Here is a 57,088-nt window from a genome sequence, read left to right on the forward strand (position 1 = left end):
GGACACCCCGATCACCGCCGAGGACGTCGAGATCGCGGCCCCCGAGGCCGAGGAGGAGCTTGCGGTCGGCTTCTTCGGCAGCCGCTACGAACGCGCCACCCCGGCCGAGCGCGACTACATGCGGGCGATGGCGTCCCTGGGTGACGAGCCGGTGCAGACCACCGAGGTCGCCACCTCCCTGGGCCGTCGGCCCTCCAGCCTCTCCCCGGCCCGCGACAGCCTGATCAAGAAGGGCCTCATCTACAGCGCCGAGCGCGGCACCATCGCGTTCACCGTCCCGCACTTCGGCCGCTTCCTCCGCCGCCAGCCGGACTGAGGGAGTACCGGGGGCGGAGTGTGTCGGGTGGTATCGGTGTTTCTTGTGTTTCCGCTAGAGACCGCTAGACGGAACGAGAAAGACCGAGGCACGGCCGTCGCTAGAGGTCTCTAGGGCGATCTAGCACATGCCCTAGAAACCGCTAGACACCCGCATAGGCATCCACCGGCGCCGCACCCACCAGCCGGCGCCCCGTTCCCCCCGCGCCCTGCGCGCGAGCCGACCTGAGGAGGAAGTCGTGCCCGGCGGCCTCTCACCGCGCCTCGCCCGGGTCGTGGAGGCGCTTCCCTTCACACCGGAGTCGCGCATCCTGGAGATCGGGTGCGGACCGGGCGCCGCCGCCCGAGCGGTCGCGGCCCGCCTGGAGTCCGGCCGCATCCTCGCGATCGACCGCTCGGCCGCGGCCGTCGCGCAGGCCGAGGCGAGCTCCGCCGCCGAGATCGCCTCCGGCCGGATGAGCCTCCGCCAGGTCGCTGCCGAGGACTTCGCGCCGGAACCCGGCGAGGCCCTCTTCGACATCGCCTTCGCGATCCGCGTCGGAGCGTTCGACGGCCGCCATCCCGCCGCCGGTCGGCGCGCCCTGCGGCGCGTCGCCGCCGCCCTCGCCCCCGGCGGCCGGCTGTTCACCGACGGCGGCGACCCCCTGAAGGAGATCCCGGTCCCACACCGGCGGTGAGGCCCGGCGCGGGGCACGGCGGCTCCGGCATGCACGCGCGCAAGGCGGGCAGGAGCCGCGGCGCACTTGCCGCGCGGTCGCGGCCCGGCCCTCCATCACCTCCGAGAGCAGTTCCGCGAGGGAACACTCGGCCATCGGCCCCCGCATGGCCGCCCCCTGCCACCCATGATCCGGGGGTGGTGCCACCGGGGCCGAAGGCGCCGACCGACCGCTCATGGAAGCACGATCCGCCCCCGAGCAGGATTTCGTGTTGTGGACGACGGCAGCCGGTGCCCGCCCCGGCCGGGTACAGCGTTAGATGGGCGGCCCACCACGATGGACACCCCCGAGCACACGGGCGTCTACCCCGGCTTGGATGCGGACGAGGGCGACCACCACGCCTGCGCCCTCTGGAACCGCGGGGACGCCGCCGACTCCCGTGCAGGACACCGGCTCCACCGCTCGGCCGCGCTTGCCCACGGGCCGACCACCCCGGCCGGCGGCGGCGGACCCGCCGACTCAGCCGGGCACCTGGGAGTCGGCCGCCGTGGTGCCGTCCCCCTCCTCCGCGGCCGCCGAGCCGGTCGCCGCGGACGGCTCCCCGGTCGCCCCCTCCGCCTCCTGCGCGGCGCGCCCTCCGCGGGCCCTTCCTACGGTGCGGGTCCCGCCGTCCGCGGGGCCGCCCAGCGCCGAGAGGACCGTGCCGGTCTCGCGGTCGGCGATGACCGCGCGCACAGCGGGGCGACGGCCTTCCAGCGGGACCCCGAACACCACGTCGACGGCCCGGCCGCTGCGCCGGCCCGGGAACAGCAGGAACCGCCAGCAGCCCTGCCGCCACACGTCGACCGGCTCCATACCCTCCACCGCCGCCGTGTTGATGCGCCACACGTCGCTTGCCCGCAGCCGGGCGAGGGTTCGCCGCAGCGGGACCTCGCGCACCGCGCACGGCTCCCGGCGCAGGGCACGGCGGGCCGACTCGACCAGCTCGGGGGAGAGCGCGCCGATCACCAGCGCCTCCACCGCCAGCACCGCGCCGTGGCCGGCCGACATCCGCATCGCCGCCCCGGCCGCGGTGGCGGGGACCCCGACCGCCGCGAGGGCCGACACCGCCAGCAGGCCGCTGCGCGCGATGCTGCGCCAGTCCACCGGGGTCGTGCTGAGCCCGCCGAAGCAGCCGCACCCGGCCTCGGGCGCGGTGCGCCGCAGGACCACGAGCGCGACCACGCCGCCGGCGAAGAGCACGGCGGCAGCCACGCGCGCGGCATCACCCGCCGCCCCGCCGACACCGATCAGCGCCGAGGCGACCACCGCCTCGGCCGCGCCGTGGCCGAGGGTCGCCGGCCTGCGCCACGCGATGGGCAGCAGCACCGCGGGGCCCTGGCCGCGCGGAGAGCGGTCGGCCAGCTTGGCCGCCGCACCCGCCAGCAGGATCGCCGCCAGTACGAGCACCTGCGTCTCGCGGACCGCGTCGAGCACGTTCGTCACCCCACCGCCAGAGTCGCGGCGAAGCAGCCGGTCTCCGGCCGGCCGCCCAGTGCCAGGAAGCTTGCCAGGGTCAGCTGTGCGATCCGCCCCTCCTCGCCGCCGCCGCAGTCGGCGCAGCGGTCGCAGAAGCGGGACGAGACGGCGGCGCAGTCGACCAGGGGCAGCACCGCCGAGCGATCCGCGCACTCGTTGCGCACGCCGACGGTCGTGCCGAGCGAGAGCAGGGGCAGCGGACGGCAGGCGCGCACCCGGTCGCACTCGGGACCGCAGTCGCTCTCGCGGTCGAGGGCCGGATAGGCGGCGCCGCGCAGGTCGCCCTGCGCCGGATCGCCGACGGCGGGGTCGTACCAGGAGACCGTGCCCCGCACCCGGCCCCCGACGGCGGCCGGCGCCTTGGGCGGAGCCGCGTCCCACACCGCGAAGGGCGGCTGGGTGGTCGCCGGCACGGACGCATGAAAGGCGCCGTCCTCCCACACGCCGATCGCGTCGAACAGGTAGCCGGGTTCCGGCACCGGATGGCGCACGCCGATCCGGCCGGACACCCGGTAGGGCACGACCACCGCGCGGCGTCCGCCCGTGTGGCCGGTGTCGACCTCCAGCTCCTCGCCCGAGCTTCCGGCGATCACCCCGGTGACGCGCGCGATGCCCGCCCAGATCCGCTCGGCGACCCACCGGCCGGCGCGGCACCGCACGAGCACGTCGTCGCCGACACGCAGGTCCGAGACGCCGACCTCGCCGCCGCGCCAGAACGTCGTCGCCGCCTCGAAGAGGAACCGCTCCTCACCCCGGGACGTCGCCACGCCGAGCACGTGCCGGGACACATCGGTGACGACGCCGCGGACGACGGGGTCGGCCTCCGGCACCCCGGTCGGCTCCGGAGCCGCGTATTCTCCCAGCACAGCGGCTGTGTAGCGCCGTCGGGCGCGCACATCGACCGGCATACCGCCTCCTTCGGTGTCCTGGCCCCATTGTCGCCGCGGGCGGCGCGGCCGCGGCGCCACACGCCGGGGTCGCCGCATGTCGCGGCCGCAGCGGTACCGGAAAGGGCGGTCGGCGCGCCGCCGACCGCGGACGGCGGCCTCGGGGCAGCCCGACCGGGTGCGCGGCCGCAACGGCTGCCGACCACCGCGCTCCCGCCGATGACCCAGGGTGACGCGGCGCGGCGGCCACGCGAAGCGGGAGCTCCCCGTGCGAACCGCCCGGGCGACCATGGCCTGCGACAACTCGAATCCCCTACACAGCAAGGCACCGAACGTCCCATTTGTGTAGAGATGAGGCCGATGAGAGCTGCCGATTACTCCCGCCGTGACACAGTGAAACCACGGTGACGATGTGAGCCGGGGATGCGTTCCGGGCAGCGGTCCGAGTGCGCGCCCTACCGACTCCGGGGCGGTGATCGCGTGACGGGAACAGCGCACAAGTCGAGGTACGAAGAGTTCTCCGCCTACGTCAGCGACCGCGGGCCCGCACTGCTGCGCATGGCGCGGTCCCTGGCCAACAACAGCTCCGAGGCCGAGGACCTGCTGCAGGCCGCCCTGATCAAGACCTTCTTCGCCTGGGACAGGATCGCCAGCCCCAACGCCCGCGACGGCTACGTCCGCCGCGCCATGGTCAACACCCAGATCTCCGAATGGCGCCGGCAGCACATGTCGATCTATCCCACCAGCGACATCCCCGACCAGCGCATCGAAGACCCCACCTGGAAGACCGACCTCGCCGACTCCGTCCACCGCGCCATCAGCCGGCTCCCCGACCGGCAGCGGACCATGGTCGTGCTGCGCTACTACCAGGACATGACCGAGGTCCAGATCGCCGACCGGCTGGGCGTCACCCTCGGCACCGTCAAGAGCACGCTCTCCCGCGCGGTGAACAAGCTCCGCCAGGACGCCGACCTCACCATCGACCGCGCGACCACCTGACCCGGCCCCGGCGGCGGCCCCCGGTCATTCGTTTTGCGCCGAGCACCGGGCGCTCGGTAGTGTTGATCCGGCCAGGAGGCTTCGCCTAGTCCGGTCTATGGCGCCGCACTGCTAATGCGGTTAGGGTTCACGCCCTTCCGGGGTTCAAATCCCCGAGCCTCCGCAGGCGAGAGGGGTCCTGCCGCACAGCGGCAGGACCCCTCTTATGTGCCCTGGTTGCAGTTCTCGTTGCAGTCGACGGCGATCCACCGTCCTCTATGGGGCAGACGAGGATCGCCGCGCCCATGCGCGCCGCCGCCTCCGGTGCGGCCGCGGTGGTGTCTGCGGCCGCGCCGAGCGACCCCGCCCTAGCCCGCCGTATCCACGGGCCGGAGGGGACGAGAGCCCCATCAACCGCGGTTCAGTCCCGCGGGAAGCGACGCTTGATCTCCTGGAGTACCGCCCTCCAGAGCCACAAGGCCGTGGCCGGCCCGGCGACGAGCATCGCGATGCCCGCGTACACCGTCTGATCGGCTCCCGCCCCGATGCAATGCTCGAGGGGGTAGTCGATCCCGCCCTCCCAGAGGAAGCCGCACTCACCGTAGCCTTCCCCGAACGCAGGCACCGGACCGAGGAGGAGGAAGGCGGCCACCCCCCACGCCAGCACGGCGACCGCGGCCACATGCCAGTAGCGGGTGCCGATGTACTCCCCGATCGGGGCCGACTTGCGGGTGGTGTCGCTCATCCGGGTCTGCTCCATCCACGGTTGCGAAAGCGCCGCCCACTCAAGCACATCCCCCGCGCATACACGGACGCGGGTCCGCATGCGGCCGGACGCACCGAGCGGCCTCTCGGCCCGTCCGAACACGGGGGTGCGATAACCGCGGTTGCGGCGCCGCCGCTTCGCCGTGTTGCGGACTGCGTTTTCGAGGGCGGTCCGCGGGAATCCGCCTGGCTCCGCTCCCCGTGCAGGGGCGGCCGGTCGCGCACGCCCGCGCGGGACTCGGGTCAGAAGACGGGACCCCACCAGCCGAGGTGTTCGCCGAGGTAGGCCGCTCCGATGAGCAGGAGGACGAGGGCGTAGCAGCCGAGGAACTCCAGGCAGCCGGTTTCGCGCATGAGCCAGCCGAGGACGATCAACAGGAGGACGGCCGAGGCCGGACCGATGATGATCACGTGGTGTTTTTACCCGCTCATGACCCTGCGGACACCCGTACTCCCAATCGGCGCGGCCTGGAACCCGCGTGCCGCCGCGTCCGGCGCGAGGGGCTCACCCGGGGATCGTGGTGACCCGCACGGAGCCGGTGCCGTCCATGACCTGCCAGGAGTTGGCGAGCACCCGGGCGATTGGCAGGAAGTCGCGCTCGGCCGGGGTGGTGATCTCACTGCCGGGGTCGAGCGCGGCAAAGACGCACCAGCCCTTTCCGGCGACCTTGCACGCCCATGGGGCCAGTTCAGCGGGCATCTCCTCGGGCAGACCGCCGTCCGGCTCCGGCTCCAGCGCGATCCCGCGCCGGTCGGCTTCGCGCTGCATGACGCGGGCGGCGTGCTCGCCCACTGCCAGGTGCGTCACTGGTCACTCCTTCGAGGATCGCGCCATGACCCGTACTCGGTGCGGTCGGCCGCCCGGACACGTTCCGCCGTGGAACGACGATAACCGGTCGCCCCGCGCCGAAGGGCCGCCAAGCCGATAACCGCTCCGGCGGCGGCCGCGCGCCCAGGGCTGCGGCCTGCCGTGGCCGCGCGGCCGACCTGCGCGATCCCGTCACGGTATGCCGTAGCGGATCTTGTCCTCGCAGGCGCGGGGCAGGCCCGTCTGGCGGGTGCACTGCTCGATCTGCTCCTCGACCGAGGGCACACCGCCCGTTCCGCCCGTGGGCGCGGGCTCGGGAGGGGGTGCGGAGCGCGGCTCGGACACCGTGGCCTCGGCGTGCAGTGCGGACGGCGGCGACCCGGTCGCACCCGTAGGCCCGGGAGCGGAGGGCGTCGCCCCACTGCCGGGCAGGGGGGAGGTCTCGGCCCGCGGAACGCCGGTCGCCGCTCCCTGCGAGCATCCGGCCGCGAGCAGGAGTCCGGCTGCGAGGACGGCGACGCGCACGGCACCTCCAGCAATGGGGCGAAGACGCGTCTCCGCCGGTATCCGGAGGGACGCGCGCAGACGGCGGCGGGTTGTCCGTGCGGCGGCGCCGGTCCGGCCCGTCCCCCGGCCCGCAGTGGCGACCTACCCGGCCGCTCCGCCGGCCGACTGGCGGAGGAGTCGGGTGGCGAGGTCGCGGGCCGTGCGCATCCTGGCCTCGCCGCCGTCGATGCCGCAGTGCGCGATGGCGCCTTCCAGCAGCAGGAACACGTGCTCGGCCAGGTCCTCGGCGTCGGCGCCCGGGGCATCCTCGGCGATCAGGTCGGCGAGGCGGGTGCGCACGGCGCGCTTGTGCTCCCGGATGACGTCCCAGCCCGCGTGGCCGGGGGGCAGCTCGGCGGCGGCGTTGATGAAGGCGCAGCCGCGCTCGACCTCCAGCCGGGGGTGCGAGAGGTAGGCGTCCATCAGCGCCGGCGTCCGCGGCGCCGGGGCGGCGGCCAGGCGCTCCTCCAGGTGGGCCCACCAGTCCTCGTGGCGCCGGCGCAGGTAGCGCACCACCAGCTCGTCCTTCGAGCCGAAGCGGTCGTAGAGGGTCTTCTTCGTCACGCCGGCGGTGTCGGCCACCAGCGCCACCCCGACCGCGTTGATGCCGTCGCGGTAGAACAGGCTGCCCGCTGCGTCGAGGATGCGCCGTCCGGCCGGTGTCGTGTCCGCTGCTGTCGCCATGCTCCTAACTATACCCACCGGTGGGTTGACCTATGCCGGGAGACCGACCACCCTGAGAGGTATACCGATCGGTTTATTCCACGGAGGGGTGAAGCATGACGGGGCGACGCACAGACGGCGGCGGCTCCACCGCACCGGCGCCGGCCGCCGGAGCCGGGACCGTGCCCGCGGTGCGGCTCGCGGCGGCGGGGATCACCCTCATCGCGGCCTGCTACGGGCTCGCGCGCTTCGCATACGGGCTGTTCGTGCCGGTGCTCGGCGCCGAGTTCGGCCTCAGCGCCGCGGCGGCCGGCGCCATCGCCTCGGCGAGCTACGCGGGCTACTGCGCGGCCGTCGTCGCGGCCTCGGCCGCGACCCCTCGGTGGGGGCCGCGCGCCGTGGCCGTGGCAGCGGGGGCCGCGGCGGCGTCCGGCACCGGGCTGATCGCGGCCGCGCTCGGCGCCGCGGTCCTCGCCGCCGGCGTGGTGCTGACGGGGGTCAGCAGCGGCGCCGTGTCCCCGCCGCTGGCCGGCGCGGTGGCGCGGTGGGTGGAGCCCCGGCGCGCCGACCGGGTGCAGAGCGTCGTGAACGCCGGAACCGGGCTCGGCGTCATGGTCTCGGGGCCCGTCGCCCTGCTGTTCGCCGAGGAGTGGCGGCTGTCCTGGGCGGCGTTCGCCTGCGCCGCGACCGCGGCGACGCTGTGGACGGCGGCGGTGGTCCCGTCCCACCGCCGACGACGCGCGGCCGGTGCCCGAGCGGGCGGCCACGGAGTGGGCGCCGGGGCGGGGGCCGGAGCGGGCTCCGCGCCCGAGCGCCGGGACCTGCCGGCGCGCACGTCCTCAGCGCGCGGGCTTCCGGCCGGTGCGCTGCGGATGCTCGCCGCAGCGGGGGTCATGGGCGCGGCCAGCTCAGCCGTGTGGACCTTCGGCCGCGACGTCGCCGTCGCGCAGGGGGCGAGCGAGCCCGCCTCCACAGGCATGTGGATCGTTCTGGGCGCGGCCGGCCTGCTCGGAGCACTGACCGGGGACGTCGCCGCCCGCGCCGGACTGCGCCGCGCGTGGTTCGGCGGAATGCTCGCGCTGGCCGCCGCGACAGCGGGGCTCGTTCTGGCAGCGGGCGGCACGCCGGGAATCCACATCGCGGGCGGCCTCTTCGGCGCCGTCTACATCGCGCTGACCGCTGTCCTGCTGCTCTGGGGAACGCAGGTCTACGCCGACGCGCCCGCGTACGGCGTCGGCGCCGCGTTCCTGGCGATCGCGGCGGGCCAGGCCGCGGCGGCGCCCGCGGTCGGCGCCGTCAGCGACGCCTTCGGCCCCGGCGCCGCGTTCGCGTCCGCTGCGCTGGTGGCCGCTGCAGGCGCCGCGCTGGGGCCCCCGCGAGGCCGGCGGCCGCACGGGCCGGACCGCGCGCAGGAAGACCGAGCGCCGGCCGGAGGGCGAATGCGCGAGCCCGACGCGGTCCCGGGAGCCGAGAGGGTTCCCGGCGCCGAAGGGGTCCCCTGCGGCCGGTGATCGCGGCGGCATTGCGCTCCCGATCGCGGGTAGCGGTCGCGGCAGCGCCGTGGTCCGTCCACGGCCGTGCCGAGAAAGGAGGCGACGGTGTCGGAGCCGCTCGGCCACGAGCCCGCAGAAACCCATGACCGCGAGTACGCGCCGGTGCTGCGCGAGGACGAGGAGCAGCCGAGCCGCAGGCAGGCCCGCGCCCGGGCGCGGAAGGTCACCGGCACCGGGGTGGAGACCCCGGTCGGCGCCGACCCCGGCGCGGACGACGGCACCGAGGAGCGTTCGGAGCTGGAGGCCGACAGAAGCGACGGGGAGGACCGGGAGGCGCCCGGGTCCCCGAAGAGGGGGCAGGGCCGGGAGGATAACCGGCCCTCCCGGGAGGTCTCGGACGGCGGAGCGGGATCGGACGGCGGGGAGCCCTCCGGCAGGCGGGAGTCCTGAGCCGGCCTGGGCCCGGGGCACCGCCGAAGGGGCCCGGAGCTTCCGCGCCGTCGCGGCGGACCGCACATCGGCAGGCGCGCCGAGGACCGCGCGCCGGGCGAGCGACCGCCGTCGCCTGATGCACCGCTCTCCGAGAACCGCGTCACCGCACCGCCGGCAACCGCAGCGGCCGCCGGGCGGTACGCGCCGTGCCCGCGGCCTCCACAGGCGCTCACCCGTCGGCAGCGCCGGAAGCGCCCTCTCGCGGAGCGCGTCCTCCCGCCGCCTCCTTCGGTTCCGCGCGGCCGGTGCGCAGCAGGCGGAGGGTGTCGCGGCCGAAGGACCACACCAGCAGCACCAGCGCGCCTCCGGTCACGGCCGTCGCCGCCGGCACCGGCAGCACCTCGAACGCCGCGACCACCAGCGCGATCCCCTGGAGAGCGGCGACCGCCCGCCGGGCGTCGGACGGCGGGAGGGGCGCCCGCAGGCGCGGAACCAGGCGGCCCGCCGCGGCGAACGCGTAGCGCATCGCGCCGATCGCCAGCACCCACCAGCCCAGCACCGACACTGCCACATGCACGCTGAGCACCAGCAGCAGCAGTGCGTCGGCCTCCATGTCGAACCGCGCGCCCAGCGGCGACGCCGTCCGCGTACGCCGGGCCACCGCGCCGTCCACCGCGTCCAGCGCCAGCGCCAGCGCTGCAAGGCCGGCCAGCAGGCCGCTCGGCGCATCGCCGCCGAACAGCCCGTCGCCGACGAGCGCGGCCACTCCCGCGATCAGGCCGGCCCGCGCCAGGGTCACCGCGTCCGCGGGGCCGGCGGGTCCGGCATGCCGGCGACGCTGGGCGGCCGTGTAGGCGGTCCACGTGCCCACGACGCACAGCGACCCCGCCGTCCAGCCCGCCGCACCCAGCCCCGGTGCCGCGGAGAGTCCCGCCAGCAGCACGAACGCCGCCAGCGCCGCGACGGTCTGGGCCCCCGGCAGCGGCAGGGGCGCGCCTTCGGCGCGTGCGCGGCCGGTCGGGTTCTTGGCCTCCCGCACGGCCGCGCGGCCGCACCCGGCGTGCCGTCGCCGTCCGGCCCTCGGCTCTGGCCCCGCAGCCCGCATCGACGCAGCCTCCCCGCCGGGCACCCGCGCCTCGTCGCCGGGTCGCGCCCTCACGTACCGGGTATCGTACCCAGCATCGCCCGACACCCGCCGGGAGGAACCGTGACGCGCTCCGCATCCGCGTTCTGGATCAGCCGACCCGGCTCCGGGGAGATCCGGCGGGCCGGACTCCCCGAGCGCGGACCCGGCGACGTCGAGGTGCGCACGCTCTACTCGGCCGTCAGCCGGGGCACCGAGGCGCTGGTCTTCCGCGGCGGCGTGCCCGAGAGCCAGTACGCGGCGATGCGGGCGCCCTTCCAGGACGGCGGCTTCCCCGGCCCGGTGAAATACGGGTACCTCAACGTCGGCCGCGTCGAGGCCGGACCTCCAGAGCTGCTGGGGCGCGCCGTCTTCTGCCTCTACCCCCACCAGACGCGCTACGTCGTTCCCGCCGATGCGGTCACCCCGCTGCCCGACGGCGTCCCGCCGCACCGGGCGGTGCTGGCGGGCACGGTGGAGACCGCCGTAAACGCGGTCTGGGACGCCGCGCCGCTGGTCGGCGACAGGATCGCGGTGGTGGGCGGCGGGATGGTCGGCTGCGCGGCAGCCGGAGTGCTGGCGGGCCTGCCCGGCGCGCGGGTCCAGCTCGTGGACACCGACCCCGCCCGGGCGAGCACCGCGGACGCGCTCGGCGTCGGCTTCGCCGCTCCGGGGGAGGCGGCCGAGGGCTGCGACGTGGTCGTGCACGCCAGCGCGACCGAGGAAGGGCTGTCCCGCGCGCTGGAGCTGCTGGCGCCGGAGGGCACCGTGGTCGACCTCAGCTGGTACGGCGACCGCCGGGTCGCCCTGCCGCTCGGCGAGCACTTCCACTCCCGTCGGCTGACCATCCGCTCCAGCCAGGTCGGCACCGTCTCGCCCGCCGCCGCACGCGGCGGACGCGGCTACGCCGAGCGCATGGACCTGGCGCTGCGCCTGCTCGCCGACGCCGCGTTCGACGCGCTGATCACGGGCGAGAGCGCCTTCACCGACCTGCCGGACGTGCTCGCCCGCCTGGCCGACGGCGCCCTGCCGCCCCTGTGCCACCGCATCGCCTACCCCGCGGCCGACGGCTGAAATAGATTCTCGGTCCAGGCTCAGCCGTCGTCGCTGGGCAGAACGTAAGCATCGGGCGTCCCCACCGGCACGGAATTGCCCGCCCTGCGGTCCCTCGGCTGCGCATGCAGTGAGACGCGAAACTCTCGTGGTGACATCCCGACAACGCGCCGAAAAGCGGTACTGAAAGCACTTTCGGATTTGTATCCGATGGCCCCTGCTATGGCTGTGAGGGAGTCCTCCGTGCGCAGCGCGGCACGCGCCAGCTGCATTCGCCACTCGATGAGGTAGTCCAAAGGAGGCCTTCCTACCCTGTTTTTGAAGTTCGCAGCGAATGCCGACCTCGACATCATCGCGGTTTCAGCGAGCTCTTCGAGCGTCCAGCGATGGCGCGGTTCGGCATGTATGGCTCGCAACGCCGCCCCGATCCCGTCATCGGCGACCGACGCGAGCCATCCCAGGGGCTCATGGGACGAACCGGCGTGCGACCTCAGCATATACACCAGAAGAATCTGGGCCAGATGCTCAAGAACCAGAGACCGGCCCGCCTTTTGAGATTCAATCTCGTGGACGAGGAGGGTCGCAATGTTCCAGAGCGACCTTCCGTCGGTATCTCCTGCTTTAACGAGCATGGCCGGAGGGAGCGATAAGAAGAGGGTCGACGCATCGGCATCCTGAAACTCGAAGTCGACGCTGCACGTGTACGTTGCGGAGCCTTGAGAAATCGTTGGTCCACTCGCGGAGACCTCCGTGCGGAGCGGCCCGTTCGAGTCGCGGGCCCGGGCCGCCTCAATCGAGCTCCCGAGCCCATAAGGGGGCGGGTTGCCGAGAAGATAGAAGTCGCCTGTGCCCAGGAAAAGAGGGTCCAGTCCGTCGATGCACAGCCAGCATTCGCCTTCCACTATCACGCCGAGCTTGATGTGCGGGAAGGGGGAGAACCGAGCCCCCCACGGCGCCGCCGCGCGGAGCGGGACGGGAGCGACGGTCTTGGGGCGGGCCAGCGCTAGGGCGTCCCGGATGGGGTCATGTGCATCGAGGGTGACCTCAGCGCTGGACGATCGGTAAACATTACTGGACTCCATGTTATGGACTATACGCCCAGCTACGGGAACGATGGATGTCTGACAGCGCAAGCTGCCGGGTGGGAGGAGCCCACTCATGCCGGATCGACGCGAGGAGTAAAGAGACGTATGCGATACCGATTTCTCGGAGGATCGGGGCTGCGAGTATCGGAGCTGTCGCTGGGGACAGGTAATTTCGGCACGGGCTGGGGGCATGGAGCGCATTTACCCGAGGCTCAGGCGATGTACGACACCTATAGAGAAGCGGGAGGCAATTTCATTGACACCGCTTCAAACTATCAGTCGGGGGAGGCTGAGGAGTACCTCGCAGATATTATCACCTCGGATCGCGAGGACATTGTTCTGGCGACAAAGTACACCATGGGGTCTTCGGCAAGCAGCGGCCTCCAATTAACCGGGAACAGCCGAAAGGCGATGGTCCAGTCTCTCGAGCAGAGCTTGCGTCGACTGGGCACCGACCGGGTCGACGTGCTCTGGGCCCATGTGGCCGACGCATCCACACCCATTGAAGAGATATTGCGATCCTTCGATGATCTGACGCGCGCCGGCAAGATTCTGTATGCCGGCCTCTCCAGCTTCCCCGCATGGCGTGTGGCAACGGGGGTTACCCTGGCGCAGCAGCAGGGTTGGTCCCCTCTCCTGGCGATTCAGGCCGAGTACAGCCTCGTCGAGCGTAGCGCCGACCGGGAGTTGGTGCCGATGGCAGAGGCCTTCGGCCTGGGCGTCCTCGGGTTCTCGCCTCTCGGCGGTGGTCTTCTGACGGGCAAGTACCGGCGCGGCGCAACAGGTCGCGCACAGAGCTCAATCAGCCAGTTCCTTCACAAGGAGGACGACCCCGCCAAGGCCAAAATTCTGGATGCCGTCGAGACCGTCGCCCGGGAACTCGATACGACTCCAGAGCGGGTGGCTATCAAGTGGTCAATGTCGAAGGGGGTGGTCCCCATCGTTGGACCGAGGAGCGTAGACCAGCTCACGTCAAACCTCGCGGCCAGCGGTCTGGACATCTCAACGCATCAGCTTGAATGGCTGGATGAGGTGAGCGCGCCGCAGCTGGGACACCCCCACGAAATGTGGACGGAGCACGAACGGGTAGCGAAGAAACGCGTCTTCCAGCCCTAAGAGTCATCCATCGAAGCTGAGCGAGAGGACGACATGAAAGCCACGCTCAAGGACAGCGTCATCGCGACTGCGGAAGCCGAGGATCTCGTCATGATCGAGGGGAACCGGTATTTCCCTCCGAGCTCCATCAATTGGTCGATGCTGGAGACGAGCCCGACCGTGTCAACCTGTCCCTGGAAGGGGCAGGCCGAGTACTACTCCCTCGTCGGCGGCCCGAAGGACGTCGCTTGGGCGTACATCGCGCCCAACGCGGAGGCCGTCGAGCGGGTCGGCAGGGACTTCGCCGAGTTCGTCGCGTTCGATCGCACCGTCGTCATCAGCGAGTAGCCCGTAGGTAGGAGGGCCTTGCGCGCTGCAGAGTGCGCGAGGCCCCCGGCAACCGGCGGTTCGCGCGGGGCCTGCAATGAGGCCTCCCGGTGGTGCCAGGGTGGACACGCGCTCCCGCTGTCGAGTGGCGGGGGCACCGCGGGCGACGCGTCGGGAGGACGCCCCTCCGGGCGCATACCGGGGGGTGTGTGCGGGGATGAGAGCAGCCGTGTTCAGTGTCACCGTCCGCGACCACTTCATGGTCGCCCACAGTTTCCGCGGCGAGGTGTTCGGGCCCGCGCAGGCGCTGCACGGCGCCACGTTCACCGCCGACGCCTCCTTCTTCCGGACCGAGCTGGACGCCGACAACGTCGTGGTCGACATCGGCCTGGCCTCGCAGGAGCTGGGGGCGGTGCTCGGGGAGCTGAGCTACCGCAACCTCGACGACGAGCCCGCCTTCGCCGGGGTCAACACCACCACCGAGTACCTCGCCAAGGTGGTCGCCGACCGGCTCGCCGAGCGCGTCGCGGACGGGCGCCTCGGCGAGGGCGCCCGCGACCTGGAGCGGATCGCGGTGACGCTGCACGAGTCGCACGTCGCCCGGGCCTCCTACGAGCGCCCGCTGTGAACGGTGCCGCGCCCGGCGGCCCGGGCGCCCGGAGCCCCGCCGCGGTGCACGCCGTCCTGCCCGGCGGCATCGACGACACCGCCTCCCCCAGCGGAGGGAACGTCTACGACCGCCGCCTGTGCCGCGCACTCGGGGACGCGGGCAGGCCGGTGGTCGAGACCGCCGTACCGGGCACCTGGCCGCGGCCCGACGCCGCCGCCCGCGCGCGGCTGGCCGACGCCCTGGCCGCGCTGCCCGACGGCTCCCTCGTACTCGCTGACGGCCTGGTGTGCTGCGGAGTCCCCGAGACCGTCGCCGAACACGCCCACCGCCTGCGCCTCACCGCCCTCGTCCACCTGCCCCTGGCGGCCGAAACCGGGCTCTCCTCCCGGCTCGCCGCGGACCTCGACGCCCGGGAGCGCGCGACCCTGAAGGCCTGCGCCGCGGTCGTCGCCACCAGCGCGTGGGCGGCCCGGTGGCTGGCCGACCACCACGGTCTCGACAGCGCTCGCACCCACGCGGTGGAGCCGGGGACCGATCCGGCTCCCCTCGCGCACGGCACGGACGGCGCCACACGGCTGCTCTGCGTCGCCTCGCTGACACCGCGCAAGGGCCACGACGTGCTGACCGAGGCGCTGGCCGCCGTCGCGGATCTGGACTGGACCTGCGAGTGGGCCGGCCCCGCCGACCGCGCCCCCGAGTACGCCGCCGAGCTGCGCCGCTCGCTCGGCCGCCGCGGCATCGCCGACCGGGTGCGCCTGTCCGGGCCGCTCGGCGGCGCGGACCTGGAGCGGGCCTACGCCGCCGCCGACCTGGCGGTGCTGCCGTCGCGCTGGGAGACCTACGGAATGGCCGTCACCGAGGCCCTGGCACGCGGCGTCCCGGTGCTGACCACCGACGGGGGCGCGCTTGCGCACACGCTCGGCATCCTGCCGGACGGCACCGCGCCCGGCATGGTGGTCCCCGCCGGCGACGCGCCCGCGCTGGCGGGCGCGCTGCGGGACTGGCTGGGATCGGCGTCCCTGCGCGAGCGGCTGCGCGGCGCTGCGCAGCGCCGCCGCTCGGCGCTGGAACCGTGGACAGCGGCCGCCGCGCGCATGGAGGCCGTCCTGCACCGGGTCGAAGGGGGGCCGCGGTGAGGGCCGCGCCGGGAGACGGCGGGTTCACGCCCGACTGGCTGGGCCTGCGGGAGAATGCCGACGCGGCCGCCCGGTCCACCGGCCTCCTCGGACCGCTGCGCGCCGCCCTTCCGGTCCCGACCGGCGACAGCGCGCTGGTCGTGGCCGACCTCGGCTGCGGGACCGGGTCGATGGGGCGCTGGCTGGCGCCGCTCCTGGCGGGCCCGCAGCACTGGGTCCTCTACGACCGCGACCCCGAGCTGCTCGCCCGCGCCCGCGAGGGTCTGCCCGCGCGATCGGCCGACGGCCGCCCCGTCACCGCGGAGACCCGGCCGGTCGACCTGACCCGGCTGGAGGACGCGGAGCTCTCCGGCGCGGGGCTGGTCACCGCTTCGGCGCTGCTCGACCTGCTGACGGCCGAGGAGTGCGCCCGGCTGGCGCGCGCCTGCACGGCGGCCGACCGCCCCGCGCTGCTGACGCTCTCCGTCGACGGCCGGGTGGAGCTGGACCCCGCGCACCCGCTCGACCGGCCGATCGCCGACGCCTTCAACGCCCACCAGCGCCGCTCCGTGGCCGGCCGCCGGCTGCTCGGCCCGGACGCTCCCGCCACGGCGGCGGCCGCGTTCGGCGGCCTCGGCGCCCACGTGCGCGAGCGGCCCAGCCCGTGGCGGCTGGGCGCCGACGACGCCGCTCTGGCGGCCGAATGGCTGCGCGGCCGCGTCGCCGCCGCTGTGGAACAGCGCCCGGACCTGGCGTCCGCGGCGGCCGGCTACCTCGACGAGCGCCTCGGACAGTGCGCCTCCGGCCGCCTGCGCGCCCTGGTCGGCCACCGCGACCTCCTGGCGCTGCCGGGTTCGGCACCCTGAGACGGCCTCCGCGACGACGAGCGCATCCGCGGGCCGCCCCGCGGCCGCCGTGCCCGCCACGCCGGGCGGCGCACGCAGATCCGGACGCCGCGGGACCCGTTCGGCTTCAGCGGCCGGGCGCCCGCCCGACCACGCCTCGCACGTGCCGACGCCGACGGGTGCCGTGGAACGCCGACCGCGCCCATGCGACCGGGCCGGCGCCGGGCGGCGTGCCTGCGGGTCCGGACCGGTGGCCACCTCCGGCCGCTGTGCGGTCGCGCTTACCGGCGGTTCCGGGGGCGGCGGGTGCGCGGAGCGGGTAGGACGGGGAGTGGATCCGCTTGCGGCGGCCGCGGGTGCGGGACCGCGCAGCGGACCGGGTACGCGACCGGGGGGATGGCGATGCGCGCGATCGGGCCCTGGCTGCGGGTGCTGCTGGGCGCCGCCGTGCTCGCGCTGGTGGCACGGACCCTGGGCGCCGAGCCGTTCGTGCGCGCGGTCGGGATGATCGGCGGGCCCGCCCTGGCCGCCGCGCTGGGGATCGGGGCGGTCACGACGCTCGCCACGGCCGGGCGCTGGATGGTCGTGGCGCGCGGAATAGGGCTGCGGCTCGGTCCGGCACGCGCCGTCGCCGACTACTACCGCGCACTCCTGCTCAACGCGGTGCTGCCGGCGGGCGTCCTCGGCGACGTGCACCGCGCCTACGAGCACGGCCGCACCTCGGCCGCCGAGCGCGCGGGCGGCGCCGGCCGTGCGGTGAGTGCGGTGGTGCTGGAGCGCACCGCCGGGCAGGCGGTGCTGATATCGGTCGCGGCGGCCGTGCTGGTTGTGCGGCCGGACCTGCTCACCGCCGCCGCCCGGACACTGCCCTCGGCTTCGGCGGCGGTCGCGGCCGCCGCCCTCGTCCTGGCGGCGGGCGGCGCGGCGGCGGTCTGGCTGCTGCGGTCCGCACGCGGGCGGCACCTGTTGCGCCGCGCGCGGACGTGGACGATCGAGGCGCGCTCGGCGTTGCTCGCCCGCGAGCGCTGGCCGGCGATCGCGGGGCTGTCGGCGGCCGCGCTGGCCGGGCACCTGTGCCTGTTCGTCGTCGCCGCGCGGGTCGCGGGCGCGGACGCGCCGGTCGTCGATCTGCTCCCGCCCCTGCTGCTGGCCCTGCTGGCGATGAGCCTGCCGATCGGGGTGGGCGGCTGGGGACCGCGGGAGTCCGCTGCCGCGCTGGGCTTCGCCGCCGTCGGGCTCGACGCTGAACTCGGCCTGCGCGCGGCGGTGGTCTACGGGGTGCTGGCCCTGGTCGCGAGCCTGCCGGGGGCGCTGACCCTGCTGCCGCTGAAGCGGCCGCGGAGGCGCCGCCCGGCCGCGGAACGGCCCGGTCCGAAGCCGGCGGTGGGAGACGGCCCCCGGCACGGGCGTGCACCGACCGGCGCGCAGGTCTGAACGCCGCCGGGCCGCCCGGCCGTGCACCGCGAGTCCGGCGGGACGGTCCCGTCGAACACCGCCCGGCCGTCAGAGGCGGCGGACGCGGGCGAGCCAGGCGGCCTGGTCGACCTTGGTGTCGGGTTCGACGTCCAGGTGAGCGGCTGCGTCGTCGCCGACGACGACGCAGCGGTAGCGCGCGGGCCGCAGCTCCTCCAGCTCCCAGCCGTCGCCGAAGGCGTCGCGGATCGCGCTCTCGCCGATCCGCGGCCCGAATCCCGGCTCGGCGTCGGAGAGGGCGAGGATGTGCACCACGCCGCCGGGGCGGCAGGCGGCGTGCAGGGACGCGACGTAGGCGGTGCGGTGCTCCCCGTCGAAGACGTGGAACAGGGCGCTGTCGAGGATGGTGTCGTAGCGCTGCTCCGCCTCACCGAGAGCGAAGGCGTCGGCGACCGCGAACTCCGCGTCGACCCCCTGCTCGGCGGCGTTGGCGCGGGCCTTCTCGACGGCGCGGGGCGAGAAGTCGATCCCCCGCACGTCGTAGCCCAGGCGCGCGAGGTGGATGGTGTGCTCGCCGGTACCGCAGCCGGGGTCGAGCACGGCGCCGCGGATCCGGCCGTCCCGCTCCAGCGCCAACACCTCCGGCTGCGGCTCGCCGATCACCCAGGGTGCGGTGTCGCTCTCGTAGGCGGAGTCGAAGAGGGACGCCGACGTGGTCGCCATGGCCTGCTCCTTTGACGGGCTCGAAGGGCTAGGAGGACGCGAAGGGCCTGTCGCTGCGGATCACGCGGCCCGCGGCGCGCGCCGCCGATCGGCCGCACCTTCCCCCTTGCGCCTCCGACGTACTCCGTACTCTGCTACCTCAAGCACAGTCGAGGTCAAGCGGATTCCGCCGAGCCGCGGAACGACACGGCGCGACCGGCTGCGGGCCGCGGCCGGTCGCCGCCGTCGGCTTCGCGCAGGTGCGGCGCATGGCTCCGCACCGCTCCGACGGCCTCCTCGCGATGCGGGTCGACCATGGCCGCCGGACCGGCGAAGCCGGTCGGCGCGGTCTCGCCGCCGCCGGCGTCGGCGCGCACGCGGGCCGCGGCATGCACCCGCTCGACTTCAACGACCTGATGCTGGAACACGGCTACGACGCCAGGCGGGCCTACGGGCGAAGCAAGCTCGCCCAGACCATGTCCGGCTTCGCGCTGGCCGAGCACCTGCCCGCCGGCGAGGTGAACAGCCTGCACCCGGCCGCTGTCGGCCACGATGGTGCTCTCCGAGATCGGGCGGCACTCCGACAGCCCCGAAGCAGGCGTGGAGTCCGCCTACCGGCTCGCCGCGTCGCCGGATCTCGCTGGGACGACGGGCGGCTTCTTCGACCGGACAAGGCCGCGTGCGCGCACGTCCTGGCCTGCGATCCGGCGGCGCGCGCCCAGTTGTGGCAGCGCAGCCCGGAGCTCACCGGGCTCTCGTGGCGGCCGGCTGAGGCGCCCGGCCTCCCCGCCCGGTCGGGGCGGTGGCGCGGCCGGCGGCGTCCCGGCAGGGGTTCAGGGGTTCGACCGCCTCCCATTCATACCTACCGGTCGGTATCCTTCTCTGCGACTATGGCACAGGACACACCGGTGCCCCGCTCGCAAGGAGGACCCCCATGCTCAACCTGGCGATCGTGCTGGAGGACAGCGCACAGAAGCACCCCGATCGCACGGCCCTGGTCTACGGGGACGTGCGCATGCCCTACTCCATGGTCGAGGGCCTCGCCAACCAGGTGGCCGACCTGCTGGTCGCGCGCGGGATCGGCCCCGGGGACAAGGTGGCGCTGGCGTGCCCCAACCTCCCCTACTTCCCGCTGGTCTACTTCGGCGCCCTGAAGGCGGGAGCGGTCGTGGTCCCGCTCAACGTGCTCTCCCAGTCGGGCGAGATCTCCTACTACCTGGAGGACTCCGACGCCAAGGCGCTCTTCTGCTTCGAGGGAACGCCCGACCTCCCTCTGGGCCGGCGCGGCAAGGAGGCCTTCGACGCCGTCCCCGGCACCGAGCACTTCATCGTCCTGCCGACCGCGCCGCTGGCCACCGAGTCCTCGATCGAGGGCGCGGAGACGCTGTGGGCCGCGCTGCAGGGGACTTCCGACCGCTTCGAGTCGGTGCAGACCGCCGCCGACGACACCGCCGTCATCCTCTACACCAGCGGTACCACCGGCCGCCCCAAGGGCGCCGAGCTCAGCCACCAGAACATGCTGATGAACGCGGTGGTCAACGAGGAGCTGGTGCCCAGCCGGCCGGGCGAGGACTCCACGCTCACGGTGCTGCCGCTGTTCCACTCCTTCGGCCAGTCCTCGATCATGAACGCCGGGCTGCGCCGCGGCGCGAAGCTCGTGCTGATGTCCCGGTTCGAGCCGGTCGAGGCGCTGTCGCTGATGCGCGAGGAGCGGGTCACCCTGTTCGCGGGCGTACCCACCATGTACTGGGCGCTGCTGTCGGCGGTACGCGCGGGCGGCCTGGAGGTTCCGGCCCTGGAGTCGGCGGTCTCGGGAGGAGCGGCACTGCCGCTGGAGGTGCTCCAGGAGTTCCGCGAGGTCTTCGGAGTGCAGATCCTTGAGGGGTACGGGCTCTCCGAGACCGCGCCGACCGCCAGCTTCAACCAGCTGTCCGGGCCGACCAAGCCCGGCTCGATCGGTTTCCCGGTGTGGGGTGTGCAGATGAAGCTGGTCGACGGTGACGGGAAGACCGTCGAGGGCGAGGGCCCCGGGGAGATCGCCATCCGCGGCCACAACGTCATGAAGGGCTACTACAAGCGCCCGGAGGCCACCGCCGAGGTGATGCGCGACGGGTGGTTCCGTACCGGCGACATCGCACGGCGCGACGAGGACGGCTACTACTTCATCGTCGACCGCGCCAAGGACATGATCATCCGCGGTGGCTTCAACGTCTATCCGCGGGAGGTGGAGGAGGTGCTGATCGCCCACGAGTCGGTCTCGCTCGCCGCCGTGGTGGGCGTGCCCCACGACACCCGCGGCGAGGAGGTCAAGGCGTTCGTCGTGCCCGAGGCCGGCACCGAACCGACCGAGGAGGAGCTGGTCGCGTGGTGCCGCGACCGGCTGGCCGCGTTCAAGTACCCGCGCTCGGTGGAGTTCCGCGCGTCGCTGCCGATGAGCGCCACCGGCAAGATCCTCAAGCGCGAGCTGCGGTAGTCCGGCGCCGCAGCGCCGCCGCCCACGCGCGGGCGCCGCAGCGCGGCCGGGGTGAGCGGCGGCCGAGAACCGGTCCCGGACCGCGGAGGCCCGGGACCGGCCACGCGACCGGAGTGCGGCACGCCCTCCCCTCATCGGCGGCCGCCCCGGCCCGTCGTCCCCTCCGGCCGCTCGCGGGCGTAATCCGGAGGCACGCCGCTGCAAGTTCATATTCGCGGCCGTCGATGTGTCAAGGCCGGTCGGGGAGGCGATTCCGTATCGAAGCGCGACCGCGCCGACCTCCGCGTCCGTGCCCAGGCGGCCCCTTCACACCTTCGCGCGAACTTGACAATCCGTGCTGCGTTCGCGAATCCTCACGGATCACGCGAGGCCGTGGAGAACGGCCCGCCCCGCATTCCCCCTCGGAGGTCTTCCGTGTACGACATGCTGCTCGTCCTTACGGGCGCGGCCATAAGCCTCGTGACCAGCGTCGTTGTGACCTGGGCACAGGGCCGGCAGGTCCGCAAGGGCGAGAACCGCGTCGCCGCCCGCGAGTCGACGCGCCAGCTGACCGGCCTGTTCATCGCCGAGCGCCAAGGCGCCGCCGAGTCCGACGGCGCCGAACCGACACCGGCTCTGGCAGAAGCGGAGATGATGTCGGTGGCGATCTCCGACCGCCGCACGCGCGAACGGATGCGGGCGATCATCCGGCTGCTGCGCGAGCTGTGGCTCCCCGAGCTCCAGGAGCTCAGCGGCGCCAAGCCGGCGGTCATGCGCCCCCTGCTGTGCGACCACGCTCTTGAGGTGCTGGGTGCGCACTTCCGCAACGAACGGCTGCCCGCCGTGCCGCAGAACGTGCAGAAGATGCTCGACGTCGAGGACGAGGCGCTGAGCATCCACGCCGGCGGCGCCCCGCGCAGCGTCGCGTCCGCCGTCAAGACGGCGGACAAGACCGCGGGCCCTGGTCCCTCCGGCTCGGCCGCCTCCTCCGGCGGCGGCTCGGGCAAGGGCTCGCCGTCCACCGCCAAGGGGTCCGCCCCGGCCGCCAAGGACGCCTCGCCGGCGGCCTCCGAAGGTGAGGCCCCGGCGCCGCGCGGCCGCATCCGGCGCAAGCAGTCCGCCGAGGAGGAGCCCGCCAAGCAGGCGCGCCGGTCCAAGACGGGCAAGGGCGCCGACGCCGGCGACGACGCGCACAGCGCCTTCTGGAACGACGAGGCCTGACGCCTCGGCGTCCCCGCGGCACACGAAGGGGCGGCCCCGGCGCAGGCAGGTGCACCGGGGCCGCCCTCCTTCGTTCCGTCGGGGGCAGGAGGCTCCCTCAGCGGGAGCGGCTCCGCGGCCGGGTCAGACCAGCGTCAGACCCCACCGGTCCAGGATCGGGTTGACCTCCTGGTAGTAGGTGGTGCCGCCGGACGAGCAGTTGCCCGAGCCGCCGGAGGTGACGCCCTGCGCCTGGTCGCCGCTGACCCACGAGCCGCCGGAGTCGCCGGGCTCGGCGCAGACGTTCGTGCGCGTCAGCCCGTAGACCACGCCCTGGGGGTAGCGGACCGTCTGGTTGCGGGCCTGGATGGTGCCGCAGTGCCAGCCGGTGGTGGAGCCGGAACGGCAGATGGACGAGCCCACCGGGGCCCGGCTGGAGCCGTTGACGCTCACGGTGCCGCCGGAGTAGTTGTTCACCTGCGAGGTGGGGTTCCACCCGCTGGTGGTGACGTAGCCCATGTCTCTGCCGGGGAACACGGAGCCGGAGAAGCTGCCGCTGCCGCCGCCGGCGCCGGAGACCGAGTCGCCCGGACTGCCGCAGTGGCCGGCGGTCACGAACCCGGTGGTGACGGCGAAGCCGATGGAGCAGCGGGAGGTGCCGTTGATGTAGAAGGCGTTCCCGCCGACGATGTCGGCGTAGGTCTTCGGGTTCTCGGCGCTCTGCTTGACCTTGACGGCGCCCTTGTCGACGCCGGCGTCGGCGAGGAACTCCTTGCCGGCCGCGGCCGCGCCCTTCTCGACGGTCATGACCACGGTGTCGGCCTCGACGTCGGAGTACCAGCCGGTCACACCCGACCCGGCCTCCTTGGCGCTGGAGTTGAGGTCGCCGACGATCTCGTCGAGGGTGTCCTGGCCGTAGGTGACGACCTCGGCCTCGGCTCCGGCGTCCTCGACGGTCTCGACCGCGTCGGAGTCGGTGACCGAGACGGTCAGCTCGCCGGTGTCGCTGTCGAAGACGGCACCGCCGAACTTGGCGCCGAGGTCGTCGCGAAGCTCGTTCTCCAGGGAACGGGCGCGACCTTCGTCCTTGACGAGCTGCTCGGCCTCCGAGGCGGTGAGCCCGAGGTCGCGCTGCATCGCTTGGAGCTGTTCAGGCGCCACCGTCGGAGCGGGTTCCGCCGCCGCGCCGGTCGTGGCCGCTGCGATCAGCCCTGCGGACAGGGCGATGCCGCCGAGTGCCATGAAGTGGGGGGATTTTCGCACGTGCCTTACTCCTTGAGCGGGGATGAGAAAAGGGCAACTGCGCCCGGCTCGGGACCGGACGCGAATCCCCGGCGGGCTGGACCTCGTGAGCCCGTCCCGCCGCATCCACCGACGTTCGGTGAATGAGACGAAACGATAAGTGAAGTTAACGGCGCGCGACAGACCCGATACGCAACGGCAGACCGGGCCCGCCGAGCCGCCGCGGCGGACGGGCGGACAGACCAGTCACCCCCTGCGGCTCGCCTGACGTCGGGTTTCACAAATACGAAATGACTGCCAGAAGACTCACTATCGCGGACACAAGGGACGATCTTGGCCGGATTCGGCCAAAATTTGCCCGGCTACCGAGACGGAAGAGAACGGCTTCGACTCTTAGTGAGACGCCCTGGCCTTCAAACGGCGGTTGCGCTGGACAGACGGGATCTGACGCCCGGCCTGCCGAAGTCCGCTGCGGCCCCAGGGTGTGGGAAGCGAAGCAGGTCGCCGGGCTTTCCCGGCACCGACCGCGGTGCCCCCTCCGCCGACCGACCGCACCCGGAACCCCGCCGCCGGACTTGCGACCGCGTTCGATACGCATCCGATCGCCCGTTCGGGAAAGAACCACAGTGACGGACTACCGAATCCGCAAGGGGGGACCGTCATGGAGATCACCGGCATCTTCACCGCGATCATCATCGGACTGATCATCGGCGTACTCGCGCGGATCATCCTGCCCGGCAAGCAGAACATCCAGGTGTGGCTGACGGTCGTGGTCGGCATCGTGGCCGCCCTGATCGGCACGGCCATCGCCGCCTTCGCCGGATACGCGGACACCCCCGGCATCGACTGGTGGGAACTGATCACCCAGCTGGTCCTGGCGGTCGTCGGCGTGGGCGCCGTTTCGAGCATGCGCACCCGCAAGGGCAGCTGACCTTCGGCGCCCGCGGGGCTCCGGGGACACCGGGGCACCCGCGGACGCAGGGGGCGAGACGGGCCGGGGGCGCGCTCCTCGGCCCCGGTCGCCGCTGCCGTCCACGCGCGCACGTCCGCATGCGCGCCGTCCGAGCGTCCCGACCGCCGCGGCCGGTCGGGGCCGGTGCGGCCGAGCCGGAGAAGGGCCGGCCGAGCGGAGACCCGTGTGCCGCCACGCGCCTCCCGGCCGGGATTCGGACTCGACTCTCGCGGTAATAGGTGTGGCGGAAATTATCGCCGCGATCCCGGCATAGGTGACGAACAACCGCAATCCGCCGACGCGGGCGCGCAAGGCATCTCGTAAGATCTCCTTACACTGCTGCGGCCGTCCTGTGTACCGCGGCCGGACCCCCCTCTCTTACCGCCCTCGTCGGTCTCCGGCCCAGCGGGTCCGAAACTGCGTGCCCGGTCCCCCGGCGCACCACCACCCCCTGCCCACGAAGAGATTCGCATGCCCGACGACGCCCCTGACGCCGATTCCGGCGCCGGATCCGAACGCACCGAGGGCTCCGGCCCGCGCGATCCCGAAGACGAGGGCCCCTCCCCGGCGCCCGGCGCACCCGGTGATGCGGAGCGGCACCGCCCCTCCGAGGAGTCCGGCGAGAACGCGGGGACCGAAAGCTCCGCGGAGGCCGGGACGGCCGGAGAGCCGCTCGGCACGGGTGCCGCCGGTGAGGCCGGCGAACCCCCCGCGGCGGCGGAGGCCGCCGGGGAAGAAGGAGACCATGCGGCCGCGGAACCCGGCGGCGCGCCCACCCCCGGCGGCACCGCGGACGGCGCGCAAGGACCCGGGGCCGCCGCCGCGCCCGCTGAGAGCGCCCCCGTCTCCCCCGCCTCCCCCGCCCCGCGGCGCCGCAAGCCCTCGCGCGTCGCTGCCCTGATAGCGGCGGCCGTCGTGATCGTGCTGGTGGGCGGCGCCGGCACCGCCTACGGGTACTTCCGGTCGCTGCAGGGCAACATCGTCCGCCACGACCTCGACACGGCGCTGGACGAGGAGGACCGCCCGGAGAAGATCGGCGACGACCTGAACATCCTGTTCATCGGCTCCGACGGCCGCGAGGGCGGCAACGCCGCCTACGGCGGGCGGGACTTCGTTGGCGAGCGCTCCGACGCGCTGATGCTGGCCCACGTCTCCGCCGACGGCCGGGTCACCGTGGTCAACTTCCCGCGCGACTCCCTGGTCCGGCTTCCCGAGTGCGACGCCTACGGCGAGACCGACGGCACCCCCGGCTACCACGGCATGATCAACGCGGCGCTCTTCCACGGCGGTCCGCCGTGCGTCGTCAAGACGATCGAGTCGCTCAGCGGCATCCGCATCGACCACTTCGCGCACGTCACCTTCGTCGGGTTCCGCGAGATGATCGACTCGATCGGCGGCGTGCACATGTGCATCCCCCGGCCGATGCACGACAAGCGCGCCCAGCTCGACCTGGACGCCGGGCAGCAGCTGCTGGACGGCGAGGAGGCGCTGTCCTTCGTCCGCGCCCGCTACGAGATCGGCAACGGGGGCGACATCGGGCGCATCGACCGCCAGCAGATGTTCCTCGGCGCCCTGGCGGACGAGGTCGACGGCACCCACCTGCTCACCCAGCCGAGCCAGGCCACCGGCATGCTCCAGGCGCTGTCGGAGCACACCGGCACCGACGACGACTTCACGCTGCCGACGATGGTCTCCATCGCCTCCACGCTCGCCGGGACCAGCCTGTCCGACATCGCCTTCTACACGGTGCCGTGGTCGCGCGCCCCCTACGATCCCAACCGCGTGGTCTGGGACGAGGACGCCGCCGCGCGGCTGTTCTCCGCCATCCGGCACGACCGCCCGGTGGAGGACCGCCGGCTCGTCACCGGCGAGCAGAGCGCGGAGGACGCCGGCGCCGAGGACGCCAACGGATCGGGCGGCTCCCAGGCCCCGCAGGACGCGGGCACCGCGTCGGCGCGGCCCGGCGGTGGGGAAAGCGCGTCCCCCGGCCCCGCGGACGCCGGGTCCGAGCCCATCGAGGGCCGCGACGCGACCTCCAACCCCTGCTCGAACGGGCTGGGGCAGGGAACGGAGAGCGCCGAGGAGTCCACGGAGCCGCAGCTGTGACCGGATCGCCCGTACTCTGCGCCGGTCCGGCGCCCGCGGCCGCGAACGGCCACCCCCTCGGCCGCACATTTTGCGAGGAAATCTGTGATTTGTGCGAACCAGCCACCGGGGTTCGCGCGTCAGAACAACCGGGTACCACCGTCCCCGCACCGCACAGTGGCGGATACGCCGCACCGCCGAGTCGCGGTGGCACTACCTCCCTCCCTGCCACGTTCGGGACCGTGCCCGCTAACCGACGACCTGGAGGACCCCCGAAGTGACAACCCGCTTTCCACGCCGGTCCACTGCCGCGCTGTGCGCCGCTGCCGCCGCCGTCCTGATGGCGGCGTCAGCCTGCAGCACCGACGAGGGCGACCTGGCCAACGAAGAGCCCACGGCCGCCGCGGCCGACGTGACGATCACACCCGAGGACGGCGGCTCCGAGGTCCGCACCGACTCCCCCATCGTGGTCGACGCCGACAAGGGCAAGATCACCGACGTGAAGGTCGAGCAGAAGCTCTCCGAGGACGAGACCGACGAGAGCATGACCGGCACCTACAACGACGGCAAGACCGAGTGGGTCAGCGACTGGACGATGCACCCCGGTAGCGACGTCACCGTCACCGCTGTCGCCGAGAACAGCGAGGGCGAGAGCACCGAGTTCATCAGCGAGTTCTCCACGGTGGAAGCGGTCGAGGGGCAGCGGCTGGAGATCAAGAGCATCAACGTCGAGCCCGGCAGCACCGTCGGCGTGGGGATGCCGGTCGTCGTCGACTTCGACATGCCGGTCAAGAACAAGGCCCAGGTCGAGGCCGCCATGGAGGTCCGCTCCGAGAAGCCCGCCGAGGGCGCCTGGAACTGGTTCGGCGACAAGCAGGCGGTCTTCCGCCCTGCCGAGTACTGGGAGCCGCACCAGAAGGTCACGGTGAACCTGAACCTCGCCGGCGTCTCGGCGTCCGAGGGCGTGCTGGGTGTCGAGAACCGCCGGCTCGAGTTCGAGGTCGGCCGCTCGCAGATCTCGTCGATCGACGAGGACTCGCACCAGATGGTCGTCGAGCGCGACGGCGAGAAGATCAAGGAGTTCCCGGTCAGCCTGGGTATGGCCACCCAGCAGAAGTACACCACCACCTCCGGCACCCACCTGACCATGGCCTTCCACACCGACTACCGGATGAGCAACGACACGCTCGGCGTCTCCAAGGACGACCCCTCCTACTACGAGGAGTACGTCGCCTACGCCGTCCGCATCTCCAACTCCGGCGAGTTCTTGCACACGGCCGACTGGAACTACCAGCTGGGCGAGGCCAACACCAGCCACGGCTGCATCAACATGAGTGTCCCGGACTCCCGGTGGTTCTACGAGGAGAGCCTGCGCGGCGACCCGGTCGACGTCACCGGCACCGACCGCGAGCTTGAGGTCAACAACGGCTGGGGCTACTGGCAGCGCTCCGCCGACGAGTGGGTCTCGCAGAGCGCTACGGGCGAGGCCGACGACACCTCCGAGGCCGGCACGCCCGGTTCGCCGCACCACGAGGCGTAACGCGGCGAGCGTGCCCGCCCCCGGCGCCCGGGCACGCCGCCCGCCGGGGGCGGGCACGGCTCCCCGGCAGGACGACTCCATACCGCGCCACGCCACCGGCGGGCCGTCGACTCCGACGGCCCGCCGGTTTTCGTATGGCGGGGCGCCGAGCCGACCGGCGGCGGGCGGCCGCCCGACCCGGCGGGAGTGCCGCCCGAGGCAGCGGGCGGGGCCCGGAGGCACCGTCGGATGTCGGCGGTGCCTGCTGCAACGAAACCCGCGGCCGTGCGCGCGGCCGGCAGGGGCGGGCCGCCCGGCGCGTGCCCTGCTTCCGGAACCGGAGCCGTTCGCTCCGGTGCCCGGACCCGACCCGGGCAGCCGCGCGGGCTGTCCCGCGCGGCTGCTCGGCTCGGGGGCGCCGCTGCGCCCAGGGAGGGACGGCGGATCGCAACGCCCTGCGGGCGGCCGGACAGCGGGGGCGGCGCGGCAGGGCGCCGCAGCGACGTGGGAAGAAGGAAACGAGGGGCCGTGCGCGCGGCGGCCCGGAGAGCGCGGGCCGCGTCCCGCTGCCCCTGTCTCGCGGACGCCCGCGCCCCGGACGGTTCACGAGCCGGGGGGCGGAATTAGCCGAACGGGTGCGGGCGGCACAACGTGAAAAGGCCCCGGGCGACGGTGCCTGGCCGGGAATCCGCCCTGGGAACCCCCACAGTTCCCAGGGCGGTGCGTCCGGCCGGCAACCCGTCACCCGGGGCCGGCGTGCACCGCGGCCCCGACGGAATCGGCCGCGGTGCACGGTCAGGTGGACCAGTGCGGAGCGCTCGGTCGAAGCGCCCGGTGGTTACAGCGCCGGCGTGCCGACGCCCTCGACGACGTCCACGACACCGGTCGCGCCGGCGCCGCCGGCCGCGGCCTCGGTCACGTCGCCCGCGGCCTCGCTGATGTCGACCTGCTCGGCCACCTCGCCGACCGAGGGGGCTTCCTCGGTGACGGTGTCAGCGGCGTCCTGCACCTGGCCGGTGGCGGGAACGGTGGACTCGACGGCCTCCGTGTCGACCCCCTCCACGGAGACCGGGGTCTCGGGCAGCTGGTCCTCGACGCTCTCGGTGGAGGGCTCGGGCAGCTCGCCGGCGAGGGTGTCCACCTCGTCGGTGGTGTTGGGCAGGACCGTGCCGGCGGTCTGCTCGACGGCCGAGCCGACGGCCTCACCCGCGATCTCGGCGGGCTGGCCCTGGACGGAGGTCGGGGCGGGCAGCTCGTTGCTCAGCGGCAGGGTTTCGGTCGTGGCGCCGGGCACCACGGAGAAGGCGTCCTCGCCGAGCAGGCCGGTCAGGTCGCCGGTGGGCAGCATCCCCAGCGGGTCGCCCTGCTGGGGCGCGACGTCGTAGGCGGGCAGCGTCGTGGCGGTGCCGTCGACCGCACCGGCCTGGTGCTGCACCTCGTTGCTCAGCGGCAGAGAACCCGCCGCACCACCCAGCAGGCCGTTGACCGCACCGGTCGGCAGCAGGCCCGCGGGGTTGCCCACGCCGGGGACGACGCCGTTGGCGGCCTGGTGGACCTTGCCGTTCGCACCGCCCAGCACGCCGTTCACCGCACCGTTGGGGACGACGTTCGCGGGGTTGCCCACGCCGGGGACCATGCCGTTGGCGGCCTGGTGGACCTTGCCGTTCGCACCGCCCAGCACGCCGTTCACCGCACCTGTGGGCACGGTGTCCGCGGCGTCGCCCACGGCGGGCACGTCCGGAACGCCCGCGTCCGCCGGCAGCGTCGACGCGGCACCCTCAACCGCACCCGCCTGGTGCTGCACCTCGTTGCTCAGCGGCAGAGAACCCGCCGCACCACCCAGCGCGCCGTTGACCGCATCGGCCGGCAGCAGGCCCGCAGGGTTGCCCACAGCAGGCACACCCGCAACGCCCGCGTCCGCCGGCAGCGTCGACGCGGCACCCTCAACCGCACCCGCCTGGTGCTGCACCTCGTTGCTCAGCGGCAGAGAACCCGCCGCACCACCCAGCGGCACGGTGCTGGTGACGCCGCCCAGCAGGCCATCGACCGCTCCGGTCGGCAGGACACCCGCGGGGTTGCCCACGCCCGGCACGCTCGGAACGCCCGCGGAGTGGTGGACCGTGCCGTGGCTCAGGCCCACGGTGTTGCGGGCGCGGGCGATCGTGTTGTGGACGGAGTCGAGCTGGGCCTGCGCCTGCGGGGCGACGTGCGAGACGTCGCCCGCAGGGGTGCCCAGGTTGGGGGTGCTCGGGACGGGCTGCACCGTGCGCAGGTCGGCCTCCTGCACCTTGGAGACGAGCGATTCCGCGCCGCCGCCCAGGCCGGCGGGCAGGCCCGCGGTGGCCGGGGTCGCCTGCGGCAGGGAGTCAGTTGCGCTCAGCGCGCCGAGGTCGTCGGCTCCGGCGGAACCCGCGCCGAGAGCGGCGACACCTGCGGCACTGGCCGCCACGAGAACGGCCTTGGCGGACTGGCGAGCGAACTGGAACATGGAACGTCCTTCCGGATCGTTGAAATATCGGTTGCTTCGGGGATGGACGATGATGCGTCCGTAATTCCGCTTGGCTGCCCTGGCCGGGGGCATCCTCTGCGGTTCTGGGATGACTTCGGGGACTTCCCCGGCGCTCCGCGTCCGTGCGTGGCTTGCAGGGACGGTGGATGCCGGGATCAACCTGAGGATCTGGCGGACCTCGGGCTGACGTGAACCTCGTGGCGGAGGCGAGAAGGCTCGCTCTCGAACACGGGCACGGGGCTCACGTCAGCCCCCAGAGGGCAGATGCCGCTGGACCGGTAGCCGGGCGCCAGACAGGGTGTGCGGCAGCGCACCGCGTGATGCGGGGGCTATCGCCGCGTCCCGGGGCGGGAGGTCCTAGTCGGGGGAGAAGGTCGGCTGCTCGCCCAGGTCCCGCGGGACGTCGGCGAGCGCCTGGCGGGCGCGCTGGAGAGCGCCCGCGGCCGGGACGGCGGAGTCCGCGGCCGGAAGGTACCCGGCGCACATGCCGCCGCCGGGCTGGAAGGTGTTCGCACCGGAACCCACCGCGGCGGCCGGCTCGGGGCGGTCGACGCCGCCGTCATCCTGCGCGGAACCGTCGTCGTCGGAGGCGGCCGAGCCGCCGTGCACGGCGACGTCGGCGTAGTCGGCGACGGCTGCGGACCCCGGGTGGGCGCGGACGCTCCCCTGGTCGGCGGGCGCGGACGCGGTGCCGCGGTCCGCCGGTCGGGGACCGAAGTTGTCCGGAGCGCGGTCGGCGGCGGAGCCGGCGCCGGGTCCGGCGCTTTTGCCGAGCCCGAGACCGGGGATGACGCCGGCCTTGCCGAACCCGGCGGGGCGGAGGTCCGCCACGCCGAAGCCCGGAAGCCCGTGGGACGAGGCCGCGGCCTCGCTCGCCGCGGCCGCGGAGACCGCCGCGGCCGGGCCGGAGCCGCCGGAGGCGGCGACGGAGACGGGCACCGTGCGCCCGGCGTCGCGGCCGACCTCGCTGACGGCCGTCACGGCGCCGGTGAGCCGCCCGGTCGCGGAGCCGCCCTGGGCGGAGTCCGCGGAGCCGGACGTCGGGCCGCGGCGGTCGGCGCGGGCGTCGGAGTCGGAGGAGGCCTCGGAGCCGGATGCGCCGCCGGCGTCGGCGTCGGAGCCGACGGAGGCGGACACCGGCGTGTCCACGCCGTCCGCGACGACCTGGGCACCCGTGCCGTCCGCAGCGGCGCCTTCCCCGGAACCGCCGGCGCTGCCGCCGGAGTCGCCGGGCGCGGCGCGGCCGGAGCCGCCGTCCGCGGAGGAGCCGCCCGAAGCGGCCGGGTCGAGATCCTGCACGGCCTCCGCCGCCGGCCCTCCCTGCTGAGAAGCCTGCCCGGAGGCCGCCGAGCCGGTGAGTCCGCCGACGGGCGACTCGTCCGCCGCCGCGCACGCGGCACCGGCGAACCAGGCACCCGAAAGCAGCCCGGCGACGACCAGCCACCGGCGCGCCGACGGCCACATCCCCGAGGTACCCCGCGCTGTGCGCACCCCCGCGGCGACGCGTGCTCCGCGTCGCGAGCGGTCTGTGCGCGGCATGGGGGTTCCCCTTCGGTAGCTGTCGTCGGCTCACGGAACGTGGGACGCGGAAAGCGTAGTCGCTGTCCCGCGAATTCGGCCACGGTGATTCGAACCGGCCGGTGGCCCGGAACGTGGGCTCGGCCTCAACTGAACGCGACCGTAGCATGATCACTACGGGAAGCAACCGTCGAATCGAGGAATTTTCTCGGCCGTCACCCGCCGCCGTTCCCGGATCTGTACCTATAACCGTTTCGTCCCCGGCCGCTCCGGCGGGCGCGGGAGCGGCTTCGCGCAGGGCCCGTGACCAGCGGGCCGACCGCACGCGGTGCGGAGACGCGGACGGCCGCCGCCCGTGCGGGTCCCGGGCCGCGGTTTCCGACCGTTCGCGAATGATTCTTCGCGGCGCGTGCCGTATCCTGCCGATTACCGGGCGTCCGGGCCTCCGGCACGCCGGGGACTCCGACCGAGCGACGCCCGGGCGCGGTGACGGGAACAGGGCCCCCTCAGCCCGCCGTTCCCCGCGCCGTCCGCGTGTTGTCCCCCGGTCCCCGTCTCCTGTCGCTTCTGTTTGCCGATTGCCTCCTCAGCCGCCTCCCGCCGACGGGTTCCTCCTCGGGAATCCGCCGTTTCCGGCAACGACGATCGCACTCCGCGATAACGTATGCACCCGGAGGTGTGCATCCGATGTCTGACATCCCGGAACGCTCGCTGCTTCCCAAGATGCGTCTGGACGAGCTCATCTCCGAACTCCACGTCCGGCTGGAATCGGCGCTGTCCACCCGCGACCGCGTCCACTCCCTGCTGGAAGCCGTCCTGTCCATCGGCAGCGACCTCGACCTCGCCACCGTGCTGCGCCGGCTGACCGAGGCCGCCGCCACCCTGGTCGACGCCCGCTACGCGGGGCTGGGCGTGCTGGACGAGGACGGCAACTTCGCCGAGTTCATCCCCGTCGGCCTGAGCACCGACCAGACCGACGGCATGCACGTCTTCCCCCTGGGGCTGGGCATCCTCTCGGTACCCACCCGCGACCGCTCCGCCCTGCGGCTGCGCGACCTCACCGACCACCCCGAGTACCACGGCATGCCCGAGGGCCACCCGAAGATGCGGTCGTTCCTCGGCGTTCCCGTCCAGGTGCGCGAGGAGGTTTTCGGCAACCTCTATCTCACCGAGAAGCGCAACGGCGGCGAGTTCGACGAGGAGGACGAGGCCATCGTGACCGCGCTCGCCACCGCGGCCGGCGTGGCCATCGAGAACGCCCGGCTGTACGAGGAGACCCGGCTGCGCGAGCGCTGGCTGGCCTCCTCGACCGAGGTCACCACGCGGCTGCTCTCCGGTGCCGACAGCGACGAGGTGCTCGGCTACCTCGCCCAGCAGTCGCGCGAGATGTCCGACGCCGACGTCGCGATCGTGCTGCTGCCCGACTCCCGCGAGCGCGACCTCGTGGCCGAGATCGCCGACGGCCCGGTCGCCGAGCAGGTCATCGGCAGCCCGGTCACGATGGAGGACACCAAGTGCGGCTGGGTCTACCGCAACGGCGAGCCCGCCACCATCCAGGACCTGCGCCAGGCCAAGTGCCCCATGCTGACCCACCGCGGCTTCGGCCCCGGTCTGCTCGTGCCGATCGGCACCCCCGAGCACACGCGCGGCGTGCTGCTGCTGGGCAAGATGAGCGCCCGCTCCCCCTTCAACGAGGCCACGCAGCGGATGATCGACGCCTTCTCCGCCCAGGCGGCGGTGGCCCTGGAGTTGGCCGAGGCCCGCCGCGACGCCGAGCGGCTGGTGGTGCTGGAGGAGCGCGACCGCATCGCCAAGGACCTGCACGACGTGGTGATCCAGCGGCTGTTCGCCTCGGCGATGACCCTCATGAGCACGGTGCGGCTGATCGGAGACGCCGAGGCCGGCGACCGCGTCCAGCGCACCATCGACGACCTGGACGAGACCATCCGCGAGATCCGCTCGACCGTCTTCGCGCTGCAGCTGCCGTCCCAGCCGCAGCACACGTCGCTGCGCGACCGGATCCTGACCGCCGCCGAGGGCAGCGCGCGCTCGCTGGGCTGCCAGCCCGGCGTGCGGCTGGAGGGCTCGATCGACACGTCGGTGCCCGACGAGGTCGGCGAGCAGCTCCTGGCCGTACTGGGCGAGGCGCTCTCCAACGTCGCCCGGCACGCCGACGCCTCCGAGGTGCACGTGTCGGTGCAGGCCGACGAGCGGCTGACCCTGCAGGTCGACGACAACGGGCGCGGCATCCCCGAGAACGGCCGGCGCAGCGGGCTGCGCAACCTGGCCGAGCGGGCCCTGTCACTGGGCGGGGAGTTCACCGTCGATCCGGTCCCCGGAGGCGGGACCACGCTGCGCTGGAGCGTCCCGCTGCACAGCCGCCGACAGGGCGCCCGAGTGCCCGCCTGAGCCGCGCCGGCGCCCGGCTCAGCGGCGCTTGCTGCGCAGCTCCGCGACGAGGATCGCCGCCTGGGTGCGGCGCTTGAGGTCCAGCTTGGAGAGCAGGCTGGACACATAGTTCTTGACGGTCTTCTCCGCCAGGTACAGGCGCTCGCCGATCTGCCGGTTGGTCATCCCCTCGCCGATCAGGTCGAGGATCTGGCGCTCCTGCGGGCTGAGCTCGGCCAGCGGGTCGGGCTCGGGCGGCCCCTCGCGCAGCCGGTCCAGCATGCGCCCGGCGCTGGCCGGGTCCAGCAGCGACCCGCCGGCGGCGACAGTGCGCACCGCGCCGACGAGGTCGGCGCCGTGGATCTGCTTGAGGACGTAGCCGGCGGCGCCGGCCATCACCGCGTCGTAGAGCGCGTCGTCGTCGGCGAAGGACGTCAGCATCAGGCAGGCGATGCCGGGGTGGTCGGAGCGGACCTCGCGGCAGACGCTGACACCCGAGCCGCCGGGCAGCCGCACGTCCAGGATCGCGACGTCGGGTGCGGCGAGGGGGATGCGGGCGAGCGCCTGTTCGGCGGTGCCCGCCTCGCCGACGACCTCCATGTCGGGCTCGCTCTCCAGCATGGCGGCTACTCCGCGCCGGACCACCTCGTGGTCGTCGACCAGGAAGACGCGGATGGAGTCGGAACCGGATTCTGCGCCCCGCGCACCTGCGGTCGTCATCGACGCCTCGTTTCGCTCGTGATACCTGCCCGTGTACGACGGTAGCCGCCGACCGGGGAACAGGCACTGCCGAAAGCCACGAAAGGTGCGGGACGAAAGTCCCGGTGCGCAGGCGGGCGCACCGGGCGCGTCCGGCGGGCGCGGGGTACCGCGCGTGCGGCGCCTCCGGTGCGCCGGACGCGCGGTGCTCCGGTGCTCCCGAGCGCTCCGGCCCTTCAGGGGCGCAGGTGCGCCCAGGGCCGCGCGGTCTCGAACGCGCGGCAGGCCGCCATGACCAGCGGGTCGGCATGGCGCGGGCCCACCACCTGCAGGCCCACCGGCAGGCCGGCCCCGGTGAAGCCGCACGGCACGCTCGCGGCCGGCTGCTGGGTCATGTTGAACGGATAGCTGAACCCCGCCCAGGAGGTCCAGCGGCGCTCGCCCGAGCCGGGCGGCGCCTCCAGGCCCGCCTCGAAGGCGGCGATGGGCATGGCCGGGGTCAGCAGCAGGTCGTACTCCCGGTGGAAGCGCCCCATCGCCTCGCCCATGGACATGCGCGTGGCCATGGCGGTCAGGTAGTCCTGCGCGGAGTAGGTCAGCCCCTCCTCGACGATCTCGCGCAGCCCGGGGTCGAGCCGCTCGCGCTGGGCGTCGCCGAGGGCCTCGGTGGCCTTGGCGGCGCCGGTGTACCAGAGGATCTGGAAGTGCTCCAGCGACTCCGGGACCGGGGGGTCGGCCTGCTCGACGACCGCGCCCAGCTCCTCGAAGGCCGCGGCCGCCCGGGCGACGATGCGCGCGACCTCCGGGTCGACCGACAGGTGGCCCAGTGCCGGGCTGTAGGCGATGCGCAGCCCGCGCATCGGGGTCTCCAGCGACTCGGCGAAGGAGTACGCGGGCGAGGCCAGCCGGGCCCAGTCGCGGTAGTCGGGCCGGGTGATGACGTCGAGCATGAGCGCCGCGTCGGCGACCGTGCGTGTCATCGGTCCGGAGTGGGCCAGACTGCCGAAGGCGCTGGCCGGGTAGTGCGGGACCAGGCCCCAGGTCGGCTTGATCGCGAAGACGCCGGAGAAGCTGGCGGGGATGCGCACCGACCCGCCGCCGTCGGTGCCCGTCGCCAGCGGGCCCATGCCCGCGGCGACGGCGGCCGCGGCGCCGCCGCTGGAGCCGCCGGGGGTCTTGTCGAGGTCCCACGGGTTGCGGGTGACGCCGTACAGCGGGCTGTCGGTGACGCCCTTCCAGGCGATCTCAGGGGTGGTGGTCTTGCCGACGAACACCGCGCCTTCCTCGCGCAGCCGCGCCACCACCGGGGAGTCCTGCTCCCAGGTCTGGTCCGGGTCGGTGTTGAGCGAGCCGCGCAGGGTGGGCCAGCCGCGGGTCAGCATGATGTCCTTGATCGACGTCGGCACGCCGTCGAGGCGGCCGAGCGGCTCGCCGCGGCGCCAGCGCTCCTCGGACCCGCGCGCGGCCTCGCGGGCGCCGTCGGCGTCGACCAGGCAGAAGGCGTTCAGCGCGGGGTTGCCGCGGTCGATGGCCTCCAGCACGGCGTCCGTGGCCTCCACCGGCGACAGCTCGCCGCGGGCGTAGGCCCCGAGCAGCTCGGTGGCCGGCATCCAGGCGGGCGAGTCGGCCTGCGCGGAGGCGGCGTCCGCCCCGTCCCGCGGCGCCTCGGCGTCGCCCTGGTCCAGCCCCTCGAACTTGGTACTCAATCTCAGTCCTTCCTGACGTCGGCACGTGGTGGGCGGAGCGCGGACCCGGGGGTCCAGGGCGGTGTCAGGGACCGGAGACGTACCCGCGCGACTTGTCAACGACGTTGCGCAGCGGATTCCCGTCGAGGTAGCGGTCCAGGTTGTCGGTGAAGAGGTCGACCAGCTCGTCCAGCCAGCCCACGACGTCGCCGGACATGTGCGGCGACACGAGGGCGCCGGGGGCGTCCCACAGCGGGGAGTCCGCGGGCAGCGGCTCGGTGCGTGCGACGTCGAGCGCGGCCCCGGCGATCGAGCCCGCGTGCAGGGCGCGCACGAGCGCGTCCTCGTCGACCAGCGGGCCGCGGCCGACGTTGATCAGCCGGGCGCCGGGCCGCATGCGGGCGAGGAAGGCGGCGTCGGCGAGGTCGCGGGTGGCGTCGGTGAGGGGCGCGGCCAGTACGACGTAGTCGGCGCGGGGCAGCGCCTCGGCCAGGCCGGGGGCCGCGGTGTCCTGGGAGGCTTCGACGACGGTGCCGAAGTCGGGGTCCTCGGGCCGCGCGGCGCGGCCGGCGCCCTCGACGGTCATGCCGACGGCGCGCAGCCGGCGGGCGATGGCGCGGCCGATGGGCCCGGTGCCGATCACCAGCGCGTGCTTGCCGCCGACGCGCTCGGTCTCGCGGTGGCGCCACTCGCGGCGGCTCTGGTGGCCGAGCGTGGCGGGCAGGTCCTTGGCGAAGGCGATCACCAGGCCCAGGACGTACTCGGCCATCGGCTCGTCGAAGACGCCGCGGGAGTTGGTCACGACCACGTCGCTGCCGACGAGGCCGTCGAACATCAGGTTGTCGACCCCGGCGGTGGCGGCGTGCACCCAGCGCAGGCTGTCGGCCTTGGGCCAGGCCGCTTCCAGCGCCTCGGAGAACAGGTCCCAGACGAACAGGGCGTCGGCGCCGGGCAGGACCTCGCCGAGGCGGTCGGCGGTGGCGTAGCGCACGGACGCGAGCCCGGGGTGGTCGTCGAGGCGCGCGCTGCCGGGGGGAAGCTCGCCGCCGTGCAGGACGGCGAGGCGGGTCTGCGGCTGTGTTGCGGGTGTCACTGCGGGCGGCTCCGGGTTCAACAGACGTGGTCGGCCAAGCGGTTTCGCTGCTCTGCCTACCCGCGATCACCGCCGTCCAATGGTCGGGTACCGCGAATGCGGTTGAAACGCTAGGCAGAGCCCGTAGGATTGTCAACAATATGCGGGAAGTCGCGAAACGGCGGTGAGCAGGGCCGATCGGCGCGCGCGCTGCGCACCGCTCAGTCGGAGGCCAAGCGGTCTTAGGAAGACAAAACAGGCAGTCAACTCCTTGGCTCACAGAACGACATGGCTACGATCCGACTTCCGCCGCCCCCGCTGTCGCACGGGGGTGGAGCGGTCGGCGCGGCACCGCGAACGCAGCGGCGACGTAACACGCCAACCCGCCCGAACGTTGCCCTGTCGGGCTTTTCGATCGTATGATTGTCGACAATCAGCACCGTCGAGCCTGATGCCCCGCATCGCGTTGCGTCGCCGGGGATCAGGGGGCTGCGCGTTGACAAGTTGACACGACTCGACCGACCGGCAGCGCCCGCCACGGGCGGCTGCGGCACAGCCCATCACCGCCTGCAAAGCACGATAAGTCCTATCATCGGCCGACCGCCGTCCGCGCTCAGCCGCGGCGGCCCCGCACCCGGCCTCCCGAGCCGGCCGGCCCCGGCCTCATCCCGTCTCCCGCCCGGGAACGCCCGACCCGTGTCCTCGGCGGTGCGTCACGGTGCCCAGTTAGAAAGGCCCAACCGACGATGCCCAGGTACATGACCATCAGCCTGGAGAAGCGCGGCGTCTCCTGCGTGGCCGAGCTGCTCGAGAAGGACGCCCCGCGCACCTGCGACGCGGTGTGGGACGCGCTCCCCCAGGGCAGCGACATCTACCACGCCAAGTACGCCCGCAACGAGGTCTACGCCATGGTCCCCCGGTTCGCCGCCGAGGAACCGGGCCAGGAGAACCCCACGGTCACCCCCATCCCCGGCGACGTCGTCTACTTCTCCTTCCCCGGCGGCATGCTCGACCGCCGCTTCAAGGAGGAGAAGGGCATCGACCACCTGCCCGGGGTCATCGACCTCGCCATCTTCTACGGCCGCAACAACCTGCTGCTCAACGGCGACGTCGGCTGGGTGCCGGGCAACGTCTACGCCAGCATCGTCGAGGGCCTGGGCCCCATGGCCGAGGCCTGCCACGACGTCTGGCGCTCCGGCGCGATCGGAGAGCGCCTCACCTACCGGCGGCTGGAGGACTAGCTGACAGCGCTCCCGCGCCTCCCCCGGGGGCCGCACACCCGCGGCCCCGAAACCGATAACACGCAGAGAAGGAGGTGAGTGACCAATGCGGACCGATCGGAACGCCGGAGAACCGGTGAGCGGCGACGAACAGGAAGAGCGGGTCCTCCTCAAGCACCCTGAGACCGCCCCCGACCCCGGCACGGACGCGAACGGGGCCACGCCTGCGGGCTCCGCCGACGTGGTGGAGCTCTCCGCCCTGGCCGAGACCCCGTGGCAGTCCGGCGTGGGCATCGTGGCCCCCTACGACTTCGCGCTGGACCGCGAGCTGTGGCGCTGGGCGCCCGACGACGTATCGCTCTACGTCACGCGGCTGCCGTTCGTGCCGGTACCGGTGACCGTCGACCAGGCCTCGGCGCTGAGCGACGGCGACGACGTGGCGCGGGCGACCCGCAACCTGCTGGCCCCCGAACCGCTGGTCGTCGGCTACGCGTGCGCCTCGGGCAGCTTCGTGCACGGCGCCGAGGGCCAGCAGCGCCTGCGCCAGAGCATCCTGGACGCGGGCGCGCCCGCTGCGGTCACCACCTCCGGGGCGACGATCCAGGCGCTGGAGGCGCTGGACGTGCGCCGCATCGCGGTCGTCACACCCTACGTCGACAGCGTCACCGAGCGGCTGCTGGACTTCCTGTCCGAGCACGGGGTCGAGCCCGCCTCCAGCGTCGGCCTGGGCCTGCTGGGCCACATCTGGAAGACCACCTACTCCGAGGTCGTCCAGGCGGTACGCGACGCCGACCGGCCCGACGCCGAAGCCGTGTTCATCAGCTGCACGAACGTGCTCACCTACGACATCATCGCGCCGCTCGAGCGCATGCTCGGCAAGCCGGTGATCGCCGCCAACCAGGTCACCATGTGGGCCGCGCTGCAGGCCATGGGCCGGCAGCCGGTGGCCCACGGCCAGCACCTCGTCGACGCAACCGCCCGCAGCACCGCCGCGTGACGGCCGGTCCCAACCACAGCGAGCCCCGGAAGGGCAGGTGTAGCCAGATGGCACGTGTCGGGTTCCTCTACCCCGGCTACAGCGCCGAGGACGACTACCCGGTGTTCGAGGAACTGCTGGGCGGCGACGTCCGCCTGCACCTCGTGCACACCCTGATGCGCGAGGACGCCCACCGGGTCGACGCGCTGCTGGACGTGGGCGGCTCCGACGTCCTCGGCGAGGGCGCGCGCGAGCTGCGGGCGCGCGGCGTCGACGCCGCCGTGTGGGCCTGCACCAGCGGGAGCTTCGTCTTCGGCTGGGAGGGCGCCCGCGCCCAGGCCGACGCCGTGGGCGACGAGGCGGGCGCGCCGTCGTCCAGCACGTCGTTCGCGTTCGTCAACGCGCTGACCACGCTGGGCATCGGCCGTGTGGCCATTGCCGCCAGCTACCCGGAGGACGTCGCCGAGCGCTTCGTGGAGTTCCTCGGCGCCGCCGGGATCGAGGTCGTCGCGTGGGCGGGGCGGGGGATCGTCACCGCCGCCGAGGTCGGCACCCTGGAGGCCGGCGACGTGCTGGACTGGGTCGCGGCGGGCGACCACCCCGAGGCCGAGGCCGTCCTGGTGCCCGACACCGCGCTGCACAGCGCGGCGATCCTGGACACCCTGGAGGAGCGGCTGGGCAAGACCGTGCTGACCGCCAACCAGGTCAGCGTGTGGGAGGGGCTGCGCCTGGCGGGCGCCGCCGCACCCCGCGACGGGCTCGGCACGCTGTTCCGCGCAGGGGCCGGGACAGCCGCCGCGGCCGAACGCTGACAGCCGGGTGCCCGCCGCGGCGCCGCAGCGGGCACCCGTCGAACGACGGCGCGTGAGGACGAGAGGAGTACGGATGCCATGAACTCCCACAGCGGGCTCGAACCCGTGCCGCGGAGGTCCACCGCCGCGCTGATCGCCGACCAGCTCCGCTCGGCGATCATGTACGGCCACCTGGCGCCCGGCGACCAGCTGGGCGAGACGGACCTCGCGGCGCAACTGGGGGTGAGCCGCGGCCCCTTGCGCGAAGCGATGCAGCGGCTGGTGCAGGAGGGCCTGCTGCGCAGCGAACGCCACCGCGGCCTGTTCGTCCGCGAGCTCGAAGCCGAAGACGTCCGCGACATCTACGTGGCGCGCCTCGCGGTGGAGCGCGCCTCCTGCGAGCTGATCATGCGCGGCAACCGGGGCGAGGCGCTGGCGCGCCTGACCGCCTCGCTGGACCGCCTGGTCGAGGCCGCCGAGACCGGCGACCGCACCGAGATGAGCGACGCCGACCAGGCCTTCCACCAGACCCTGGTGAGCTGCTCGGGCAACCGGCGGCTGGAGCGCATGGCGCAGACCCTGCTGGTGGAGACCCGCATGTGCCTGACGGTGATGCAGGACGTCTACCCCGAGGCCGCCGAGCTCGTCGACGAGCACCAGAAGCTGCTGGACGCCATAACCGAGGGCGACGAGAAGCGGCTGCTCCGGCTCATCGAGTCGCACATGCTCGACACCGTCGATCGCATCAACACGACCGGCCGTTCACGGGTGGGCGGCGCCCCGGCGGCCGGCGACTGAGCGCCCGGCCGCGGGTCTGCCGGTCGCCGGCGGGCCCGCGGCCGGAGGGAGCGGCGGACCGGTGACTGCCGGTCCGCCGGGCCGCCGGCCGCTGGGCCGCCGTTGCGGCAGCGACGGAGCACGCGCGAGCGCCGTGCACCCCCGGTCCGCACGGGACGGCTCCGCCTCGCCCACGACCTGGCGACCTGGCGACCTGCACGCAGAAGCGGACCGACCGCCTGGCGGCCGAGAGGCGCTGAAAAAGGGGGCGCCCGCACGACGCTGCGGACGTCCCCCTGCCGTATCCGGCTCGCTCCGGCCCGCGGCTACACGCCGCCGACCCCGATGTACTTGGTCTCCAGGAACTCCTCGATGCCCACGGTCCCGCCCTCGCGGCCGAGGCCGGAGTGCTTGACGCCGCCGAAGGGCGCCGCGGGGTTGGAGACGATGCCCTGGTTCAGCCCGACCATGCCGGTCTCCAGGGCCTCCGAAACCCGCAGGGCGCGGTTGAGGTCGCGCGTGTAGAGGTAGCTGACCAGGCCGTACTCGGTGTCGTTGGCGGCCGCCAGCGCCTCGTCCTCGGTGTCGAACGAGATGATCGGGGCCACCGGGCCGAAGATCTCCGTGGTGGAGAGCTCGCTGGACTGGGGCACGTCGGCCAGCACCGTGGGACGGTAGAAGTAGCCGTCGCCGTCGCCGGCGGAGCCCCCCACGAGCACGCGGGCGCCGCGGCCCACGGCGTCGTCGACGAGGCTCTGCACCTTCTCGCGGGCCTTGGCGTCGATCAGCGGGCCGACCTGGACGCCGTCCTCGGTGCCGCGGCCGAGCTTGAGGGCGCCCATGCGCTCGCTGAGCCTGCGGGCGAACTCCGTGGCGACACCCGACTGCACGTAGAGGCGGTTGGCCGCGGTGCAGGCCTCGCCGATGTTGCGCATCTTGGCCTGCATGGCGCCCTCGACGGCGGCGTCGATGTCGGCGTCGTCGAAGACCAGGAACGGGGCGTTGCCGCCGAGCTCCATGGAGGTGCGCAGGACCTGCTCGGCGCTCTGCTCCAGCAGCTTGCGGCCCACTCCGGTGGAGCCGGTGAAGGAGACCTTGCGGATGCGGCCGTCGCGCAGCAGCGGCTCGGTGACCCCGCCCGCGTCGGAGGTGGGCAGCACGCTGAGCACGCCCTCGGGCAGCCCGGCCTCGCGCAGGATGTCGGCCAGCGCGAGCGCGGACAGGGGCGTCTGCTGAGCGGGCTTGAGGATCATGGTGCAGCCGGCGGCGATGGCCGGGCCGATCTTGCGCGTGCCCATGGCCATGGGGAAGTTCCACGGCGTGATCAGCATGGACGGTCCCACCGGCTGGCGCATGACCAGGAAGCGCGCCTGGCCGTTGGGCGAGATGGAGTAGCCGCCCTCGATGCGCACGGCCTCCTCGGAGAACCAGCGCAGGAAGTCGGCGGCGTAGGCGATCTCGCCCTTGGCCTCGGCGAAGGGCTTGCCCATCTCCAGGGTCATCAGTAGCGCGAGGTCGTCCTGGCGCTGCATGAGCAGCTCGTAGGCGCGCCGCAGGATCTCGCCCCGCTCGCGGGGGGCGTGCTTGGCCCACGAGGGCTGGGCGGCGACGGCGGCGTCCAGAGCGGCGAAGCCGTCCTCGGTTCCGGCGTCGGCGACCTCGCACAGCACGGACCCCGTGGAGGGGTCCTCGACCTTGAACACCGCTCCGCTGCGCGCCTCGCGCCACGTGCCGCCGACGAAGAGCTGCTTGGGCACGCGCTCGACGACCTGCGTCTCCCGTTCGGCCAAGGTCATTGCGCTACATCCCCTTCTGGGCTGGTGGGTAACGGTGCGTTCGCCGCACGTGCGAAGGCGCCGCGGCGAATACCTCGGGTGACGCCTTCCCAGCGGCGAGCGCGGGCTAACCGCCGCCGTCGGTGTGTTCGTTCCGGCGGCGATGCCCGGATCCGCGCGGGGGTAGGCACGGACCTGGACACCGCCTCATGTGGGATGATTCCATAGCTCTGTCGATTGTCAACAATCCTACGGAAGAGGTCTGATGATGGCTGAGCCGTCGGCCGCGCTCTCCCCCCTGCTCAAGCAGGCCACACCTGTGCTGGCGGCGCGGGGCGAAGGTGTCTACATCTACGACGAGGACGACCGCCGCTATCTCGACTTCACCGCCGGCATCGGTGTCACCAGCACCGGCCACTGCCATCCCCGCGTCGTCGAGGCCGCGCAGCGCCAGGTCGCCACGCTCGTGCACGGCCAGTACACCACGGTCATGCACCGGCCCCTCCTCCAGCTCACCGAGCGGCTGGGCGGGGTGCTGCCCGACGGCCTCGACCGGCTCTTCTACGTCAACTCCGGCAGCGAGGCCGTCGAGGCGGCGCTGCGGCTGGCGCGCCAGGCCACCGGCCGGCAGAACGCGATCGTCTTCCAGGGCGGCTTCCACGGGCGCACCATGGCGGCGGCGTCGCTGACCACCTCCGGCACCAAGATCCGCGCGGGCATCGGACCGCTGATGCCGGGCGTCGTGGTCCTCCCGTTCCCCTACGCCTACCGGCTGGGGATGAGCGAGGAGGAGGCCACGGAGTACGCCCTGCGCGAGCTGGACTACCAGCTGGCCACGGTCAGCGCGCCGAAGGACACCGCGGCGGTCTTCGTCGAGCCCGTGCTGGGCGAGGGCGGCTACGTCCCGGCGCCGGCGGCCTTCCTGCGGGGGCTGCGCGAGCGGGCCGACCAGCACGGCATCCTGCTCGTCGTCGACGAGGTGCAGACGGGCTTCGGGCGCACCGGCGCCTTCTGGGGCCACGAGCACGCGGGCATCCGCCCCGACATCACCATCATCGCCAAGGGCCTGGCCAGCGGCTTCCCGCTGTCGGGGATCGCCGCGCCGCACGAGCTGATGGAGAAGGCCTGGCCGGGGTCGCAGGGCGGCACCTACGGCGGCAACGCGGTCTCGTGCGCGGCGGCGCTGGCCACCCTCGACGTCATCGAGGACGAGGGCCTCGTCGCCAACGCCGCCGAGATGGGCGTACGCCTCACGCGCGGCCTGGCGGGCGTGGCCGCCGACCACGACGTGATCGGCGACGTGCGCGGCCCGGGCCTGATGGTCGGCAACGAGTTCACCGCCCCCGACGGCTCCCCGGACACCGCGACCGCCACCCGCGCCCACAAAGCCGCGGCCGAGAAGGGCCTGCTCCTGCTCACCTGCGGCCCGCACGGCAACGTGGTCCGCATGATCCCGCCGCTCATCGTCACCGCCGACCAGATCGACCAGGCCGTCGACCTGTGGTCCCAGGCGGTGAAGGAGGCCACGGCCTGACGGACGGCCTGACGAACCAGCCCCCCATGGGGGCCTCCGCCGGGTCACCCCGGTCGGCGGAGGCCCCCATGGGACGTCCCTCACACGCCCCCGCCGCCGGCGGATAATCCGGCGAAACCGCTCCGTTCCCCGTGGTAGAGTCATACACGTCTTCCGCAGGGAGCCCCCCGGGGACCCCGGGCGGAGGACACACAACCGAATCAGCGCTCGTAGCTCAATGGATAGAGCATCTGACTACGGATCAGAAGGTTGGGGGTTCGAATCCTCCCGAGCGCGCCGCAGGTCACAGACCTGAACGAAGGCCCTGAGCAGGGAAAATCCGGCTCAGGGCCTTCGTCGTTGTGTACGGCTGTATGCGACCGGAGCCGGTTGGCTACTGCTGTCTGTGCTGAATGTGTGCTGAAGTTCTGAGTGCCGAGTGCGCACGCAGCGTGCACACTCGGCACCGCCAAAAAATCTTCGAAGCTCTTTCCCTCGTGGCACTGAACCGCCCCAACGCGGCCACCGAGGCCAGCGGGCGCTCTTCAGCACCGTGTCGGTGCTGGGCCCGGCCAACTCAGCGATCTGGCCGGTCCGGTAGGGCTCCCGGCGATGATCGGACTGCCACGCGGTGCGAGCGGCGGAAGGCTTGTCCAAAGGTCATCTGCGTGATGATCTACGGTCCCACGCAGCCAGTGCTCTCACCACTGCGGGTATGTCGGAGCGCTCGGCTCGTATGAGGGCGACGAGGCCCACGACCAGTCGGACCGCCAGACGGCCGACCTGGATTGCTGCGAGTGCGATAAGCACGAGCGCGGCGTAGGGCGCCCCGGCATCGAAAGCAGCCTGAACGAGTCCAGACATGACAAACCACAACCTTGGCAAGACTGTGGTTCCCGAGATCAGTTAGGCGGCGCTCGTTGCCTGGCGCACCGGGATCCACAGGCCTAGCTCAGTTGTGGGGCCCTGAGCCTAGGTTCTGGCCCAGGGCGATGAAGTAAGCGCTCGGCCCAGCATACCGACTGAGGCGCTTCCATCGCTCACTCTCGGCCCTCGATCGGCTGTCCGCGTCGGGCATGATGACCTCGCCGCGAGGCGCTGTCGTACTCGGACGAGGACCGCCGGCGTGGTTACTCGCCCCCGAGGGGGTGGGCCTGGGGCTAAAGCAGGCGCGCACGGTTCCCGTCGTTCGGGCAGCTCACCTTTCCCATCCGCGTGCCTGACCAGCCAGCTTCAGATCCGATGCGTCGCCAGAGCTAAAAGCCGTCAAACCCCTTCGCGGCCTGGCGCTTGTCGACTTCGGCGCGGCCATCAATGCAGCGGGCGTAGACCTTCAACAGCATATGGACGCTGTGACCAGCCCACTCGGCGACCTGAGCCGGGTTTGTGGCCTGGTTCAACCACAGTGACACGCAAGCATGGCGTAGGTCGTAGGGACGCCGGGCCAGGGGCGTCTTCTGCTGGTCCGCAGTCAGCGCCTGCGAGCGGGCCCTGTCCCAGGCGCGCTGGTAGACGCCCGTGTCCAGTTGGCGCCCCCGGACACCGAAGAAGACCAGTCCCCCAGGGCCGTCGCCGAACTCCTGGCGGTGGCGCCGCAGGATCCGGGTGAGCCGCGGAGGAGAGGGCACCGTCCTCGTGGCCCCCTCCGGTCGTCCCTTCGGTTGGCGCCGATCGCGGTGATACCCGGAGTCGGTCCAGCGCCGACCGACATCAGGGGCGACCTCCCGCACGATGATCTCGCCCCAGTCCTCACCAGCGTCAGGCTCCTCCCATCGCTCCGTTTCCTCCTCCCCCTTCAACGAGGGCAGAACAACGTCTGCCCAGGTAAGGTTCACCGCCTCCTCGGGGCGCAGCGCCGCGAGAAACAGTGTGGAGAAGAACGCCTCCAGCCGCGGGCCGCTGGGTTGACGCCCGGCGATCACATCGATCAGCGCCCGCGCCTGCGCCGGATTGGGCACCGCGTGGCGATCGACCTGGGAGTTGGTCACGGGAGTGCTCCACTTCACCAGGGCAATGGGGTTGGAGGGGAGATGACCGCACTCCACGGCGTAATCCAGGACATGGGAGAGGACCCGCTTTGCCTTGACCGCGCTGCTGGGCGCGGTTCTGGTGCCGTCCTTCTTACTGGTGATGCGGGTGAGCACGGCCCGCATCGTCGGCGGGTGCATGAGCGCGTCCATGGGCACGGTGTGCGTTGCGGCCCACTGCAGCGCTTGGTCGAGGTCGGCGGAGCGTTGGCTGCTGCGGTGGGCGGTGTTGAAGGCGTGGCGCTGCAAGGCCAGACGCAACAGGTCGCTGTCGGGTTTGCCGGCCTCGCTGCTCCACAGCGCCTCGGTGGCGTCGGTGAGGATGCGGGCGCGGTCTTGGCGGTGCTTGGCCGAGGTCGCCCTCCAGTGCTCATCGACATAGGAGCACACGAACGCAAACCAGGTGGGAACCGCGTCCTCCTCCTGTGCCCAGGAGACGGGGCGGCCGGTGCTCAGGCGGAACGCCTCGCCGTTATTGGTGGCGTTGACGAGGTCGGATCGAAACGCGTCGGCCAGGGCCGCGGTGGCGTGCGGTTCGCGGAAGCGCTTGCCGCCCACGCTCCAGCGCACGGTGTGGGTGGTCTTGCGTTTGCCCTTGTAGACCTCGAACTTTCTCCAGATCCGAACGTCGTAGGAAGTGTCGTCCATCAGTGGGCCTCCTCCAAGGTTTCCAGCCAGCGGTCGAGATCGACGCGCCGAATGCGCAGCGCGCCGTTGGGCAGCTTCAGACAGCGGGGCCCTCGACCCTTGGCCCGCCAGGTGTTGAAGGTGGACCGTGAGATGTGGAGTTCGCGGCAGATCTCGTCGACGGTCAGCCAGCCGCGCGGGCCGGATGCCGGGGTCCGGTTGTTCACCTGCGCACCCCCTGAACGAGACCGCGGAGTGGAGGCGCGTGGTCACGCATGGTCCTGGCCGGGAGGCGCCCCACACGTCCGGCGCCCGGTTCGCACGGTGGTGATTCCGGCGATGCGCATAGTCGGCGGTGCCCCGGGTGATCGCCACGCCGGGCGTCCTCCAGGCACAGGCGGTGGAGCAAACTCCACCGACGTGCCCGTGGGATGAAAGCCCCGTGAGCTGCGGAGCTGTCACCGTATGAGCTGTCAGAAGGGGTTTGGCACCCGCGCTCGGATAGGTGAGGGATGTCTGTCCTGCAAGCCATACGGCGGCGTTGTACACGGGCGCAGCGCGCCACCGTAGGCGATGGCGCTTCGTGGCCCGAGAGGGGTTGTGTAGTGCCGTCGCCGATCGTGCGGTGGGCGGTAGCTGGCGGGGAAGCGGAGTCGCCCGCGCGGCAGGGTCGCGTTGCCACGACAGTGCCGCTGCCGCTGTACCGGCAGGACAGGCCAACCCCGGTATTGCGCGATTGCCGCGGCACGGATGAACCGTCGCCGCAGCTGCCGGTGGGAAGGCGGGAGTGCCGGGAGTCGGTCACGGGTTCTGCACCTCCCATCGGGTGCGGGCGGTGTTGTCCACCCCGCGGTCGGCCCGATGGCGGTTGGTGCGCTGCCACCCGCGCCGCGGCGGCAATGCCGCGGCCGGCCGCCATCCCACGGCACGCAGTGACGCGCCGCTCTCACCCTGTTGGGTGTAGGTGATCAGGCGGCGATACCCCATGGCACGGGCAGCCCGCCAGGCAGCGGCGTAAAGCATGCTGGGCGCGTTGAAGGTGCCGTCGGTGGCCACGCGCACGACTTCCAACGTGGCCCCGTCATCGAGCATCCGCGCCACGGGCCGCCCGATGACCGCGACCCCGACCAGGGCGCCGTCCTCGGCGGCGGCGCCGATGCTGTACTTGTGGCCCACCGGGGGCCGGTGGTGACGGTGCCAGGCCGACACGAATTCGCGGGCTTGGCGGAAGGAAACAGGAACGATGCGCAGGCTCACCGCACACCTCCGTCACGTCGTGGACTGAGCAAGTGGCCGATCGGACATCTGGCCCGCAGTAGCGCGCGGCTGCGCTCACGATCGGGGCCGAGAGCGAGGACGGATGCGGTCATGCGGCACCTCCTCCTGCGGGTCCGGAGCCAGCCTCATCACCGCGGCAGGACCACGGGGAACACCCGTCGGGCTCGGGCCCGGTGTCGATGCCGAAGTCGACCTGGTCCAAGGGGATGCGGTCGCGGTGCAGGTAGGCCGTGCCCTGAAGTGGCATGCCGTTCGCAGTAGCGCCCGGAGGGCCGTGGCGGATGGCGGCATCGAAGGTAACGGCGTCCTCGAAGGAGGCGGGATCGGTGGCTCGCATCTCCGCCCAGGACTCGTTGGAGCGGAACGGGCACCCGATGCAGGCGGATTTGGGGGTGTCGCCGAGGTCGTGAAGGGTGAGGAAGGCGGCGCAGTCGCGGCGCGTCCAGCCGATGTCCAGCAGCGGGAAGACGTTGCGCAGATAGCCGACGTCGGCGTCCTTGGCGCGGTGGACCTCGTCGACGCTGATGCCGATGGCCTGCTCGGCAGTTACCCCCGTGGGGACGCGTGCCGGATGGGGATAGCCCAGTAGGCGCCGGGCCTCGCGCTTGAGCGGGCGGACCTTGTACTCGCTGGTGCATTGGCGCCGGCCCATTCGGCGCTCGCCGTTGGGGCCTTTGATGAACAGCGGCATTGATGCGAACCGGTGCTCCGGGCTCAGTGCGTCGTCGCGGATGTTGCCGGCGGCAACGCGCAGCAGGGGGATCCCGGCATCGGCGGCAACGGCTTCGAGCCGCTCCAGGTGCCGGTAGACGGCCGGGGGTTCCCATCCGGTGTCGGCGAACAGGGCGTGGTCGAAGGTCGGGATGGCGCCGTGGGCGGCGAGCAGCAGGAGGGTGCTGGACTGCACGCCCGCCCCCAGCGACAGCAGCTTCAGCGCGGGTGCGGGCCGGTGCGGATCACGTGGGGCCATGGGTTGGTGTCGGCGGCGGCCAGAAACACGTCCTACTTGTAGATGCAGAATTCATCCCCGCAGAGCGTCCACCCCGCTCTTGAAGTTGATCATGGGTGTGCGTACGCACACTCGACGCGCCGCACTCGCCGGCGCGGCTGCGCTGGGGATGGGCGGACGGGTGCTTTTCATTAGCCGAATCTTCGCCGATTCTTCGCACACCCGGTTGCGAAGATCGTGCTCATTTTTGGCTAACAGCCTTATGTATGACTGGTGGCTCCCGACAACGCGAGGGAGTTTTCACCATGGCCAGTCCAATGCCGTTTTCCGTTCTGCGCCGCTCCTTTGACACGCTTTCCCGCACCCCCGGCGGCCCGCTGCTCGATCTCGGCGGTATTTCCGATGCTCCCCGCCCGGCGATGGGGCCGGCCGAGTTGGCGGACTGGCTGCCCCGAGCCGCCACCGAGACCGCTGACGAGGCCTGGCGGCGCCTGATCACTCGGGCGCGCAGCGGTGAAGCCGCCTGGGCGGTGGTCACCGCCGGGCTTGCGCTGCCCGGCCTGTACGGCATCCGCCGGCGGCTGGGCGCAGGGCTGGGGCCGGACGCGGCCGATCTGGAGGGCGAGATGCTCAGCGCCCTGCTGGACGAGATCCGCGTCCTGGACCTGGCCCCGGGGGCGGTGTGTGGGCGGTTGGTCTATGCGGTGCGCAAGGCCGCACAGCGGTTCCGCTACCGCTGCCTGCGCGACCAGCCCCACCAGGGCGATCCCCACCCCGCGGTGGCGCACGGCCGTGCGGTGACGCCCGGTGCGCGCGGCCCGGTGAGCGTGCTGGCCGAAGCCATCACCAAAGGCGTGCTCACGCACCTGGAGGCCGAGTTGATCGCGCGCACCCACCTGGAAGGCCGCCAACTCACTGCGGTCGCCCACGAACTGGGGGTGGGCTATACGACCGCGCGGCGCAGGCGCACCCACGCCCGCACACGCCTGGTCCGCGCCCTGGGCGAGGACAAATCCGTCGATCCGGTGGACGCTTTCGGGGCCTGAATTCTGCATCTACAAGTGAGGGGTTTTTCCACCCTCGCTGCGACGGGGCAGGGGCGCGGCCATCACACGTCCCTGATTTCCGCATCCGGTCGACGAAAGGAGAAGTCGGCGCACCCCCTGCCCCTCCCCAGCGCTTTTACATCACTGTTTTCGAGGTGAGGGTTATGTCGATCCCACACACCCACTCGTTGCGAGCCGCACTGTGCGGCGTATTCGTCGGTCTTGTGTTCGTGCTCGGCGCGGTTGATCCGGCGCTGGCCCAAGGCGCCGAACAGCCCGGGGTCTCGGATCTGGGTGAGGTGATCACCAACATCCGCAACTGGCTGGTGGGCCTGCTGGTGGCGCTGGCCACGCTGCTGCTGACCATCGGCGGGCTGCGCTACCTGCTGGCCGGCGGGGATCCCGGCGAGGTCAGCAAGGCCAAGGACACCCTCAAGTACAGCGCCTTGGGCTATGGGGTGGCGATCCTCGCCCCGATCCTGGTGGAGATCCTGCGCGGCTTCGTCGGGCTGGACTGAGGATGCGCACCCGCTACCGCGTCGGATTCGCCGTTGCCGCTGTGGCACTGATCGTGCTGGCTCCGGTTGCCGCGCCCCTGGCCCCGGCAGTGGGTGCGGCACCGGCCGATGCCGCGGTTGCCGCTCCGGCGCCGCCGGAGCCCGCCCCCGGTACCGAACCGGAACCACCGCCGACCCCAGCGCCGTCTCCCCCTCCCGAGGACTCGCCTGCCCCCTCGCCCGCACCTGGAGCCGAGCCCGAACCGCCCGAGGACACCGGTAGCAGCGGCGACGGTGAGAGCGACGAGAGACAAGATGGCCCGCCTGCGGCGGGTGGGGAGTGCGGCGCGTTCGACTATGCCTGCAAGGTCAACGAGGCCGTCAACACCTGGCTGGTCTCGACCGTGACCGACATGGCCAACGCCGGCCTGGTCACCGCCGCGGTCGGCATGATCTACACCCCGCCGCCCACTTCCGGAATCGAAGATGCCTGGGAGGTTTCCCGCGGGGTGGTCGCCACCACCTACGTGCTCGTGGTGACCGTGGCCGGGGTGCTGGTGATGACCAACCCGAGCGTGCAGACCTCGGCCAGCGCCAAGGAGGTCCTGCCGCGGCTGCTGCTGGGCTTCGTCGGCGCCAACGCGAGCTGGTTCCTGTGCTCCTTGATGGCCGATGTCGGCAACGGGGCCGCCCTGGGGCTGGTCAGCGACACCGCCACGCCCGAGAGCGTGGCCCAGGCCGTGGGGCGCATCATCGCCAACCCCGAGGGCGAGCTGTTCATCATCGTGCTGCTCTTCCTGGTGGCCAACCTCTTGGCGGTGTTCCTGTACTTCGCCGTGCTGAAGTCGGATCGTAGCCATGTCGTTCTGTGAGCCAAGGAGTTGACTGCCTGTTTTGTCTTCCCTAAGACCGCTTGGCCTCCGACTTCCCGGCTGTGGTGGCGGGCGATGTCGGCCCTGCTGATCATTCAGGTGGCCCAGGCCCTGGTGCTGCGCATCGCGGTGACCATATTCCTCAACCGCGAGCAGATGCAGACTCTCGATCCGGGCGGCACCGTGAGCTCCCTGGCCGATGTGGCGCTGTTGATCTGCTGCCTGTATGTGCTGGTGCGCATTCCGTACTGGGCGTTCAAGCAGGTGTTCAACCTGCAAGCCTCGCCGGTGGTCAAGGGCGCCAAGCTTGCGGTGAGCCTGCTGGTATTTCGCAACATCGGACGGGCGGTTGCCGCCGCGCGGGGCGGGGCCTCAGCCGGGGGCGGCGGCGGGAGTGGACTCCGTGGCCGCGGCGCGCCCCGGGGTGGAGGCGGCGATCCGAATGCGGGCGGCCCGGGGCGTGGGCGTGCTGCCTCAGGCGGATCCGGCGCCCAGAGCGGCTCCTCTCGCCCCGCGGGCGCCCCGGGTGGTAGAGGCACCCAAGCTCAGCCGGGCGGGGCGGCAAGCACCGGCGGCGCGCGCCGTCGCAGCGGCACGGGCAATGCGGCGGGGCCGCTGCGCGGCACCGTCCACCCGCCCGGCGGCAACGGCCGGCAACAGAACCGTCCCCGCGGCGGCCCAGGCGCTTCCCCTGCACGCTCCTCCGAGGCCGGCGGAACTGCCGGAGGAAGCCGGCCCGGGGCCGGTCCGGGCTCGGGCCCTGGCGACACGACCACCGACGGGCGCGGCCCCCGGCAAGGCCCGGGATCGGCATCGGCCGGCCCAGGACGGGCGTACTCCGGCGGGATCCGCGCCCACCGGCCCCGCCCGCCCGGCCCGCACCCGCCGCCTGATCCGGACCGCTATCGGCCGATTCGCCCCGAAAACGTCCGCCTCCCCCCGCAGCAACCGCCGCGGGGGCGCCGGTCGCGCCCGGTGCGCCCGCGCCCTCGCCCCAGCCGCCGCCCAAACAACGAAGCAGGAGACGACTGATGGTGCGTGCACGCATGCCCGCCGACATCGAGCGCGAGGACACCCTGCTGGCCAACCTGACCGCGCGCCAACTGCTGATCATCGCCACCCCCGCCCTGGCCCTATGGGGCCTGTGGAGCGCGGTGGGCGATCTCGTTGCGCTCCCGGTGGTGGGGGCCCTCGCGGTGCCGGTGATGGGCGCTGCGGTGGCCGCCGCCCTGGTACGCCGCGACGGACTCAGCCTCGACCGCCTCCTGGTGGCCGCGGTGGGTTTCCTGCGCTCCCCCAAGCGGCGCTCGACCACCGCCCCTGCCGCCGCCGAGGTGCCCTCCTGGATCAGTGCCCACCCGGGGCCGCTGCCCGCACCCTTGGAGCTGCCGGTGGCGGCAATCGGCGACGACGGCACCATCGACCTGGGCGAACACGGCGCCGCCCTCATCCTCGACTGCTCGACGGTCAACATCGGGCTGCGCACCGAGGAAGAACGCGCCGCCCTGGTGGCCGGGTTCGCCTCCTACCTCAACTCCCTCGCCACCCCGGTGCAGATCCTGGTGCGGGCCGAATCGGTACGGCTGGACCCCCTGGTTGCCGCCCTCGACGCCGCGGCACCCGATTTGCCGCATCCGGCACTGGAACAGGCCGCCCGCGAACACGCCGACTACCTCAGCGACCTGGCCGCCTCCCACACCCTGCTGTATCGCCGGGTGCTGCTGGTGCTGCGGGAGACCTCCGGCACCGCCCGGCAGCAGGCGGCAACGCTCAAGCGCCGGGCCGATGATGCCGCCCGGGCGCTGGCTGGTGCCGGCAGCACCGCCACGCCCCTTGACGGAGGCGCGGCTGCCGCGGTGCTCGCCGCAGCGGCCGACCCCACCCGCACCGGCGGTGTCGCCCCGGAGGATCTCGCCTCCCCCGATGCCGTGATCGCCGGCCCTGAAACCGAACAGCAGGAGGAGGGCTAAGCCATGCGGCGACTGTTGCGAACACGGCGGGCGCACCGGACGGCGACCAGGTCGGGCCCCGTTGACGCTGAGGTCGAGATCGGACCGCGCCGCATGCTCCTGGGCGAGGGCGCCGCGGCCTCCTTCGTCGTCACGGGCTATCCGGCCGAGGTGGGCCACGCCTGGCTGGAGCCGCTGCTGACCTACCCCGGCCGCCTAGATGTGTCCCTGCATGTGGAACCGGTGCCGCCGAAGGTGGCCGCCGACCGGCTGCGCCGCCAGATGGCCCGGCTGGAATCCTCCAACCAGACCGGGGCCGAGCAGGGCAAGCTGGAGGACTTCGAGTCCGAAGTGGCCGCCGCCGACGCCCGCGACATGGCCGCCTCCCTGGCCCGCGGGGACGGCAAGCTGTTTCGCGTCGGGTTGTCGGTCACCGTCCACGCCGCCTCCGAGGAAGAGTTGGAGGAGGAGGTCGGCCACGTCCAGTCGCTGGCCTCCTCCATGCTGATCGACGCCCGCCCCGCTTCCTACCGCCAACTCCAGGGGTGGGTCACGGCGCTGCCGGCGGGCGTGGATCTATTGGGCCAGCGCCGCAGCATGGACACCCACGCGCTCTCGGCGGCCTACCCGTTCGCCTCCCCCGACGTGGCGGTCGAGACCTCGCCCACCGCCGTCCTCTACGGCCTCAACGCCGACTCCTCCGGTGTGGTGGTCTGGGACCGGTGGGCGCTGGACACCTACAACACCGTCGTGTTGGCCCGCTCCGGCGCCGGCAAGTCCTACTTCTGCAAACTCGATCTGCTGCGCAGCATGTACGCCGGCGTCACGGCCGCGGTCATCGACCCCGAGGACGAATACACCCGCCTGACCGACGCAGTCGGCGGCACCACCATCCGCCTGGGCGAACCCGGGGTGCACCTCAACCCCCTCGACCTCGCTCTCGACCGAACGGCAACCCGCGACGCCCTGAGTCGGCGGGCGTTGTTCCTGCACACCCTGCTGGCGGTCATGCTCGGCGGTCCCCTGGGCCCGCGCCAGCGCGCCGCCCTGGACCAGGCGCTGATCGCCACCTACCGGGCCGCGGGCATCACCGCCGACGAGCGCACCTGGAACCGTCCCGCGCCGCTGCTGGCCGATCTGGTCGCCACCCTGGAGAACGAGGGCGACGAGCACGGCCGAGACCTCGCCGTCCAGCTCGCGCCCTACACCACGGGCTCCTACAACGAGCTTTTTCGCGCTCCTTCCACCCGGCGGCCTTCCGGCCATCTCGTGTCCTGGTCGCTGCGCGCGTTGCCGGACGAACTGAAGGCGGTGGGCACGCTGTTGGCGCTGGATGCGATCTGGCGCGGCGTCGCCGATGCCGCCCCCGATCACCCCCGCATGGTGCTGGTGGATGAGGGCTGGCTGCTCATGGCCGAGCCCGAGGGCGCGAAGTTCCTGTTCCGCCTGGCCAAGGCCGCCCGCAAACGCTGGGTCGGGTTGACGGTGGCCACCCAGGACGCCGCCGACGTACTCGGCTCCGAGCTGGGCAAAGCCGTCGTCGCCAACAGCGCAACGCAGGTCCTGATGCGCCAGGCGCCCCAGGCCATCGACCAGATCGCCGACTCCTTCGCGCTGTCCGACGGCGAGCGCCAGCACCTGCTCACCGCCTCACCTGGAGATGCGCTGCTGTGCAGCGGACAGCGCCGGGTGGCCTTCCAGGTGGTGGCCAGCGACACCGAACACGCCTTGGTCACAACAAACCCAGCCGAGCAGTTCACGAATCCCGACGACTCCGCCCGAAATCCCGACGACTCCACCGGTCTGGACACCGACACCGCCGAGGAGGACGACCTGCTGTGACCCCCCGTCTCACCGAACTGGGCCGCCTGCCCACCGCACTCGCCGAGTTCCTGTTCTTCCTGATCACCACCTATGGGTGGTATCTCCTAACCGCGGCGCTGGTGATCGTCGCCGCCCTGCTGGCCGCGCGCACCGCCGCCTCCTTGATGCGGCACCACCGCTGGGCCCGCGATGCCCGCCTCATCGAGATCCTGCCGCCGCCCGAGAGCGATCTCTCCGGGGCGGTGCACCTGTGGCGCCAGATGCTGGGCACCCTGCGCCCCGCCTGGAAACGGCTGCTGTTGGGCCAGCCCCACGTGGTGTGGGAATACGCCATGACCACCACCGGATTGGGCATCCGCATGTGGGTACCCGGCCCCACCCCGCCCGGCCTGGTCGAACGCGCCATCACGTCCTCCTGGCCCGGTGCCGCGGCCACCACCCGCCCCGTCCGCCCACCCGAAGCCGACCAGCACGTGCGGGGCGGCCGGGTCCGGCTGGCCCGCCCCGACCACTACCCCATCGAGACCAGCTACGACGAAGACCCGGTGCGCGCCCTGATCGGCGCGGCCGGCGACCTCATTGAGCATGAGCAGATCCTGGTGCAGATCGCGGTGCGCCCCATCACCGGGGCCCGGCTGCGCCGCGCAGGCCGCGCCGCCCACCGCCTGCGCCAGACCACTCCCGAGACCGCCGACCCCTTCGCCCCCGGCCACCGGCCCCGCCGGCACGGGCCCTCGCCGGAGGCCTCCAGCGAGATCCGCGCGATCGTGCACAAAGCCACCCAGCCCCGGCTGGAAACCCACATCCGCTACCTCATCACCTCGCCCGGCCAAGACGAGGAGGCGCACCAGCGACGCCGCGGCCGCTCCCACGCGCTGGCCGCCGCGTTCGCGGTCTTCAGCGGCCACAACTACTACCACCGCCGCCGCATGCTGCTACTCCCCCGGTGGCGCACCCAGGTGCGCTACATGAGCTCCGGCGACCTACTCACCGCCGCCGAACTGGCGGCCGTGGCGCACCTGCCCCTCGATGAGACCGTGCCGGGGCTGCAGCGCGCCCCGGCCCGCCCGGTTCCGCCCCCGCCCCAGGTCGCCGCCGACGCCCCGCAGGCGAGGCTGCTGGGCACGGCGGAACAGTCCGAGCGGCGCACCATCGCCCAACACGCCGCCGATGCACGCCAGCACACCCACATCATCGGCGGAACCGGCACCGGCAAA

The 57,088-nt window shown here is 72.9% G+C and carries 50 protein-coding genes and 2 tRNA genes (2 of these 52 cut by a window edge); 30 read left to right on the plus strand and 22 right to left on the minus strand.

The window, feature by feature from the left end:
- Window positions 1-316, plus strand: the 3' portion of a protein-coding gene (locus ABEA15_RS07310) for an AAA family ATPase (RefSeq protein WP_344141247.1). The gene continues 896 nt to the left of window position 1, outside the view; 316 of the gene's 1,212 nt are visible here — the last part of the coding sequence; the start codon falls outside the window, past its left edge; the stop codon is at window positions 314-316.
- Window positions 317-554: 238 nt separating this feature from the next.
- Window positions 555-992 carry a methyltransferase domain-containing protein gene (locus ABEA15_RS07315; protein WP_345555981.1) on the plus strand — a complete coding sequence of 146 codons (438 nt, stop codon included), beginning with the start codon at window positions 555-557 and terminating at the stop codon, window positions 990-992.
- Between the two features lie 498 nt (window positions 993-1,490).
- Here ABEA15_RS07315 and ABEA15_RS07320 read toward each other — a convergent pair whose 3' ends face one another.
- Entirely contained in the window at window positions 1,491-2,456 is a 966-nt protein-coding gene (locus ABEA15_RS07320; protein ID WP_345555982.1) for a MauE/DoxX family redox-associated membrane protein, read from the minus strand.
- On the minus strand, window positions 2,453-3,397 hold the full coding sequence (locus ABEA15_RS07325) for a hypothetical protein (RefSeq protein ID WP_345555983.1): 945 nt from the start codon (window positions 3,395-3,397) through the stop codon (window positions 2,453-2,455). Before ABEA15_RS07325 ends, ABEA15_RS07320 begins: the two co-directional genes overlap by 4 nt.
- Window positions 3,398-3,856: 459 nt before the next feature.
- On the opposite strand from ABEA15_RS07325, the gene ABEA15_RS07330 reads away from it, so the two are divergent.
- Both ABEA15_RS07330 and ABEA15_RS07335 read left to right on the plus strand, forming a co-directional pair.
- Window positions 3,857-4,375 carry a SigE family RNA polymerase sigma factor gene (locus ABEA15_RS07330; protein ID WP_344141252.1) on the plus strand — a complete coding sequence of 173 codons (519 nt, stop codon included), beginning with the start codon at window positions 3,857-3,859 and terminating at the stop codon, window positions 4,373-4,375.
- Window positions 4,376-4,449: 74 nt separating this feature from the next.
- Window positions 4,450-4,538, plus strand: a tRNA-Ser gene (locus tag ABEA15_RS07335).
- Window positions 4,539-4,775: 237 nt separating this feature from the next.
- Here the strand turns inward: ABEA15_RS07335 and ABEA15_RS07340 are convergent.
- The 5 genes from ABEA15_RS07340 to ABEA15_RS07360 form a co-directional block, all read right to left on the minus strand.
- Window positions 4,776-5,099, minus strand: coding sequence for a hypothetical protein (locus ABEA15_RS07340; protein WP_345555985.1), 324 nt, complete (start codon window positions 5,097-5,099; stop codon window positions 4,776-4,778).
- A gap of 263 nt (window positions 5,100-5,362) precedes the next feature.
- Complete coding sequence (locus ABEA15_RS07345; RefSeq protein WP_345555986.1) at window positions 5,363-5,530, minus strand: hypothetical protein; 168 nt, start codon at window positions 5,528-5,530, stop codon at window positions 5,363-5,365.
- A 94-nt stretch (window positions 5,531-5,624) separates the two neighbouring features.
- Window positions 5,625-5,927 (minus strand): hypothetical protein, encoded by a 303-nt coding sequence (locus ABEA15_RS07350; RefSeq protein ID WP_345555987.1) that lies wholly within the window; start codon window positions 5,925-5,927, stop codon window positions 5,625-5,627.
- Window positions 5,928-6,119: 192 nt separating this feature from the next.
- Window positions 6,120-6,452 (minus strand): hypothetical protein, encoded by a 333-nt coding sequence (locus ABEA15_RS07355; RefSeq protein ID WP_345555988.1) that lies wholly within the window; start codon window positions 6,450-6,452, stop codon window positions 6,120-6,122.
- Between the two features lie 123 nt (window positions 6,453-6,575).
- Entirely contained in the window at window positions 6,576-7,157 is a 582-nt protein-coding gene (locus tag ABEA15_RS07360; protein WP_345555989.1) for a TetR/AcrR family transcriptional regulator, read from the minus strand.
- A 95-nt stretch (window positions 7,158-7,252) separates the two neighbouring features.
- Between ABEA15_RS07360 and ABEA15_RS07365 the strand changes: the two genes are divergently transcribed.
- Both ABEA15_RS07365 and ABEA15_RS07370 read left to right on the plus strand, forming a co-directional pair.
- A complete protein-coding gene (locus tag ABEA15_RS07365) occupies window positions 7,253-8,647 on the plus strand; it encodes an MFS transporter (RefSeq protein ID WP_345555990.1) in 1,395 nt (464 codons plus the stop codon).
- 87 nt (window positions 8,648-8,734) lie between these two features.
- Window positions 8,735-9,079, plus strand: coding sequence for a hypothetical protein (locus ABEA15_RS07370; protein ID WP_345555991.1), 345 nt, complete (start codon window positions 8,735-8,737; stop codon window positions 9,077-9,079).
- A gap of 211 nt (window positions 9,080-9,290) precedes the next feature.
- Here ABEA15_RS07370 and ABEA15_RS07375 read toward each other — a convergent pair whose 3' ends face one another.
- Window positions 9,291-10,100, minus strand: coding sequence for a CDP-alcohol phosphatidyltransferase family protein (locus ABEA15_RS07375; protein WP_345555992.1), 810 nt, complete (start codon window positions 10,098-10,100; stop codon window positions 9,291-9,293).
- Window positions 10,101-10,268: 168 nt separating this feature from the next.
- Between ABEA15_RS07375 and ABEA15_RS07380 the strand changes: the two genes are divergently transcribed.
- Complete coding sequence (locus ABEA15_RS07380) at window positions 10,269-11,258, plus strand: zinc-dependent alcohol dehydrogenase (protein ID WP_345555993.1); 990 nt, start codon at window positions 10,269-10,271, stop codon at window positions 11,256-11,258.
- A 20-nt stretch (window positions 11,259-11,278) separates the two neighbouring features.
- On the opposite strand, the gene ABEA15_RS07385 is transcribed toward ABEA15_RS07380, so the two are convergent.
- A complete protein-coding gene (locus ABEA15_RS07385) occupies window positions 11,279-12,319 on the minus strand; it encodes an AraC family transcriptional regulator (RefSeq protein WP_345555994.1) in 1,041 nt (346 codons plus the stop codon).
- Window positions 12,320-12,427: 108 nt separating this feature from the next.
- On the opposite strand from ABEA15_RS07385, the gene ABEA15_RS07390 reads away from it, so the two are divergent.
- From ABEA15_RS07390 to ABEA15_RS07415, 6 genes are all read left to right on the plus strand, one after another.
- Window positions 12,428-13,438, plus strand: a complete 1,011-nt coding sequence (locus ABEA15_RS07390; protein WP_345555996.1) for an aldo/keto reductase — start codon at window positions 12,428-12,430, stop codon at window positions 13,436-13,438.
- 33 nt (window positions 13,439-13,471) lie between these two features.
- On the plus strand, window positions 13,472-13,765 hold the full coding sequence (locus ABEA15_RS07395) for a DUF427 domain-containing protein (protein ID WP_345555998.1): 294 nt from the start codon (window positions 13,472-13,474) through the stop codon (window positions 13,763-13,765).
- Window positions 13,766-13,973: 208 nt separating this feature from the next.
- Window positions 13,974-14,372, plus strand: coding sequence for a 6-pyruvoyl trahydropterin synthase family protein (locus ABEA15_RS07400; RefSeq protein ID WP_345556093.1), 399 nt, complete (start codon window positions 13,974-13,976; stop codon window positions 14,370-14,372).
- Window positions 14,369-15,490: a glycosyltransferase family 4 protein gene (locus ABEA15_RS07405; protein WP_345555999.1), complete on the plus strand. Its 1,122-nt coding sequence runs from the start codon at window positions 14,369-14,371 to the stop codon at window positions 15,488-15,490. The genes ABEA15_RS07400 and ABEA15_RS07405 overlap by 4 nt, the downstream gene beginning before the upstream one ends.
- Window positions 15,487-16,335, plus strand: coding sequence for a class I SAM-dependent methyltransferase (locus ABEA15_RS07410; protein WP_345556000.1), 849 nt, complete (start codon window positions 15,487-15,489; stop codon window positions 16,333-16,335). Before ABEA15_RS07405 ends, ABEA15_RS07410 begins: the two co-directional genes overlap by 4 nt.
- A 381-nt stretch (window positions 16,336-16,716) precedes the next feature.
- Complete coding sequence (locus ABEA15_RS07415) at window positions 16,717-17,748, plus strand: lysylphosphatidylglycerol synthase transmembrane domain-containing protein (protein WP_345556001.1); 1,032 nt, start codon at window positions 16,717-16,719, stop codon at window positions 17,746-17,748.
- Between the two features lie 69 nt (window positions 17,749-17,817).
- Here the strand turns inward: ABEA15_RS07415 and ABEA15_RS07420 are convergent, their stop codons facing one another.
- The gene (locus tag ABEA15_RS07420) at window positions 17,818-18,450 is read right to left on the minus strand and encodes a class I SAM-dependent methyltransferase (protein WP_344141273.1); all 633 of its coding nucleotides are present in this window, start codon (window positions 18,448-18,450) and stop codon (window positions 17,818-17,820) included.
- 155 nt (window positions 18,451-18,605) lie between these two features.
- Window positions 18,606-18,980 (minus strand): hypothetical protein, encoded by a 375-nt coding sequence (locus ABEA15_RS07425; RefSeq protein WP_345556002.1) that lies wholly within the window; start codon window positions 18,978-18,980, stop codon window positions 18,606-18,608.
- 383 nt (window positions 18,981-19,363) lie between these two features.
- Between ABEA15_RS07425 and ABEA15_RS07430 the strand changes: the two genes are divergently transcribed.
- Window positions 19,364-20,902: a long-chain-fatty-acid--CoA ligase gene (locus ABEA15_RS07430; RefSeq protein WP_345556003.1), complete on the plus strand. Its 1,539-nt coding sequence runs from the start codon at window positions 19,364-19,366 to the stop codon at window positions 20,900-20,902.
- Window positions 20,903-21,325: 423 nt separating this feature from the next.
- The gene (locus ABEA15_RS07435; protein WP_345556094.1) at window positions 21,326-22,102 is read left to right on the plus strand and encodes a hypothetical protein; all 777 of its coding nucleotides are present in this window, start codon (window positions 21,326-21,328) and stop codon (window positions 22,100-22,102) included.
- A 123-nt stretch (window positions 22,103-22,225) separates the two neighbouring features.
- Here the strand turns inward: ABEA15_RS07435 and ABEA15_RS07440 are convergent, their stop codons facing one another.
- Window positions 22,226-23,344 (minus strand): S1 family peptidase, encoded by a 1,119-nt coding sequence (locus ABEA15_RS07440; protein WP_345556004.1) that lies wholly within the window; start codon window positions 23,342-23,344, stop codon window positions 22,226-22,228.
- Between the two features lie 640 nt (window positions 23,345-23,984).
- Between ABEA15_RS07440 and ABEA15_RS07445 the strand changes: the two genes are divergently transcribed.
- The 3 genes from ABEA15_RS07445 (at window position 23,985) to ABEA15_RS07455 (ending at window position 27,900) form a co-directional block, all read left to right on the plus strand.
- Window positions 23,985-24,254 (plus strand): GlsB/YeaQ/YmgE family stress response membrane protein, encoded by a 270-nt coding sequence (locus tag ABEA15_RS07445; RefSeq protein WP_344141278.1) that lies wholly within the window; start codon window positions 23,985-23,987, stop codon window positions 24,252-24,254.
- 492 nt (window positions 24,255-24,746) lie between these two features.
- Window positions 24,747-26,381, plus strand: a complete 1,635-nt coding sequence (locus ABEA15_RS07450) for an LCP family protein (protein ID WP_345556005.1) — start codon at window positions 24,747-24,749, stop codon at window positions 26,379-26,381.
- A gap of 256 nt (window positions 26,382-26,637) precedes the next feature.
- Window positions 26,638-27,900 (plus strand): L,D-transpeptidase, encoded by a 1,263-nt coding sequence (locus ABEA15_RS07455; protein ID WP_425579368.1) that lies wholly within the window; start codon window positions 26,638-26,640, stop codon window positions 27,898-27,900.
- Between the two features lie 817 nt (window positions 27,901-28,717).
- Here ABEA15_RS07455 and ABEA15_RS07460 read toward each other — a convergent pair.
- Both ABEA15_RS07460 and ABEA15_RS07465 read right to left on the minus strand, forming a co-directional pair.
- Window positions 28,718-30,367, minus strand: coding sequence for a hypothetical protein (locus ABEA15_RS07460; protein ID WP_345556007.1), 1,650 nt, complete (start codon window positions 30,365-30,367; stop codon window positions 28,718-28,720).
- A gap of 378 nt (window positions 30,368-30,745) precedes the next feature.
- A complete protein-coding gene (locus tag ABEA15_RS07465; protein WP_345556008.1) occupies window positions 30,746-31,927 on the minus strand; it encodes a hypothetical protein in 1,182 nt (393 codons plus the stop codon).
- Window positions 31,928-32,593: 666 nt separating this feature from the next.
- Here ABEA15_RS07465 and ABEA15_RS07470 point away from each other — a divergent pair.
- Entirely contained in the window at window positions 32,594-34,315 is a 1,722-nt protein-coding gene (locus ABEA15_RS07470; protein ID WP_345556009.1) for a sensor histidine kinase, read from the plus strand.
- An 18-nt stretch (window positions 34,316-34,333) separates the two neighbouring features.
- Here ABEA15_RS07470 and ABEA15_RS07475 read toward each other — a convergent pair whose 3' ends face one another.
- The 3 genes from ABEA15_RS07475 to ABEA15_RS07485 all read right to left on the minus strand — a co-directional run bounded on the left by ABEA15_RS07475 (window position 34,334) and on the right by ABEA15_RS07485 (window position 37,771).
- The gene (locus ABEA15_RS07475; RefSeq protein WP_344141286.1) at window positions 34,334-35,014 is read right to left on the minus strand and encodes a response regulator transcription factor; all 681 of its coding nucleotides are present in this window, start codon (window positions 35,012-35,014) and stop codon (window positions 34,334-34,336) included.
- Window positions 35,015-35,229: 215 nt separating this feature from the next.
- Entirely contained in the window at window positions 35,230-36,699 is a 1,470-nt protein-coding gene (locus ABEA15_RS07480) for an amidase (protein WP_344141287.1), read from the minus strand.
- A gap of 64 nt (window positions 36,700-36,763) precedes the next feature.
- Window positions 36,764-37,771, minus strand: a complete 1,008-nt coding sequence (locus ABEA15_RS07485) for a D-2-hydroxyacid dehydrogenase (RefSeq protein ID WP_345556010.1) — start codon at window positions 37,769-37,771, stop codon at window positions 36,764-36,766.
- A 737-nt stretch (window positions 37,772-38,508) separates the two neighbouring features.
- Here ABEA15_RS07485 and ABEA15_RS07490 point away from each other — a divergent pair.
- From ABEA15_RS07490 to ABEA15_RS07505, 4 genes are all read left to right on the plus strand, one after another.
- Window positions 38,509-38,991, plus strand: coding sequence for a DUF3830 family protein (locus ABEA15_RS07490; RefSeq protein ID WP_344141491.1), 483 nt, complete (start codon window positions 38,509-38,511; stop codon window positions 38,989-38,991).
- 85 nt (window positions 38,992-39,076) lie between these two features.
- The gene (locus tag ABEA15_RS07495; protein ID WP_345556011.1) at window positions 39,077-39,967 is read left to right on the plus strand and encodes a maleate cis-trans isomerase family protein; all 891 of its coding nucleotides are present in this window, start codon (window positions 39,077-39,079) and stop codon (window positions 39,965-39,967) included.
- 47 nt (window positions 39,968-40,014) lie between these two features.
- On the plus strand, window positions 40,015-40,758 hold the full coding sequence (locus ABEA15_RS07500) for a maleate cis-trans isomerase family protein (protein ID WP_345556012.1): 744 nt from the start codon (window positions 40,015-40,017) through the stop codon (window positions 40,756-40,758).
- A gap of 78 nt (window positions 40,759-40,836) precedes the next feature.
- Window positions 40,837-41,535: a GntR family transcriptional regulator gene (locus ABEA15_RS07505; protein ID WP_345556013.1), complete on the plus strand. Its 699-nt coding sequence runs from the start codon at window positions 40,837-40,839 to the stop codon at window positions 41,533-41,535.
- Window positions 41,536-41,840: 305 nt separating this feature from the next.
- On the opposite strand, the gene ABEA15_RS07510 is transcribed toward ABEA15_RS07505, so the two are convergent.
- Window positions 41,841-43,310, minus strand: coding sequence for an NAD-dependent succinate-semialdehyde dehydrogenase (locus ABEA15_RS07510; RefSeq protein WP_425579369.1), 1,470 nt, complete (start codon window positions 43,308-43,310; stop codon window positions 41,841-41,843).
- 247 nt (window positions 43,311-43,557) lie between these two features.
- Between ABEA15_RS07510 and ABEA15_RS07515 the strand changes: the two genes are divergently transcribed.
- Entirely contained in the window at window positions 43,558-44,823 is a 1,266-nt protein-coding gene (locus ABEA15_RS07515; protein WP_345556014.1) for an aspartate aminotransferase family protein, read from the plus strand.
- A 203-nt stretch (window positions 44,824-45,026) separates the two neighbouring features.
- Window positions 45,027-45,099, plus strand: a tRNA-Arg gene (locus ABEA15_RS07520).
- A 959-nt stretch (window positions 45,100-46,058) separates the two neighbouring features.
- Here the strand turns inward: ABEA15_RS07520 and ABEA15_RS07525 are convergent.
- The 4 genes from ABEA15_RS07525 to ABEA15_RS07540 all read right to left on the minus strand — a co-directional run bounded on the left by ABEA15_RS07525 (window position 46,059) and on the right by ABEA15_RS07540 (window position 49,704).
- Entirely contained in the window at window positions 46,059-47,477 is a 1,419-nt protein-coding gene (locus ABEA15_RS07525) for a tyrosine-type recombinase/integrase (RefSeq protein WP_345556015.1), read from the minus strand.
- Window positions 47,477-47,683, minus strand: coding sequence for a helix-turn-helix transcriptional regulator (locus ABEA15_RS07530; protein ID WP_345556016.1), 207 nt, complete (start codon window positions 47,681-47,683; stop codon window positions 47,477-47,479). The genes ABEA15_RS07525 and ABEA15_RS07530 overlap by 1 nt, the downstream gene beginning before the upstream one ends.
- A 574-nt stretch (window positions 47,684-48,257) precedes the next feature.
- Entirely contained in the window at window positions 48,258-48,713 is a 456-nt protein-coding gene (locus ABEA15_RS07535) for an XF1762 family protein (protein ID WP_345556017.1), read from the minus strand.
- Window positions 48,714-48,822: 109 nt separating this feature from the next.
- Window positions 48,823-49,704, minus strand: coding sequence for a hypothetical protein (locus ABEA15_RS07540; protein WP_345556018.1), 882 nt, complete (start codon window positions 49,702-49,704; stop codon window positions 48,823-48,825).
- A 296-nt stretch (window positions 49,705-50,000) separates the two neighbouring features.
- Here ABEA15_RS07540 and ABEA15_RS07545 point away from each other — a divergent pair, with 296 nt between their 5' ends.
- From ABEA15_RS07545 to ABEA15_RS07570, 5 genes are all read left to right on the plus strand, one after another.
- Window positions 50,001-50,729: a hypothetical protein gene (locus ABEA15_RS07545; RefSeq protein WP_345556019.1), complete on the plus strand. Its 729-nt coding sequence runs from the start codon at window positions 50,001-50,003 to the stop codon at window positions 50,727-50,729.
- A 164-nt stretch (window positions 50,730-50,893) separates the two neighbouring features.
- Window positions 50,894-51,247 (plus strand): pilin, encoded by a 354-nt coding sequence (locus ABEA15_RS07550; RefSeq protein ID WP_345556020.1) that lies wholly within the window; start codon window positions 50,894-50,896, stop codon window positions 51,245-51,247.
- Between the two features lie 1,882 nt (window positions 51,248-53,129).
- Window positions 53,130-54,068: a PrgI family protein gene (locus ABEA15_RS07560; protein ID WP_345556022.1), complete on the plus strand. Its 939-nt coding sequence runs from the start codon at window positions 53,130-53,132 to the stop codon at window positions 54,066-54,068.
- A gap of 93 nt (window positions 54,069-54,161) precedes the next feature.
- A complete protein-coding gene (locus ABEA15_RS07565) occupies window positions 54,162-55,889 on the plus strand; it encodes a VirB4 family type IV secretion system protein (RefSeq protein WP_345556023.1) in 1,728 nt (575 codons plus the stop codon).
- Window positions 55,886-57,088: the 5' portion of a type IV secretory system conjugative DNA transfer family protein gene (locus ABEA15_RS07570; protein ID WP_345556024.1), read on the plus strand. Its footprint extends 1,113 nt past the window's final position; only the first 1,203 of its 2,316 coding nucleotides appear in the window; it begins with the start codon at window positions 55,886-55,888; the stop codon falls past the right edge of the window. The genes ABEA15_RS07565 and ABEA15_RS07570 overlap by 4 nt, the downstream gene beginning before the upstream one ends.

The sequence above is a fragment of the Streptomonospora halophila genome (genome assembly GCF_039542725.1).
GTDB classification, from domain to species: Bacteria; Actinomycetota; Actinomycetes; order Streptosporangiales; family Streptosporangiaceae; genus Streptomonospora; species Streptomonospora halophila.

Coding starts and splice junctions, on each gene's coding strand:
- ABEA15_RS07325 (WP_345555983.1), bottom strand. CDS start 3,397: ATGCCGGTCGATGTGCGCGCCCGACGGCGCTACACAGCCGCTGTGCTG.
- ABEA15_RS07340 (WP_345555985.1), bottom strand. CDS start 5,099: ATGAGCGACACCACCCGCAAGTCGGCCCCGATCGGGGAGTACATCGGC.
- ABEA15_RS07360 (WP_345555989.1), bottom strand. CDS start 7,157: ATGGCGACAGCAGCGGACACGACACCGGCCGGACGGCGCATCCTCGAC.
- ABEA15_RS07365 (WP_345555990.1), top strand. CDS start 7,253: ATGACGGGGCGACGCACAGACGGCGGCGGCTCCACCGCACCGGCGCCG.
- ABEA15_RS07385 (WP_345555994.1), bottom strand. CDS start 12,319: ATGGAGTCCAGTAATGTTTACCGATCGTCCAGCGCTGAGGTCACCCTC.
- ABEA15_RS07390 (WP_345555996.1), top strand. CDS start 12,428: ATGCGATACCGATTTCTCGGAGGATCGGGGCTGCGAGTATCGGAGCTG.
- ABEA15_RS07395 (WP_345555998.1), top strand. CDS start 13,472: ATGAAAGCCACGCTCAAGGACAGCGTCATCGCGACTGCGGAAGCCGAG.
- ABEA15_RS07415 (WP_345556001.1), top strand. CDS start 16,717: ATGCGCGCGATCGGGCCCTGGCTGCGGGTGCTGCTGGGCGCCGCCGTG.
- ABEA15_RS07420 (WP_344141273.1), bottom strand. CDS start 18,450: ATGGCGACCACGTCGGCGTCCCTCTTCGACTCCGCCTACGAGAGCGAC.
- ABEA15_RS07430 (WP_345556003.1), top strand. CDS start 19,364: ATGCTCAACCTGGCGATCGTGCTGGAGGACAGCGCACAGAAGCACCCC.
- ABEA15_RS07435 (WP_345556094.1), top strand. CDS start 21,326: ATGCTGCTCGTCCTTACGGGCGCGGCCATAAGCCTCGTGACCAGCGTC.
- ABEA15_RS07445 (WP_344141278.1), top strand. CDS start 23,985: ATGGAGATCACCGGCATCTTCACCGCGATCATCATCGGACTGATCATC.
- ABEA15_RS07450 (WP_345556005.1), top strand. CDS start 24,747: ATGCCCGACGACGCCCCTGACGCCGATTCCGGCGCCGGATCCGAACGC.
- ABEA15_RS07460 (WP_345556007.1), bottom strand. CDS start 30,367: ATGTTCCAGTTCGCTCGCCAGTCCGCCAAGGCCGTTCTCGTGGCGGCC.
- ABEA15_RS07465 (WP_345556008.1), bottom strand. CDS start 31,927: ATGCCGCGCACAGACCGCTCGCGACGCGGAGCACGCGTCGCCGCGGGG.
- ABEA15_RS07470 (WP_345556009.1), top strand. CDS start 32,594: ATGTCTGACATCCCGGAACGCTCGCTGCTTCCCAAGATGCGTCTGGAC.
- ABEA15_RS07475 (WP_344141286.1), bottom strand. CDS start 35,014: ATGACGACCGCAGGTGCGCGGGGCGCAGAATCCGGTTCCGACTCCATC.
- ABEA15_RS07490 (WP_344141491.1), top strand. CDS start 38,509: ATGACCATCAGCCTGGAGAAGCGCGGCGTCTCCTGCGTGGCCGAGCTG.
- ABEA15_RS07495 (WP_345556011.1), top strand. CDS start 39,077: ATGCGGACCGATCGGAACGCCGGAGAACCGGTGAGCGGCGACGAACAG.
- ABEA15_RS07500 (WP_345556012.1), top strand. CDS start 40,015: ATGGCACGTGTCGGGTTCCTCTACCCCGGCTACAGCGCCGAGGACGAC.
- ABEA15_RS07505 (WP_345556013.1), top strand. CDS start 40,837: ATGAACTCCCACAGCGGGCTCGAACCCGTGCCGCGGAGGTCCACCGCC.
- ABEA15_RS07510 (WP_425579369.1), bottom strand. CDS start 43,310: ATGACCTTGGCCGAACGGGAGACGCAGGTCGTCGAGCGCGTGCCCAAG.
- ABEA15_RS07515 (WP_345556014.1), top strand. CDS start 43,558: ATGGCTGAGCCGTCGGCCGCGCTCTCCCCCCTGCTCAAGCAGGCCACA.
- ABEA15_RS07525 (WP_345556015.1), bottom strand. CDS start 47,477: ATGGACGACACTTCCTACGACGTTCGGATCTGGAGAAAGTTCGAGGTC.
- ABEA15_RS07540 (WP_345556018.1), bottom strand. CDS start 49,704: ATGGCCCCACGTGATCCGCACCGGCCCGCACCCGCGCTGAAGCTGCTG.
- ABEA15_RS07545 (WP_345556019.1), top strand. CDS start 50,001: ATGCCGTTTTCCGTTCTGCGCCGCTCCTTTGACACGCTTTCCCGCACC.
- ABEA15_RS07550 (WP_345556020.1), top strand. CDS start 50,894: ATGTCGATCCCACACACCCACTCGTTGCGAGCCGCACTGTGCGGCGTA.
- ABEA15_RS07560 (WP_345556022.1), top strand. CDS start 53,130: ATGGTGCGTGCACGCATGCCCGCCGACATCGAGCGCGAGGACACCCTG.
- ABEA15_RS07565 (WP_345556023.1), top strand. CDS start 54,162: ATGCTCCTGGGCGAGGGCGCCGCGGCCTCCTTCGTCGTCACGGGCTAT.